At 64.7% G+C, this 57,301-nt stretch carries 51 protein-coding genes (1 of these 51 cut by a window edge); 28 read left to right on the top strand and 23 right to left on the bottom strand.

What is annotated here, in order from left to right:
• Positions 1-148: 148 nt before the first annotated feature.
• The 5 genes from M2339_RS04440 to M2339_RS04420 all read left to right on the top strand — a co-directional run bounded on the left by M2339_RS04440 (position 149) and on the right by M2339_RS04420 (position 6,018).
• Positions 149-601 (top strand): GatB/YqeY domain-containing protein, encoded by a 453-nt coding sequence (locus tag M2339_RS04440; protein ID WP_264580033.1) that lies wholly within the window; start codon positions 149-151, stop codon positions 599-601.
• Positions 602-756: 155 nt separating this feature from the next.
• On the top strand, positions 757-1,125 hold the full coding sequence (locus M2339_RS04435) for a GIY-YIG nuclease family protein (RefSeq protein WP_264587360.1): 369 nt from the start codon (positions 757-759) through the stop codon (positions 1,123-1,125).
• Positions 1,122-2,993, top strand: a complete 1,872-nt coding sequence (gene dnaG, locus M2339_RS04430; protein WP_264587361.1) for a DNA primase — start codon at positions 1,122-1,124, stop codon at positions 2,991-2,993. The genes M2339_RS04435 and dnaG overlap by 4 nt, the downstream gene beginning before the upstream one ends.
• Positions 2,994-3,040: 47 nt before the next feature.
• On the top strand, positions 3,041-5,089 hold the full coding sequence (gene rpoD / locus M2339_RS04425) for an RNA polymerase sigma factor RpoD (protein ID WP_264587362.1): 2,049 nt from the start codon (positions 3,041-3,043) through the stop codon (positions 5,087-5,089).
• Between the two features lie 248 nt (positions 5,090-5,337).
• The gene (locus M2339_RS04420) at positions 5,338-6,018 is read left to right on the top strand and encodes a DUF6975 family protein (RefSeq protein WP_181559927.1); all 681 of its coding nucleotides are present in this window, start codon (positions 5,338-5,340) and stop codon (positions 6,016-6,018) included.
• A 19-nt stretch (positions 6,019-6,037) separates the two neighbouring features.
• Here the strand turns inward: M2339_RS04420 and M2339_RS04415 are convergent, their stop codons facing one another.
• Genes M2339_RS04415 through M2339_RS04405 form a run of 3 tightly spaced genes read right to left on the bottom strand, consistent with a single transcriptional unit; the run spans position 6,038 to position 8,681 of the window.
• Positions 6,038-6,913, bottom strand: a complete 876-nt coding sequence (locus M2339_RS04415) for an EamA family transporter (RefSeq protein WP_264587363.1) — start codon at positions 6,911-6,913, stop codon at positions 6,038-6,040.
• Between the two features lie 11 nt (positions 6,914-6,924).
• Positions 6,925-8,130 (bottom strand): DUF1343 domain-containing protein, encoded by a 1,206-nt coding sequence (locus M2339_RS04410; RefSeq protein WP_264587364.1) that lies wholly within the window; start codon positions 8,128-8,130, stop codon positions 6,925-6,927.
• Positions 8,127-8,681 carry a DOMON-like domain-containing protein gene (locus M2339_RS04405; protein ID WP_264587365.1) on the bottom strand — a complete coding sequence of 185 codons (555 nt, stop codon included), beginning with the start codon at positions 8,679-8,681 and terminating at the stop codon, positions 8,127-8,129. The genes M2339_RS04410 and M2339_RS04405 overlap by 4 nt, the downstream gene beginning before the upstream one ends.
• 63 nt (positions 8,682-8,744) lie before the next feature.
• On the opposite strand from M2339_RS04405, the gene tyrS reads away from it, so the two are divergent.
• The 3 genes from tyrS (at position 8,745) to M2339_RS04390 (ending at position 10,785) form a co-directional block, all read left to right on the top strand.
• Entirely contained in the window at positions 8,745-9,974 is a 1,230-nt protein-coding gene (tyrS, locus tag M2339_RS04400) for a tyrosine--tRNA ligase (protein ID WP_264575621.1), read from the top strand.
• Between the two features lie 96 nt (positions 9,975-10,070).
• Positions 10,071-10,397 (top strand): PilZ domain-containing protein, encoded by a 327-nt coding sequence (locus tag M2339_RS04395; RefSeq protein ID WP_181559932.1) that lies wholly within the window; start codon positions 10,071-10,073, stop codon positions 10,395-10,397.
• Positions 10,398-10,428: 31 nt separating this feature from the next.
• The gene (locus M2339_RS04390) at positions 10,429-10,785 is read left to right on the top strand and encodes a hypothetical protein (RefSeq protein ID WP_264587366.1); all 357 of its coding nucleotides are present in this window, start codon (positions 10,429-10,431) and stop codon (positions 10,783-10,785) included.
• Between the two features lie 3 nt (positions 10,786-10,788).
• Here the strand turns inward: M2339_RS04390 and recG are convergent, their stop codons facing one another.
• Complete coding sequence (gene recG / locus M2339_RS04385) at positions 10,789-12,855, bottom strand: ATP-dependent DNA helicase RecG (RefSeq protein ID WP_264606165.1); 2,067 nt, start codon at positions 12,853-12,855, stop codon at positions 10,789-10,791.
• Positions 12,856-12,952: 97 nt separating this feature from the next.
• Between recG and M2339_RS04380 the strand changes: the two genes are divergently transcribed.
• Together M2339_RS04380 and mfd are read left to right on the top strand one after the other, a co-directional pair.
• Positions 12,953-13,219, top strand: coding sequence for a succinate dehydrogenase assembly factor 2 (locus tag M2339_RS04380; protein ID WP_264573056.1), 267 nt, complete (start codon positions 12,953-12,955; stop codon positions 13,217-13,219).
• A gap of 189 nt (positions 13,220-13,408) precedes the next feature.
• Complete coding sequence (gene mfd / locus M2339_RS04375; protein ID WP_264606164.1) at positions 13,409-16,870, top strand: transcription-repair coupling factor; 3,462 nt, start codon at positions 13,409-13,411, stop codon at positions 16,868-16,870.
• Between the two features lie 1,056 nt (positions 16,871-17,926).
• Here mfd and M2339_RS04370 read toward each other — a convergent pair.
• On the bottom strand, positions 17,927-18,415 hold the full coding sequence (locus M2339_RS04370; protein ID WP_264587369.1) for a GFA family protein: 489 nt from the start codon (positions 18,413-18,415) through the stop codon (positions 17,927-17,929).
• Between the two features lie 193 nt (positions 18,416-18,608).
• Here M2339_RS04370 and M2339_RS04365 point away from each other — a divergent pair, with 193 nt between their 5' ends.
• On the top strand, positions 18,609-19,505 hold the full coding sequence (locus tag M2339_RS04365) for a bestrophin family protein (RefSeq protein WP_264587370.1): 897 nt from the start codon (positions 18,609-18,611) through the stop codon (positions 19,503-19,505).
• Between the two features lie 125 nt (positions 19,506-19,630).
• A complete protein-coding gene (lexA, locus tag M2339_RS04360) occupies positions 19,631-20,335 on the top strand; it encodes a transcriptional repressor LexA (protein WP_264587371.1) in 705 nt (234 codons plus the stop codon).
• Positions 20,336-20,359: 24 nt separating this feature from the next.
• Here lexA and M2339_RS04355 read toward each other — a convergent pair whose 3' ends face one another.
• Positions 20,360-22,453: a ComEC/Rec2 family competence protein gene (locus M2339_RS04355; RefSeq protein ID WP_264606163.1), complete on the bottom strand. Its 2,094-nt coding sequence runs from the start codon at positions 22,451-22,453 to the stop codon at positions 20,360-20,362.
• 92 nt (positions 22,454-22,545) lie between these two features.
• On the opposite strand from M2339_RS04355, the gene gltX reads away from it, so the two are divergent.
• Both gltX and M2339_RS04345 read left to right on the top strand, forming a co-directional pair.
• Positions 22,546-24,003, top strand: coding sequence for a glutamate--tRNA ligase (gene gltX / locus M2339_RS04350; protein ID WP_264587373.1), 1,458 nt, complete (start codon positions 22,546-22,548; stop codon positions 24,001-24,003).
• 18 nt (positions 24,004-24,021) lie between these two features.
• A complete protein-coding gene (locus tag M2339_RS04345) occupies positions 24,022-25,308 on the top strand; it encodes a citrate synthase (RefSeq protein WP_264570636.1) in 1,287 nt (428 codons plus the stop codon).
• 108 nt (positions 25,309-25,416) lie between these two features.
• Here the strand turns inward: M2339_RS04345 and def are convergent, their stop codons facing one another.
• Positions 25,417-25,947, bottom strand: coding sequence for a peptide deformylase (gene def / locus M2339_RS04340; protein WP_264587374.1), 531 nt, complete (start codon positions 25,945-25,947; stop codon positions 25,417-25,419).
• A gap of 103 nt (positions 25,948-26,050) precedes the next feature.
• On the bottom strand, positions 26,051-26,647 hold the full coding sequence (gene recR, locus M2339_RS04335) for a recombination mediator RecR (protein ID WP_264588363.1): 597 nt from the start codon (positions 26,645-26,647) through the stop codon (positions 26,051-26,053).
• 65 nt (positions 26,648-26,712) lie between these two features.
• Between recR and fmt the strand changes: the two genes are divergently transcribed.
• From fmt to M2339_RS04320, 3 genes are all read left to right on the top strand, one after another.
• Positions 26,713-27,621, top strand: coding sequence for a methionyl-tRNA formyltransferase (fmt, locus tag M2339_RS04330; protein ID WP_264588364.1), 909 nt, complete (start codon positions 26,713-26,715; stop codon positions 27,619-27,621).
• Positions 27,618-28,367: a tRNA pseudouridine(38-40) synthase TruA gene (gene truA / locus M2339_RS04325; protein WP_264587375.1), complete on the top strand. Its 750-nt coding sequence runs from the start codon at positions 27,618-27,620 to the stop codon at positions 28,365-28,367. Before fmt ends, truA begins: the two co-directional genes overlap by 4 nt.
• Positions 28,368-28,446: 79 nt before the next feature.
• Positions 28,447-28,902 (top strand): hemerythrin domain-containing protein, encoded by a 456-nt coding sequence (locus M2339_RS04320; protein WP_264587376.1) that lies wholly within the window; start codon positions 28,447-28,449, stop codon positions 28,900-28,902.
• 6 nt (positions 28,903-28,908) lie between these two features.
• On the opposite strand, the gene M2339_RS04315 is transcribed toward M2339_RS04320, so the two are convergent.
• On the bottom strand, positions 28,909-30,162 hold the full coding sequence (locus M2339_RS04315; protein ID WP_264587377.1) for a pyridoxal-dependent decarboxylase, exosortase A system-associated: 1,254 nt from the start codon (positions 30,160-30,162) through the stop codon (positions 28,909-28,911).
• Positions 30,159-31,703 (bottom strand): AMP-binding protein, encoded by a 1,545-nt coding sequence (locus M2339_RS04310; protein WP_264587378.1) that lies wholly within the window; start codon positions 31,701-31,703, stop codon positions 30,159-30,161. Before M2339_RS04310 ends, M2339_RS04315 begins: the two co-directional genes overlap by 4 nt.
• 143 nt (positions 31,704-31,846) lie before the next feature.
• Here M2339_RS04310 and M2339_RS04305 point away from each other — a divergent pair, with 143 nt between their 5' ends.
• Together M2339_RS04305 and M2339_RS04300 are read left to right on the top strand one after the other, a co-directional pair.
• Positions 31,847-32,152 carry a phosphopantetheine-binding protein gene (locus M2339_RS04305; RefSeq protein WP_264588365.1) on the top strand — a complete coding sequence of 102 codons (306 nt, stop codon included), beginning with the start codon at positions 31,847-31,849 and terminating at the stop codon, positions 32,150-32,152.
• A 185-nt stretch (positions 32,153-32,337) separates the two neighbouring features.
• On the top strand, positions 32,338-32,634 hold the full coding sequence (locus tag M2339_RS04300) for a hypothetical protein (RefSeq protein WP_264587379.1): 297 nt from the start codon (positions 32,338-32,340) through the stop codon (positions 32,632-32,634).
• Positions 32,635-32,745: 111 nt separating this feature from the next.
• Here the strand turns inward: M2339_RS04300 and trxB are convergent, their stop codons facing one another.
• The 5 genes from trxB to M2339_RS04275 all read right to left on the bottom strand — a co-directional run bounded on the left by trxB (position 32,746) and on the right by M2339_RS04275 (position 38,035).
• A complete protein-coding gene (gene trxB, locus M2339_RS04295) occupies positions 32,746-33,717 on the bottom strand; it encodes a thioredoxin-disulfide reductase (protein WP_264575604.1) in 972 nt (323 codons plus the stop codon).
• Positions 33,718-33,968: 251 nt separating this feature from the next.
• Positions 33,969-34,703 (bottom strand): peptidase, encoded by a 735-nt coding sequence (locus M2339_RS04290; RefSeq protein WP_264573071.1) that lies wholly within the window; start codon positions 34,701-34,703, stop codon positions 33,969-33,971.
• Between the two features lie 55 nt (positions 34,704-34,758).
• Complete coding sequence (locus M2339_RS04285) at positions 34,759-35,598, bottom strand: transglutaminase family protein (RefSeq protein WP_264587380.1); 840 nt, start codon at positions 35,596-35,598, stop codon at positions 34,759-34,761.
• A gap of 18 nt (positions 35,599-35,616) precedes the next feature.
• A complete protein-coding gene (locus tag M2339_RS04280) occupies positions 35,617-36,549 on the bottom strand; it encodes an alpha-E domain-containing protein (protein ID WP_181559953.1) in 933 nt (310 codons plus the stop codon).
• Between the two features lie 79 nt (positions 36,550-36,628).
• The gene (locus M2339_RS04275; RefSeq protein WP_264587381.1) at positions 36,629-38,035 is read right to left on the bottom strand and encodes a circularly permuted type 2 ATP-grasp protein; all 1,407 of its coding nucleotides are present in this window, start codon (positions 38,033-38,035) and stop codon (positions 36,629-36,631) included.
• A 406-nt stretch (positions 38,036-38,441) separates the two neighbouring features.
• Here M2339_RS04275 and leuA point away from each other — a divergent pair, with 406 nt between their 5' ends.
• The gene (gene leuA, locus M2339_RS04270; protein ID WP_264587382.1) at positions 38,442-40,136 is read left to right on the top strand and encodes a 2-isopropylmalate synthase; all 1,695 of its coding nucleotides are present in this window, start codon (positions 38,442-38,444) and stop codon (positions 40,134-40,136) included.
• Between the two features lie 90 nt (positions 40,137-40,226).
• Here leuA and M2339_RS04265 read toward each other — a convergent pair whose 3' ends face one another.
• Together M2339_RS04265 and M2339_RS04260 are read right to left on the bottom strand one after the other, a co-directional pair.
• Entirely contained in the window at positions 40,227-40,754 is a 528-nt protein-coding gene (locus M2339_RS04265; protein ID WP_264587383.1) for a cytochrome b, read from the bottom strand.
• Between the two features lie 92 nt (positions 40,755-40,846).
• On the bottom strand, positions 40,847-42,874 hold the full coding sequence (locus tag M2339_RS04260) for a TonB-dependent receptor (protein ID WP_413714713.1): 2,028 nt from the start codon (positions 42,872-42,874) through the stop codon (positions 40,847-40,849).
• A gap of 11 nt (positions 42,875-42,885) precedes the next feature.
• On the opposite strand from M2339_RS04260, the gene M2339_RS04255 reads away from it, so the two are divergent.
• Complete coding sequence (locus M2339_RS04255) at positions 42,886-43,965, top strand: helix-turn-helix domain-containing protein (protein ID WP_264587384.1); 1,080 nt, start codon at positions 42,886-42,888, stop codon at positions 43,963-43,965.
• Positions 43,966-43,969: 4 nt separating this feature from the next.
• Here M2339_RS04255 and M2339_RS04250 read toward each other — a convergent pair whose 3' ends face one another.
• Positions 43,970-44,962 carry a bile acid:sodium symporter family protein gene (locus M2339_RS04250; RefSeq protein ID WP_264587385.1) on the bottom strand — a complete coding sequence of 331 codons (993 nt, stop codon included), beginning with the start codon at positions 44,960-44,962 and terminating at the stop codon, positions 43,970-43,972.
• Between the two features lie 264 nt (positions 44,963-45,226).
• Between M2339_RS04250 and M2339_RS04245 the strand changes: the two genes are divergently transcribed.
• Positions 45,227-47,236 (top strand): S9 family peptidase, encoded by a 2,010-nt coding sequence (locus M2339_RS04245; protein WP_319801012.1) that lies wholly within the window; start codon positions 45,227-45,229, stop codon positions 47,234-47,236.
• 97 nt (positions 47,237-47,333) lie between these two features.
• Positions 47,334-47,873 (top strand): PEPxxWA-CTERM sorting domain-containing protein, encoded by a 540-nt coding sequence (locus tag M2339_RS04240; protein ID WP_264587386.1) that lies wholly within the window; start codon positions 47,334-47,336, stop codon positions 47,871-47,873.
• Between the two features lie 107 nt (positions 47,874-47,980).
• On the opposite strand, the gene M2339_RS04235 is transcribed toward M2339_RS04240, so the two are convergent.
• A complete protein-coding gene (locus tag M2339_RS04235) occupies positions 47,981-49,453 on the bottom strand; it encodes an aldehyde dehydrogenase (RefSeq protein ID WP_264587387.1) in 1,473 nt (490 codons plus the stop codon).
• Between the two features lie 209 nt (positions 49,454-49,662).
• Here M2339_RS04235 and M2339_RS04230 point away from each other — a divergent pair, with 209 nt between their 5' ends.
• Positions 49,663-50,088, top strand: a complete 426-nt coding sequence (locus tag M2339_RS04230) for an SRPBCC domain-containing protein (protein ID WP_264587388.1) — start codon at positions 49,663-49,665, stop codon at positions 50,086-50,088.
• 19 nt (positions 50,089-50,107) lie between these two features.
• Here the strand turns inward: M2339_RS04230 and M2339_RS04225 are convergent, their stop codons facing one another.
• Complete coding sequence (locus M2339_RS04225; RefSeq protein ID WP_264587389.1) at positions 50,108-50,992, bottom strand: SDR family oxidoreductase; 885 nt, start codon at positions 50,990-50,992, stop codon at positions 50,108-50,110.
• A 161-nt stretch (positions 50,993-51,153) separates the two neighbouring features.
• Here M2339_RS04225 and M2339_RS04220 point away from each other — a divergent pair, with 161 nt between their 5' ends.
• Positions 51,154-52,071, top strand: coding sequence for a ketopantoate reductase family protein (locus tag M2339_RS04220; protein ID WP_264587390.1), 918 nt, complete (start codon positions 51,154-51,156; stop codon positions 52,069-52,071).
• A gap of 18 nt (positions 52,072-52,089) precedes the next feature.
• Here the strand turns inward: M2339_RS04220 and M2339_RS04215 are convergent, their stop codons facing one another.
• The gene (locus M2339_RS04215; protein ID WP_264587391.1) at positions 52,090-53,430 is read right to left on the bottom strand and encodes an HD-GYP domain-containing protein; all 1,341 of its coding nucleotides are present in this window, start codon (positions 53,428-53,430) and stop codon (positions 52,090-52,092) included.
• A 179-nt stretch (positions 53,431-53,609) separates the two neighbouring features.
• Here M2339_RS04215 and ybaK point away from each other — a divergent pair, with 179 nt between their 5' ends.
• Entirely contained in the window at positions 53,610-54,083 is a 474-nt protein-coding gene (gene ybaK, locus M2339_RS04210) for a Cys-tRNA(Pro) deacylase (protein WP_264587392.1), read from the top strand.
• Positions 54,084-54,092: 9 nt separating this feature from the next.
• Here ybaK and M2339_RS04205 read toward each other — a convergent pair whose 3' ends face one another.
• Both M2339_RS04205 and M2339_RS04200 read right to left on the bottom strand, forming a co-directional pair.
• On the bottom strand, positions 54,093-55,199 hold the full coding sequence (locus M2339_RS04205) for an ATP-binding protein (protein WP_264587393.1): 1,107 nt from the start codon (positions 55,197-55,199) through the stop codon (positions 54,093-54,095).
• The gene (locus tag M2339_RS04200; protein ID WP_181559966.1) at positions 55,196-55,897 is read right to left on the bottom strand and encodes a response regulator transcription factor; all 702 of its coding nucleotides are present in this window, start codon (positions 55,895-55,897) and stop codon (positions 55,196-55,198) included. Before M2339_RS04200 ends, M2339_RS04205 begins: the two co-directional genes overlap by 4 nt.
• A 271-nt stretch (positions 55,898-56,168) precedes the next feature.
• Here M2339_RS04200 and M2339_RS04195 point away from each other — a divergent pair, with 271 nt between their 5' ends.
• Together M2339_RS04195 and M2339_RS04190 are read left to right on the top strand one after the other, a co-directional pair.
• Positions 56,169-57,215 (top strand): efflux RND transporter periplasmic adaptor subunit, encoded by a 1,047-nt coding sequence (locus M2339_RS04195; protein WP_264587394.1) that lies wholly within the window; start codon positions 56,169-56,171, stop codon positions 57,213-57,215.
• A 16-nt stretch (positions 57,216-57,231) separates the two neighbouring features.
• On the top strand, positions 57,232-57,301 hold the beginning of the coding sequence (locus M2339_RS04190; RefSeq protein WP_264587395.1) for an efflux RND transporter permease subunit. Its footprint extends 3,080 nt past the window's final position; only the first 70 of its 3,150 coding nucleotides appear in the window; it begins with the start codon at positions 57,232-57,234; its stop codon lies beyond the right edge, outside the window.

The following is a 57,301-nucleotide window of genomic DNA, read 5'->3' as shown; positions in this document are numbered from 1 at the left end:
TTCGCTTTTTGCTTTCTGGCAGGCGCCCCAAGCGCCCGGCTAAACGGCCGGCTCACTATGGGTTCGCACATGCACGGTCAATCTATTAAAAATTCCGCATCGCCGCTATATCTGATCCTTTCCCGCACGGTGACTCGGAGATTACGTGATGATTCGCGACGGCATCAAGGCTGCCCAGATTGAGGCGATGAAGGCCGGCGACAAGGCCCGGCTGGCCGCTGTGCGCCTGATCCTGGCCAAGCTGAAGGACCGCGACATCGAACTGCGCACCGCCGCCAGCACGCCCGATGACGACGTGATTGTCGTCGATGTGCTGCAGAAGATGGTCAAGCAGCGCCGCGAATCGATCACCATGTACGAACAGGGCGGCCGCGCCGAGCTCGCCGCGCAGGAGCAGGCCGAACTGGAGGTGATCGAAGGCTTCCTGCCCAAGCAGATGAGCGAGGACGAAACCCGCGCCGCGATCGAGGCCATCAAGGCCGAAGTCGGCGCGTCGTCGGTGAAGGACATGGGCAAGGTGATGGCCGTGCTCAAGGACCGCCATGGGACGGTGCTGGACATGAGCAAGGCCAGCGGTCTGGTGAAGGCGGCGCTGGGCTGATTGGGGGGACGGGAGTTTCAACCTGCTCTCTCTGACATTACTCCCCTCCCCGTTCGTGTCGAGCGAAGTCGAGACACGGCTGGCACGGCGCTGAGGTGTCTCGACTTCGCTCGACACGAACGGGAAGAGTTGGGCACCACGGATAGAGGTTTTGGATGGCCTTCTGGACGTACATTCTGCGCTGCCGCGACAGCCGATACTATACGGGGCATACCGACGACCTTGAGCGTCGCATTGGCGAGCATCAGACGGGCGGCTTCTGCGCGTTTACAGCCACGCGCCGTCCGGTGACATTGATTTGGTCGGAAAGCTTCGGCTCGCGCGAAGAAGCATTGCAAGCAGAACTGATCGTGAAAAAATGGTCGCGCGCCAAGAAGGAAGCTTTGGCCGCCAGCGAATGGGCCAGATTATCGCACTTCTCCCGTCCGCCCTCAGAGCGTGTCTCGACTTCGCTCGACACGAACGGCGGTTTAGGGGCCGCCCGCGGAGGGGAGCGATCCGTCTCTGATGGGCAAACACCATGAGCCTCACCCCGCAATGGCTGGACGAACTCCGCGCCCGCACCACCCTCTCCACGCTCATCGGCAAGACGATCAAGGTCCAGAAGGCCGGGCGGGAATACAAGGCGTGCTGTCCCTTCCACAATGAGAAGACGCCCAGCTTCACGATCAACGACGAGAAGGGCTTCTACCATTGCTTCGGCTGCGGGGCGCATGGCGATGCGATCCGTTGGATGACGGATCAGCGCGGCCTGCCCTTCCTGGATGCGGTCAAGGAGCTTGCCGCCGCCGCCGGCATGGAGGTGCCCGCGCCCGATCCGCGTGCCGCCAAACGAGCCGAGCAGGCAAAATCGCTGCATGACGTGACCGCCGCGGCGCAGGACTGGTTCGAGGATCAGCTTGGCGGCCTCGATGGCGCCGAGGCGCGCGCCTATCTGCATAAGCGCGCGCTGACGGACGCGACGCGCCGCGCGTTTGGGCTAGGTTTCGCGCCGGATAGTCGCGGCAAGCTCAAGACCGCGCTGCGAGACTTCCCAGAGGATATGCTGGTCGAGGCCGGGATGCTCATCCGGCCGGAAGACAGCGAGCGAGACAGTTACGATCGTTTTCGCGGGCGGCTGATGATCCCGATCCGCGACCAGCGCGGGCGCGTGATCGCCTTTGGCGGACGGATTCTGGGCCAGGGCGAGCCCAAATATCTCAACTCCCCCGAGACGCCGCTCTTCGACAAGGGCCGCACGCTCTTCAACCTCGACAAGGCGGCGCCTGCCGCGCGCAAAGCGGGCCGCATCATCGTCGTCGAAGGCTATATGGACGTGATCGCCATTGCCCAGGCCGGCATCGCCGAGGCCGTGGCGCCGCTCGGCACGGCGCTGACGGAGGCGCAGATCGAGAAATTGTGGAGCATGGTGGAGACGCCGATCCTCTGCTTCGACGGCGATGGCGCCGGCCAGCGCGCGGCAATCCGCGCTGCCCACCGCGCTTTGCCGCTGCTGCGCCCCGGTCATAGCCTCTGTTTTGCGACGCTGCCGGCCGGGCAGGATCCCGATGACCTGCTGCGGGCCGAGGGGCTTCAGGCCTTCGAGACTGTGCTCGCAAGCTCGATCCCGCTGGCGGACCTCATCTGGCGCAGCGAGCATGATGCCGCGCCGCTGGCCACGCCGGAAGAACGCGCTGGCCTCAAGCAGCGTCTCAATGCGCTCGCCGCCACAATCGCCGATAGCGACATCCGGGCGCTCTATTCTCGTCTGTTCAAGGAGCGTTACGACGCGCTGTTCTTCGCGCCGCGCGCCGCGTCTAACGCCCGCTTCGAGGGACGGCCCGCCGGTCGCGGCGGCGGCACGATGAAGGGCGGCCGCTGGACCGCCCCGCCCCCACCGGCCACGCAGGACGCGAAGGCGATCCGCGAAACCGGCGGAGACATGCTGCTTTTACGCGCCGTTCTGGCCGGCCTCCTGCGCTTTCCGGGCGAGATCCTCGTCCACCGCGAGGCACTGGACAGCCTGTCGCCGCCCGACTCCGGGCTGGCAAAGTTGCTGGACGCGCTGCTCAAAGCGGCCGATCGCCAAGAAACTGTTGAAACCGAGGCGCTCCTTACCATATTGGGCAGCACTGAGCTGTATAATATGGCGAAGGGGTTGCTCCGCGCCGACGCGCTGCATTTCACCTTCACCCAGGCCGAAGCCGAGGGATGGCGTGCACAGCGCGATCTGGCGGAAGCCATCGGGGTGCTGGTGGCGATGCCGCGAATCGAAGCAGAGCTGGCGGCGGCGACGAGAGCGATGGCGGAGAATCTGGACGAGGCGAGTTTCGCCCGCCAGCAAGCCCTGCGCAAGCTCAAGGAAGATCTGGCGGCACGAGCCGCCGAGCTGGCCCAACCCCTCGAAGAGTGAATAACTGGCCCGCGCGGCACCGCGCTTGGCCCGGAGCAAGGCAACGCATGGCGACGAAGATCAATGGAAACGCTGGAAACCCGGAAAGTGGCGAAGAAGGCGGCGATGCCCCCCTTCTCGATCTCAACGAAGCGTCCATCAAAAAGCTGATCGCCCGTGCCAAGAAGCGTGGCTACATCACCTATGACGAGCTGAACAGCGCCCTCCCGCAAGGCGAGATGTCCTCCGACCAGATCGAGGACATCACCTCGGCGCTTAGCGACATGGGCATCAACATCGTCGAGAACGAAGAACAGGGCGATGACGGCGAAGAGCAGCCCGAATCCGAAGTCGAGTCCATCGACAATAATTCGGACGAGGAAGATGGCTCCGGCAATGTCGCCGAGAAGAAGCAGACGACGACTGACCGCACCGACGACCCCGTGCGCATGTACCTGCGCGAAATGGGCGCGGTGGAACTGCTCAGCCGCGAGGGCGAGATTGCCATCGCCAAGCGCATCGAGGCCGGTCGCGACACCATGATCCTCGGCCTGTGCGAAAGCCCAACGACGTTCAACGCGATCATCGGCTGGTCAACCGCGCTCAACAATGGCGAGATGCAGTTGCGCGAGATTCTCGATCTCGACGCGATGCTTTCCAAGGACCCGGCGCCGGAAAGCCTGTCGGAAGACGGCGAAGACGACGACGGTGAGATTTCCGAAAAGACCGCCGGTCCCTCGTTCAAGGACGAGGACGAGGTGAAGGATGAGCCTGAAGCCGACGGTGACGACGATGATTCCATGGTCGAACGCCGCACGGCGCGCCAGGAAGAGGATGACGAGGAGGATAACACCCTCTCGCTCGCCGCGATGGAAGAGCTGCTCAAGCCCGCCGCGCTCGAAAAGTTCGCCAACATCACCGAGCTGTATGGAAAATTCGGCAAAATCCAGCAGGCCCGGCTGGTCGCGCTCGGCAATGGCATGGAATTCCCGGCCAAGGACGAAGCGACCTACCACAAGCTGCGCGAAGACCTGACGGCGGAGGTCGAGAGCGTCCAGTTCCACCAGCAGAAGATCGAATATCTCGTCGATCAGCTTTACGCGTTCAACCGGCGCCTGACGACGCTGGGCGGCCAGATGCTGCGCCTCGCCGAGCGCCACAAGGTCCCGCGCAAGGACTTCCTCGACCAATATGTCGGCCAGGAGCTGGACGATGGCTGGCTGGAGAAGGTCAGCAAGCTCGACAAGAAATGGGCGGCCTTTGCGGCCAATGAGGTCGATGCTGTCGAGCGCATCCGCGCGGAAGTCTCCGAAATCGCGCAGTCGACCGGCACATCCCTGCCCGAGTTCCGTCGCATCGTGAACATGGTGCAGAAGGGCGAGCGCGAGGCGCGGATCGCGAAGAAGGAAATGGTCGAGGCCAATCTGCGCCTCGTGATTTCCATCGCCAAGAAGTACACCAATCGCGGCCTGCAGTTCCTGGATCTCATCCAGGAGGGCAATATCGGCTTGATGAAGGCGGTGGATAAGTTCGAATATCGCCGCGGCTACAAGTTCAGCACCTATGCGACCTGGTGGATTCGTCAGGCGATCACCCGCTCGATCGCCGATCAGGCCCGCACCATCCGTATTCCGGTGCACATGATCGAGACGATCAACAAGCTGGTCCGCACCAGCCGCCAGTTCCTCCACGAGCAGGGCCGCGAGCCCACGCCGGAGGAAATGGCCGAGCGCCTGAGCATGCCGCTCGAGAAGGTGCGCAAGGTGATGAAGATCGCCAAGGAGCCGATCTCGCTCGAAACGCCGATCGGCGACGAGGAAGACAGCCATCTGGGTGACTTCATCGAGGACAAGAACGCGATCATCCCGGTCGACGCCGCGATCCAGGCGAACCTCAAGGAAACGGTTACCCGCGTCCTGGCGAGCCTCACCCCCCGCGAGGAGCGCGTGCTGCGCATGCGCTTCGGCATCGGCATGAACACCGATCACACGCTGGAAGAAGTCGGCCAGCAATTCTCGGTGACGCGCGAGCGCATCCGCCAGATCGAGGCAAAGGCACTGCGCAAGCTCAAGCACCCGAGCCGCAGCCGCAAGATGCGCAGCTTCCTGGACCAGTAAGGTCCGAAATCAAATCAGGCGGCGGAGGTGTTGCGCGCTTCCGCCGCCTTTTTCGTGCGCGCAATACCTGCCAGTCGTAAGAACCCTAGCATGCACCTGCGCGACCTGTGCGGCCGAGCTAATACTCTGAAATAAAACAGGCTCGCGTGGCTTGGTTGGAGCGTTTTCAACATCTTGTTAACTTCCTGCGCGTTACATCGCCGCGGGGAAAATTGCCGGCCCGTCGGTTCGGCATTCTAAGGCTTGATATGGACCCGCGCCCGCTTGATTTCGTTGAGACCGGCCTTTCCGCCCGAGTGCTTGCGCTTGTGGAGAGCGAAGGGTCCGCGACACATTCCTACTGCGCGCCCGTGCTGGCCGGCGAGCGGATATCCTTTGCGCGGCACTCGGCCGACTTTGCGGACTTCATCCACCTTCTCGTTCTGCTCCACGGCCAGATCCCGGGCGTTGTCGATCATGCCGCTGTTCACACCGCAGAGCCGGTCGCCCGCGATTGGCTGATCCGCTCGACCAGCGCCTTTGCCGAAGAACGCGACTATATGCATCGCCTCTGCGCTGCGGCCGGGCCGGTGCCGAGCACGCCGCGCCATAGTGAGGCGACTGCGGCCATCGCCCAGCAAAGCCACGCGATTGAGATGCTTGCCCAGTCGGAACGGCGCGGTTGCGCGCTCGGCACGGCGATCACGCTGGTGCTGGAATGGCAGGCCATCCGCAAGATCCTCGACGTCGGTGCGCTCAGCCTCGGCATCGAGCCGGCCGAAACCACCCTCCCCAGCCAGTCCGATACCGTGGCTCTTCTGGACGACCTTCCCCAGGTCGAGCGCTTCTCGCGTGCCGTGCAATTCGGCGCCGATCAGTTGCTCGTGCAGCATCGCGGCATGTGGAACCTGCTCAAGGCCAGGGCTGGCGCGCGACAGAGCAGCCAGTAAGATCGTTTGAACGCCGGACTTATGCCGGCATGGCCTTTCTCTTGCTCATCACCGAGCCCATGCTGGCGGCCACAACCATTGCGATGCCGGCGAGTTGGATGGCGCTGAGACGTTCGCCCAGCATGAACAGCCCGGCCAGAACGGCGAAGGCCGGTTCGAGGCTGGTCAGCACCGCAAAGTTACGCGCTGGCAACCTCGGCAACGCATAAAGCTCCAGCGACAAGGGAATGGCTGCGGACAGGATCGCCACCAGCAGCGCGAGCGGAAGCAAGGCGGGCGCGAAGAGCCCCACCCCGTTCTGCATCATGCCCACCGGTACGACGAGAAGCGCGGCCACGCAGAGCGACAAGGCCGCCCCCCCGGCGCCGAATGATGTTGCAACCCTGCGGCCGCACAGGATGTAGCCTGCCCAGCAGGCTGCAGCGATGAGCGCGAACAACAGTCCCACCGGTTCCAGCGCGCCTTTGGCGCCATCGGCACCCACCAGGCACCAGATGCCGAGACCCGCGAGCGCGACCCATAACAAGTGGACGGCACGCTTCGCCATGCAGGCGGCGAGCGTCAATGGCCCTAGCGACTGGATGGAGATTGCGATGCCCAGCGGCAGATGCGCGATAGCGAGGTAGAAAAAGAGAATAGCCCCCGCAACGCAGGTACCAAGGCCCAGCAGCGCCAGCCAGTCCGGCCGCGCAGGCCACGCCCGCCACGGCCGGACCAACACCAGCAGAATGAGCGCCGCGAACAGGATGCGCAGGGCTGACGCCCCGATCGGCCCGACCAAGGGATATAGTCCCTTGGCGAAAGCCGCCCCGAACTGGAAACAAGCCGTCGAACCCACCACAGCCAGCACCGGCAACAGCGCCAGCCCCGCCGCCGGTTCTGGGCCACCCTTCATCCTCCCACCGCTCAGTAAAGCAGATGAGCCGCGCGGGTCTCCGCCCAGGCACGTTCGTCGGCCCCCGCAAGGCCATCGAGACCCGCTGGCGTCGCCGCACCATCATCCACCCACTCGCGGAGCAAGGGCGAGCCGTTGATCACGTCTATGGGCAGCTTGCCAAGCTCATACTCATACGGAAAATCGCGCCAAAGCGGATAGTCTGGGTACAGTGCCCGGATCGCCTTGAAGGCCAGTGCCTGCACCCGCCATGGGCGGAAGGTCTGATGCGCGTAAGCCGGCCCTTCAGCGTGGATATGGACGCCGGCGCACAGAGTGCCGACATGCTTGTGAAAGGTCGGCTCGAACCAGCAGTCGCGAAGGATGCATCCGTCCAGCCATTGCGGGGCCAGCGCCTGCATCTTGGCGATTACCTTGCGCGCATCGATATCCGGCGCGCCGAATAGCTCAAGCGGGCGCGTCGTCCCCCGCCCTTCCGATAGCGTCGCGCCTTCCAGCATAACCGTGCCGGCATAACAGCGGGCCATGTTGAGATTGGGCGCGTTGGGACTGGGATTGACCCAGATGCGCTCGGTGGGCCAGCCGAACCCGGGGGCCGCCTCGGGCGCGTAATCCTGCATCGCGATCACGCGATAATCCACGTTCAGGCCGAAATGTGCGATGAACCACTGCCCCAGTTCGCCCATGGTGAGGCCATGACGCATCGGCATGGGCCCCGCACCGACGAAGCTCTCCCAGCCTGACCTCAGCGTCAGACCCTCGATAGGCCGCCCGGCGGGATTGGGCCGGTCCAGCACCCACACGCTCTTCCCGGCCTTTTCCGCTGCTTCGAGCAGATAGAGCAAAGTCGTCACGAAGGTGTAGATGCGACACCCCAAATCCTGCAGGTCGACGAGGAATATGTCGGCCGAGTCCATCATCTGCGCCGTCGGCCGGCGCACCTCGCCATACAGGCTGAACACAGGGATGCCGTGGGCAGGATCGGTGAAATCCGGCGATTCCATCATATTGTCCTGCTTGTCACCCCGCAGGCCGTGCTGCGGACCCATGGCGGAAGTCAGGCGGATGTCGCCACAGGCTGCCAGCGCATCGAGCGCATGGGTGAGGTCCGCAGTGACCGAAGCTGGATGTGCCAGCAGACAGACGCGCTGGCCGGCAAGCGGTGCACGCAGCGCGGGGTCGGCCAGCAGGCGATCGAGACCGGTGAGAAAGCTCATGCCCGGTCCACTGGCGGAAGCCGCAGCGCGAAGCAATCCCGGTGGTGAAAGTCTGGCCATCCGGGGGGATGCGCCAGCGCCCAATAGCTCAAAGTGCCGTTCGCCTCCTGGATGACCGCGCTGGCGCCGATCGCCCCTGATCGATCCCACACCAGCGCGTCTTCGGTGAGGCGGACGGACAGTGACAGCCGCTCGGCATCTGCCGCCTGCAGGATATGTGGCGCGGGGATGTCGAAGGGCCTCATGCCGGTGCGATAATGGTCGAAATGATAGGCCGCGAAGGCGCCGGAGGGCGAGAAATTATACTCGGCATAGGCATCATCGTCCTCCGCCACGAACAGCTCAAAGCAGGTGGTGCGCCATAGCTCATCGGTATGAATGCCCGGCGCGGCCTCGGGCAGACGCAGATCGGCGATCCGGCCCATGGCCACGAAGCCGATCTCCCAACCATGATCGTCGGTCAGCTCAATCTGCATGCCCAGCGCCGCCAGCGCATCGCAGGGCGTATCCGGATGGCAGACCAGAGCGGCGCGGGCCAAAATACTACTCATCCTTCCCATCCCATGCTAAGCGCCCCCGCGTTTCAATAACCCCGCGCTTCCCGAAGGGCGATCATGACAAGCTACAAGTCCGACCTGCTGAACCTGCTCGAAGAGCGGGGCTATATCCACCAGATTACTGACGCAAGCGCGCTGGATGCGCTCGCCGCCAGGCAGGTCGTTCCAGGCTATATCGGCTTTGATCCTACGGCGCCCTCGCTGCACGTCGGCTCGATGGTGCAAATCATGCTGCTGCGCCGCATGCAGCAGACCGGCCACAAGCCCATCGTGCTGATGGGTGGCGGGACCGGCAAGGTTGGCGACCCCAGCTTCAAGGATGAAGCGCGCAAGCTGATGACCGTCGAGACGATCAACAGCAACATCGCGTCCATCAAGACGGTGTTCGAGAACTTCCTGACCTTCGGCGATGGTCCCACGGACGCGATCATGGCCGACAATGCCGAGTGGCTAGACGCGCTCGAATATCTGCCGTTCCTGCGGGATTACGGCCAGCACTTCTCGGTCAACCGGATGCTCAGCTTCGATTCGGTAAAGCTGCGGCTGGATCGCGAGCAGTCGCTGAGCTTCCTGGAGTTCAATTACATGATCCTCCAGGCCTATGACTTCCTCGAGCTTTCCCGTCGGGCGGGTTGCCGGCTGCAAATGGGCGGATCGGACCAGTGGGGCAATATCGTCAACGGCATCGAGCTTTCGCGCCGGGTGGATGGCACGGAAGTCTACGGCGTCACCACACCGCTCATCACCACGGCCGATGGCGGCAAGATGGGCAAGACGATGGCGGGCGCTGTCTGGCTGAACGAGGCGATGCTGCCGCATTTCGACTATTGGCAGTTCTGGCGGAACACCGATGATCGCGATGTCGGGCGGTTCCTGCGCCTGTTCACCGATGTGCCGATGGACGAAATCCGGCGGCTCGAAGCGCTGCAAGGCGCGGAGATCAACGAGGCCAAGAAGATTCTCGCCAATGAGGCAACGGCGCTTTGCCGTGGCCGGGCCGCTGCGGATAGCGCTGCGGAAACCGCCCGCCTCACCTTCGAGCAAGGCGCGGCGGCGGCGGCGGATTTGCCGACCGTTCACGTGGCCGAAGGCAGCATCGCCCTGGTCACCGCCCTCACCCAGGCCGGGCTGGCCGCCTCCAATGGCGAGGCGCGCCGCAAGATCGCCGAAGGCGCTGTCCGCGTCGACGACGAGCCGGTGCGCGATGAAAAGCATCTGATCGCGATTGGCGAGACGCCGGTGAAGCTCAGCCTCGGCAAGAAGCGGCACGCGCTGCTCAGCCGCTAAGCTGCCGGAGCGGGGCGTTCGCACCTCGATTACACCGAGTTTATCAGATGTTTACCGGTGACTGACAGGATCAGACTCCGACTGGGAGTCTGATCCATGACGTTTGCCTTCTCGATGGACGAGCCGCGCCGCTACGAACGGGACGCCGTGGAAAGCCCCGTGCAGATCTGGGGCGGCACCCTCCCGCCATCGCCGGCCGTGCTCATCAACATTTCGCCGAGCGGCTGCATGATCCGCTGCGATCAACTGGTGTCGATCGGCGAAAGCCTCACCATCGATGTGCCGCAGATCGGTATGTTGCGGGGGCGCGCGATCTGGGCGAATAGTGCGCGCCTCGGTGTCGAATTCGAGTCCGCGATCGCGGACAAGGAGTATGACATCATGCTCCTGCGGCTGAAGGGCCCCGATCATCCCGGCCGCTGACCATTACGCCAGCCGCGCCGGAGCCTGAACGATGGGCGACGAAGCGTGGAGCCGGGCCGTCCGATCCGAGCTGATTCACGGCCGGCGCCGCGTCATTTCACGCGATGCCATCTCCTTCCAGACCCATGTATCGCGGCCGCGCGGCGCGGACCCCATCGAGGTCGAGCTGATCGACTTTTCGGTCTGGGGATTTCAGGCCCGCTGCGGTTTCGCACGCTTCGAGCGCGGCGAGCCGGTCGCCCTTCGCCTGCCGCTCATCACCATGCAGGATGCGCAAATCCGCTGGAGCCTGCGGGGATGCTTTGGCGCGCAATTCCTCCAGCCTATCGATGCGCGGGCCTATCTCGATATTCTGGCACGCATCACCCGGCCACAGACCGACGGCTGACGCTCAGCCGCTGGCGAGCAGACTGATCGCCGCATCGCGCTCGAACAGATAAAGGCACAGCCGCGCGGCCTGCCCGCGCGGGGAGGCCAGGCCGCCATCGCGGTCCATGAGCAGCCGGGCATCGTCATGCGCCGCATCCAGCAGAGACTGGATCTGTTCCGGGCTGGCCAGCCGAAAGCGCTGCTCGCCCGATTGGCGCGTACCGAGGATTTCGCCAGCCCCGCGCAATTTCAGATCTTCCTCTGCGATGCGGAAGCCATCATTGGTCTCGCGCATCAGGGCGAGACGCGAGCGCGCTGTTTCGGACAAATTACTCCCGTGCAGCAACATGCAGAAGCTGCGCTGATCGCCGCGCCCCACGCGCCCGCGCAACTGGTGCAACTGCGCGAGGCCGAAGCGCTCCGCCGCTTCCACGATCATCAGCGTGGCATTGGGCACGTCCACGCCCACCTCAATCACCGTCGTCGCCACCAGCAGCTTGAGCTGCCCGCGCGAGAAGGCCTCCATGACCGCATCCTTCTCCGGGCCGGGCATCTGCCCGTGGACCATGCCGACGACATCCGCGCCGAACCGCGCCTTGAGTAGCGCAGCGCGGGCTTCCGCCGCTGCCTCGTCGCCATCCTCGCTCTGCTCCACCAGCGGGCACACCCAGTAAGCCTGCCGACCCGCCGCGATATGGCGGCCGAGCGCGGAGACGATATCCTCCAGCCGATCGTCCCCGATGACCCGCGTGTCGATGCTCTGGCGGCCCGGCGGCATCTCATCGAGCCGGGAGACATCCATATCGCCATATTGCGCCAGACAGAGCGTGCGGGGGATCGGGGTTGCCGTCATCACCAGCAGATGCGGCGTCCGTTCCGCCTTGGCCGTCAGCATCAACCGCTGCGACACGCCGAAGCGATGCTGCTCATCGATAACCGCGAGGCCGAGATTGCGATAGGTCACGGCCTCCTGGAAAATCGCATGGGTGCCCACGAGGATGTGAATGCTGCCATCGGCCAGCCCCATCAGCGTCGATTCGCGCGCCTTGCCCTTGTCCCGCCCGGTGAGGATCGCAACGTTCACCGGCAGGCCGGCCAGCATTGTCTGGAGGCTGGCATAATGCTGGCGCGCGAGGATTTCCGTCGGCGCCAGAAAGGTTGCCTGCGCACCGGCTTCCACCGCATTGAGCAATGCCATCAGCGCCACCAGCGTCTTGCCCGAGCCGACATCGCCTTGCAGCAGCCGGAGCATCGGCACAGCCTGCGCCATGTCCCCCTCGATCTCGGCAGACGCACGGCGCTGGGCACCGGTGGGGGCGAATGGCAGGCGCAAGGCGTCGCGCAAATGTCCGTCTCCGGCCAGCGGAAGCCCGCGTCGGCGGCGGGTCGAGGCCCGCAACAGCATCAGCGCAAGCTGGCTTGCGAACACCTCGTCATAGGCCAGCCGCTCGCGCGCGGCCTTTGCGCCGGGCGTCTCGTGCGTGGCCTTGAGCGCCTCCTGCCAGCTCGGCCAGCCCTTGTGGGCGCGCAGGCCCGGCTCGATCCATTCATCCAGAACTGGCCCGCGCTCGACCGATTGCGCGACCAGATCGCGCAGCCGGCCATTGGTGATGCCTTCCGAAAGCCCATAGACCGGCTCGCAATCGGCAATCTGCCCCGCCTCTTCCAACGGCACGACATGATCGGGGTGGACGATCTGCAGCTCGTCCCCGAACTGATCGAGCCGACCAGAGACGAAACGCGGCTCCCCGAGCGGGAAGAGCTTGCGCGGCCATCCGCTGTTCTTGCCGAAATAGACGATGCTCACCGGGTCGCCGGCCATATCCACGGCGCGGATGCGGAACGGCGCCCGTGCCGTGCCCGAGGCGCGATACTCCTGCGCCGTCAGCACCAGCGCGACCATCCGCCCCGTCTCGGCTTCCGCAAGCCGCCGCACGCGTTGCCGCTCGATCCAGCTCACCGGCAGATGGAAGGCAAGGTCGACCACACGCGTCAGCCCGAGGCGCTCCAGCGGCTTGGCCGAAGCGCTTCCCACGCCCTTAAGCGCCGTGCTTTCCGTGAACAGCGGATTGAGAATATCGGGCCGCATCGCTATCTGCCCTAGTCGAAGCTGGAGGGCCGGAAAAGTGCCCGCCGGCCAATCATGATAAATCGCGCACCCGAGCGCCGCGCGAAAAGGACCGGACATGATCGACGAGACCCGCCTGCGCCGCCTCAAATTCCGCGCCTGGCACCGGGGCACGAAGGAAGCGGATCTGATGATCGGCGGGTTCTTCGATGCCCACGCCGCGAGCTTCACGCAGGCGCAGGCCGATCTGTTCGAGGCGCTGCTCGAGGAAGAGGATGTCGACATCATGGCCTGGGCCATCGGCACACTTCCCTGCCCCGCGCGTTACGAAGGCGCGATGATGGAAGCGATGCGCAGGCTTGATTATGTCCCGATTGCGAAGTGAGCCCTCCCCTTTCTTGACCCTCCCAACCTCCGTTCGGTTCGAGCGTAGTCGAGAACCAGCGGGCCAACGCCAATCCCAAAGCGCTACCCGTGTCTCGACTTCAGCCTCTGGCTGAAGTTTATCCTGAGCGCCCGCCCTGCGGGCAGTCGAAGGGCTCGACACGAACGGAAGGCAGAGTCGAACACACTAATGACCGACATTTCCCGCATCATCTCGGCCAAAGCCCCGCTCACGCTCTCCGGCGTGCCCGCGGGCTTCCTGCCCGTGCTGCTCGCCGACCTCGCTCGCGCGGCGAAGGAGCGAGCCTGCTTCATCGCCGCAGACGGCCAGATGGCCGATGCGATTGCGCAGACCGTCCGCTATTTTGCGCCGGAGCTGGAAGTGGTGAGCATTCCCGCCTGGGACTGCCTGCCTTACGACCGCGCTTCCCCTTCGCTGCGCGCCGCATCCGAGCGGCTGGCGGGCCTGCACGCCTTGCAGGGCAAGCCCAAGGGTCCGCAGCTGGTCATCACGACCGTCAACGCGGTCACGCAGAAGACGCTGACGCCTTTCCGCATCCGCCAGATGGTCGCCCGCCTGGCTCCGAGCGAGCGGATCGCCATCGACCGGTTGGTCAGCCTGCTCCAGTCCAACGGCTATGTCCGCACCGATACGGTGCATGACGCCGGCGAATATGCCGTGCGCGGCGGCATCGTCGATCTCTATCCCTCGGGCGAACCCGGCCCGCTGAGGCTCGACTTCTTCGGCGACGAGATCGAGACGCTGCGTCGGTTCGATCCCGCGACCCAGCGCACCACCGGTGCGGTCGATGGCTTCATGCTCCTGCCCGCCTCCGAGGCGCTGCTCGATGAGGAGAGCATCAAGCGCTTCCGCAGCCGCTACCGCGAGATGTTCGGCGCGACCGCCACCGGCGATCCGCTGTATCAGGCGGTGAGCGACGGGCGGCGTCTAGCCGGCATGGAGCATTGGCTGCCGCTGTTCGAGGACCGGCTCGTCCCGCTCGCCGAGCATCTGCCGGAGGGAACGCTGTGGATTCGCGAGGCCGGCACTGCTGGCGCGGCCGAGGCCCGCTTCGAGGCGATCCGCGATTATCACGCCAATCGCACGACCGCCGCGGCGGCCTCGCCGGGCAGCTATCGCCCGCTGCAGCCGGATCAGCTCTATCTGACTGCCGATCAGTGGGCGCAAAGTATCGAGGCGCTGCCGATCCATTTCACCTCCAGCTTCCACGAGCCGGAGAGCGCCCATGTGCTCGATTTCGGCGTGGACAGCGCCCGCGACTTCGCACCCGAGCGGGCGCAGGGCGGCAATGTCTATGAGGCGGTGGCCAAGCATCTGGAACAAAGCCAGCGCAAGGGCCGCAAGCGCATCATCGCCAGCTACTCCATCGGCGCGCGCGAGCGACTGAAGGGCTTGCTTGAAGATCATGGCGTGCGCGGCGTTACGCTGGTCGATAGCTGGCAGGAAGCGCTCGGCGCCCCCACCGGCCGCGTCGCGCTGGCCGTGCTGCCGCTCGATCACGGCTTTGCCAATGCCGAATTGGAAGTGCTGACCGAGCAGGACATGCTCGGCGATCGTCTGGTGCGGCGTCAGAAGCGGCGCAAGAGCGCGGATGCCTTCCTGGCGGAACTCGCCACGCTCACGCCTGGCGATCTCGTCGTCCATGTCGATCATGGCATCGGGCGCTATGAGGGCCTGACCTCGATCCCGGTCGGCAAATCGCCACATGATTGCGTGGCGCTGGCTTATGCCGGCGGCGACAAGCTCTACGTGCCAGTCGAGAATCTCGACGTGCTCTCCCGCTACGGTTCGGGCGAGGACGCGGTCGCGCTGGACAAGCTCGGCGGCGAGGCCTGGCAACGCCGCAAGGCGCGGATGAAGGAGCGCATCCGGGAGATCGCCGGAGAGCTGCTTGCCACTGCTGCGCAACGGGCCCTGCGGGCTGCGACTGCCTATGAGGCGGAGAGCGCCGGCTATCCCGCCTTCGTCGACCGCTTCCCCTATGAGGAAACGGAAGATCAGGATCGCGCGATCAGCGATGTGCTTGACGATTTGGCCGCCGGCAAGCCGATGGACCGGCTGGTTTGCGGCGACGTGGGCTTCGGCAAGACGGAGGTCGCGCTGCGCGCTGCCTTCGTTGCGGCGATGGCCGGGGCGCAGGTCGCGCTCATCTGCCCGACCACCCTGCTTGCGCGCCAGCATCACCTCAATTTCGAGGAGCGGTTCCGCGGCTTCCCGCTCAAGGTCGGGCGCCTCTCCCGCCTTGTCGGAACCACCGAGACCAAAGCGACCAAGGACGGCTTGGCCGACGGCACCATCGACATCGTGATCGGCACCCATGCCCTGCTGACCAAGGGGCTGGAGTTCAAGCGGCTCGGGCTGGTGATCGTGGATGAGGAGCAGCGCTTTGGCGTCGTTCACAAGGAGCGGCTCAAGCAGCTCAAGGCGGACGTCCACGTCCTCACCCTCACCGCAACGCCGATTCCGCGTACCCTGCAAATGGCGATGAGCGGCCTGCGCGAACTGTCCGTCATCCAGACACCGCCTGTGGATCGCCTCGCCGTGCGCACCTATGTCATGCCCTGGGACGACGTGGTGCTTCGCGAGGCGCTGCTGCGCGAGCATTATCGCGGCGGCCAGACCTATTTCGTCGTGCCGCGCATTTCGGACATGCCGGACATGGAGGATTTTCTCCGCGAAAAGGTGCCCGAAGTGCGCGCCATTTCCGCCCATGGCCAGATGTCGGCCAGCGAGGTCGAGGAGCGCATGTCGAACTTCTACGAGCGCAAATATGATGTGCTGCTCTCGACGACCATCGTGGAATCCGGTCTCGATATTCCGAGCGCCAACACCATCATCATCCATCGCGCCGACCGTTTCGGCCTCGCCCAGCTCTACCAGCTGCGCGGCCGCGTGGGCCGATCCAAGACGCGCGCCTATGCCTATATGACGACCCCGGCCGACCGGTTGACGACGGAGACGGCCGAAAAGCGGCTGAAAGTCCTGTCCGATCTCGATACGCTGGGCGCCGGCTTCCAGCTTGCCAGCCATGATCTCGACATTCGCGGCGCGGGCAATCTCGTCGGCGACGAGCAGAGCGGCCACATCAAGGAGGTTGGCTTCGAGCTTTACCAGTCGATGCTGGAAGAGGCGATCATGGAAGCCAAGGCCGGCGGCGCCGCGCTCGCCCCCGCGCCGGACAAATCCTCGCCGCAGATCAATGTCGAGGCGCCGATCATGATCCCGGAGGATTATGTGCCGGATCTCGACCTGCGCATGGGCCTCTACCGCCGCATCAACGAGCTGGAGGACAAGGGCGCCATCGAGGCCTTCGCCGCCGAGTTGATCGACCGCTTCGGCCCGCTGCCCGACCCCACCCAGAATCTGCTGACGCTGATCGACGTGAAGCTCAATTGCCGCAAGGCGGGCATCGCCAAGATCGACATCGGCCCGCGCGGCGCGCTGGTGAGCTTCCAGAACGACCAGTGCCGCAATCTCCCGGGCCTGATCGGCTACGTCCAGAAACTCGGCGCCATCGCCAAGCTGCGGCCCGACAGCAAGCTGGTCATCCAGCGCGCCTGGGGTGATCCCAAGGCACGGCTGAATGGGGCGCTGAAGCTGAGCCAGGGGTTGGCGAAGAGTATTGGTTGAGGGGTGGATTACCGCGACAGCGCGCGATGTGGGTATGTGTTGGCACGACGCCGTAGGGTCGGAAGCAGAGAATCCGGATTGTCAGCTTTCCATCGCCCTGAAGAGCCATCATGGCTCATATCGATAGAAACTGCCCGCCTCCGAAAAGCTGTGGCAACCGGCCTTCTTCAACCTTCACCGTTCCTGCTGAGTAGGATCTGAGGTGCGCAGCAGGCGCGTATCGAAGGGCCGTCTCGAAGCATCCCAGTGCACGGGCCGGCCCTTCGATACGCCGCTTCGACAAGCTCAGCAGCGACTGAGGACGAACGGAGGGAGCGCCCACAATGGCGTCGCGCCTCATCAGTCCGCATTCAACACCATGGTCGGACCACAGCCGTAGCCGCTTTGAAGCGGTGACGAAGGATAGACGAGCGGCCAGTTTGGGCGTGGGAAGCAGACATTGACCATTTCAATCGATGCGTGGAAAATCGGTGTAAGATGAAGCGCTGGTCAGACCTATCACCAACCGCACGAACTGGCATGGGTATAGTAGCGCTGGTGGCGATACCGCTTTGGATCGGGCAAGCATGGTTGATGGGCCTTTTTAGCTTGTCAACTGAGCGATCACTAGAAGGGGCACCGCCGGCTTTTGAGCAAACGACCAGCAGCGATGTCGAAAGCCTGAGCTTCTGTTTGGGAAAGAACTACAGTGGTCGATTGGCACTGGCCCATGTCCGTTCACCCTCCTCACCGGCTAAAGCTTTGCGGTACAGGAACAGGTCGCAGCATATCGTAGTGGATGTTTTTCCTTCGGGGGATCGAACGAGCGTTAGGTTATACAAGCTGAATGGTCGGGCGTTGGCTGCAATCCATCGCAAGGCTGTGCAGAGTTGCATTCCAGAAAACAATTTCCCTGCTGCGGGCGACCCTCGGAACCGGAATTTCTACGCAAAGTGAATGTCCGCAACGGCGCCGTATCCGGACAGGCAGGTATTTTTAAGCCGCACCGGATAGCTGACGTTCTCACCGTCAACCCAGCCTGATGACCGCCTCTGGAAGCGTCCCGCCCGAACCGTCCTACTCAATCCATAGCCCATGCGCCCGGTGCCAGTCTTCCAGCCCCTCGTCTGGATAGCCGTCGAAGCACTGGTCATCCGACCCGATCTGCGGCTCGACCCAATTCGCCTTTGATCCGAGCATCATGTGCACCAGCGACGGCGGCTTGGGCAAATCGCTGTCGATCGCGGAAGCGAAAGGGTGGAGCAGGTCGGGATACTCCGGGCTGAACACCCAGAGCGCGCTCGCACAGGCGGGGCAGAAGTGTCGCTCGCCGGTGCTGACGCGGCATCCGCCTTCGCCATCGTCCAGCGTAGCGTGATAGACGGCGGTCTCGCCTTCCACCTTGAGCGTGCGCTTGTCGGCGTGGAGATTGATGGCATAGCCGCCACCGCCGGCGGTCTTGCGGCAGATCGAGCAATAGCAACGCAGAAATGGCACCGGCGCGTGGCTGTCGACGGAAAAGCGCACGGCGCCGCATCGACAGGAACCTTCGAGCTTGAGGGGCATGGCACAGTCCTCCCTTGTGATCGTCTCTCAAGCTGAACCGCTGCCCTCCCCGCCGGTTCCCTCAGCGTCCATCGCGCGCTTCCCCTTGCGGCCACTTAATCCTTGATCTGCGCGCGCATCCTCCGCATGGCGAGCGCGCCCGGTGCCCGGCCCATGTCCGGTGGCCGCGTGCCCTGGCAGGAGATGTCCGCCCGTGATCGTTCGCAACCGCCTTGGCTTGCTCGAAGTGCTGTTCGCCTACCGCGGCACGATCATGCCGCATATCCAGCATCGGCTGGCGGGCATCGCCGTGGCCAGTGTCGCGGCCATTCTCGCGGCCCGCGCCTGGCCCGGGCTGTTCGCGCAGATCAGCGGCATTCCATTCGCGCTGATCGGCCTGTCGCTCTCTATCTTCATGAGCTTCCGCAACAGTGCCTGCTATGATCGCTGGTGGGAGGGCCGCAAACAGTGGGGTGCGCTGATCATCGCGAGCCGCTCCTTCGCACGGCTCACGTCCTCGCTGCCTGAGGAGGAGCGCGCCCCGCTGCTCCGCGGCGTCTGCGGCTTCACCAACGGTCTTGCAGCCCGCCTGCGTCAGCACGACGAGGCTGCCGCCATCGGCCGGTGGGTGAACGATGGACCATGGCGCACCTCCCCGAACCCGACCGACACGGTGCTTTATGAGATGGGCGCACATTGCCTACGCCTCGCAGCCGACGGGCAGATCAACCCCATCCACCACTCGCTCATCGAGGGCCAACTCAAGGCGCTCAGCGATGTGCAGGCGGCCTGTGAACGGATCGCCAGCACGCCGGTTCCGTTCACCTATTCGCTCATCCTCCACCGTACGACCTATGTCTTCTGCCTGTTGCTGCCCTTCGCCCTGGCTGGTTCGCTGGGCTGGTGGGCCCTCATTCCGGTGCTGGTGGCGAGCTACACCTTCTTCGGGCTGGATGCTTTGGGCGATCAGCTGGAAGACCCGTTCGGCTATGATCCTAACGATCTGCCGCTCGATGCGATGACACGGACGGTCGAACGCGAAATGCTCGCCCGCCTCGGCGCGACCGACCTCCCCGCACCCATCGCGCCCGATCAGCACATCCTGACCTGATCGCTCGCCCGTGCGTGGGGCTACACGCAGCTCACCAAACCGTGAGATATTTGGCCGATCCGTGTTGACGTGGCTCGATTCGTTTCCTAAACGTTCTCCGTCCGTTCCATATTGGGGAACCACTCATGTTGACCGCCAAGCAACAGCAACTGCTCAGCTACATCAAGCAGCATCTCGATCAGGGTGGCGTCTCGCCCAGTTTCGAGGAGATGAAGGAGGCGCTGGACCTCAAGTCGAAGTCCGGCATCCATCGGCTGATCAGCGCGCTGGAAGAGCGCGGCTTCATCCGCAGGCTGCCCAATCGTGCGCGGGCGCTCGAAATCCTTAAACTGCCCGATGGTATGCCCGTGGCGGAGCGGACGGAAGAGCCGGCGGCGACCACCAACGTGACCCCGCTGCGCAAGGCGACCACCGCGCCGGCGCGGACCATCCCAATCGCCGCCAATGACGTGATCGAAATTCCGCTGCATGGGCGCATCGCTGCCGGTCTTCCCATCGAGGCGATGGAGAGCGACACCATGCTGCCGGTCCCGGCCGCATTGCTGGGCGCCGGCGATCATTACGCGCTGGAAGTCTCCGGTGACTCGATGATCGAAGCGGGGATTTTTGACGGTGACTTCGCGCTGATCCAGCGGACCGAGACGGCGCGCGACGGCCAGATCGTCGTTGCCCTCATCGACGAGAATGAAGCGACGCTCAAATATTTCCATCATGACGGCCGCAAGGTGCGGCTCGATCCCGCCAATCGCGACCATGAGCCGCAAACCTATGAGGCGCGGCAGGTACGCATTCAGGGTCGGCTCGCGGGGCTATTGCGGCGCTATAACTGAGACGGGCGATATGGGGCGCCGGCTCTAGCGCGAGCCGGTACCCACGATCCAGGGATGGCGGCCGCGCGGGTCGTGGCCCGGCACGATCTCCCGACTGTCGAGCAGGATCAGTGCGCCGCCCATAGCGCTCAGCGCTGGCCGATCCAGCTTCGCCCAGCGCGGCACACATCCGGGCGGGAGGCGCCGGTCCGCGATCACCAGATCAGCCTGTGCGCAGGCGGCCACCAGCTCGGGATAGGGAACGAGCAGGCGCGAGCGACTGATCAGCAGGTGAACCGGCGGCTGGTCAGCACGGCCCGGCAATGTCATCGCGCACATGTCCCGCGTGCATCGCGTGTCCGGCGCCTGCGCGAGAGACGCAAACTCGCCGTCATAAGCGCTCGCCTCGGCCAAAGTCGTCCGAACATAGTCTCCGCTTCGGTCCCGCAACAGCGCCATGCGCCCGTCGCCCAGACGCACGGCCACATGATGACCATCGGCGGTGACGAGCACGTCGGCGGACGGTGCCAGAAATGTCAGGAAAAACCCAAGCGCCGCCAGAGGCAAGCCCCACCAGCGGAGCGCCGTGTGCCAGAGCATCACCCACAAGAGGCCGATCATGGCGAGCGCAAAGGCCAGTCCGCTGGAGACGGGCAGCGACAGCGTCGCAAAGGGCTGACTGGCGACAGTATGCGCAATCCATAGCAGGAATTTGAGCGCCACGCCGACGACCCACCAGACCGGCGCCCCCAGCCCGACGGCATCGAGCACCAGCGCGAGCACCTCGGCGGGCATTACCACGAAACTTGTGAGCGGAATGGCGATCATATTGGCCGCAGCGCCAAGCAGGCCCGAGCGATGGAAATGGGCAAAGGCAATCGGCGTCAGCACCAGCTCCACCAGCAAACCGGTCGCCAGCAAGGCACCCAGGCTGCGGGTCCAGCGTTTTATCCGCCCCTCATCGCGTCGCTCGTACAGCCGCCGTGCGGGGGGATATTCGTAAAGCGCCACGATTGCGGTCACGGCAACGAAGCTCATCTGGAAGCTGGGGCCGATGACAGCCTCGGGCCAAAAGATCATCACGATCAGCGCGCCGGTCGCGATCAAGCGCAGCCCGATGGCCTCACGGCCCAGAGCCATGCCCGCGATTACCAGCAGAGCGGCAATGCACGAGCGGATCGTCGGCACCTGCGCCCCGGTGAACACAGTGTAGCCGATGCCCGCCGCGCCGCCCACGCAGGCGGCGATCATCAGCACCGGCCAGCGCAGCGCAAGGGTCGGCGAAAGCGCAAGCAGACTGACCATGATGAGAATCACGCCGCCGATCAGCGCGGAGACGTGCAAGCCACTGATCGAGAGCAGATGGGCAAGCCCGCTGCGCCGCATCGCGTCCGCATCCGCCTCACTGATCCAGTTCTGATTGCCCGTGGCGAGCGTGATCGCGATCGTCCCTTCCGGTCCCGGCAACCGCGCGGCGATGTGGTGGGCGAGAGTCGCGCGCGCATCCCCGCCAGCGGTTGCCGCATCGAGGCGCTGCACTTTGCCGACTGCCCGCCCGGTAGCGCCGAGGCCGGAAAAATAGGCCGTCCGCGCAAAATCATAAGCGCCCGGCAGGGCAGCCGGTGCAGGCGGCATTAGCCACGCTCGGACGGCAATGCGGTCCCCTGCGGCAATCTCCTCTGCCATCTGATCGGGCGCCGCGTTGATGCGGACCCGCGCCGGCAGATCGGGCCGGGATAGCGGCGCGACCTCCAGCCGCACCAGTCCCCGTGCAGCCAGGGGCGTCGCCGAGAGGACGCGCGCCTCCATCTCCACCACCGCGGCGCGTGCGAGCGGTGGCTGCGCCACGAGCAGCGCTTTAGCCCAGATCAGCAGACAGCCCGCCGCCAGCAGCACCGCGCCGACGGCCAGCGCAGCAGGCAAGCGTCCTCCGCGCCCCACGGCGCCAAACGCGGCGGCGGCGCCCAGCCAGAAGGCGATCCACGCCATCCACTGCGGCGGCGCAGGCAGGGTGAACCAAGCGATAATCCCGGCGCCCAGCAGGATCGGCACCCACAGTGGCAGTTGCGCCCGCTCGGCCTCCAGCACCGATTCCGCTCGCGCATGAAGCCGTCCCAACCAGACACTGCTGCGGCGCAACAACGGTATTTGTCGAGCCGGAAAAGGCGTGCTAGGGGCATTCTCGTTCACTAGGAAACCCACCCGCGACATAAGGGAAAAGCAGGCATAGCGTGGCAGAAGGACGGAAACAAACAGGCACGGTCGTCACCCGCTTTGCCCCCTCGCCTACGGGATATCTCCACATTGGCGGCGCACGCACGGCGCTGTTCAACTATCTTTTCGCCCGTCACCACGGCGGCAAGTTCCTACTGCGCGTCGAGGATACCGACCGCGCCCGCTCAACCGAATCCGCGATCGAGGCGATCTTCGACGGCTTGAGCTGGCTGGGTCTTGCAGGCGATGACGAACCGGTCTTCCAGTTCGCGCGTGCGGCACGCCATGCCGAGGTCGCCAACGCCCTGCTCGACGCCGGCCATGCCTATAAATGCTTCGCGACTCCCGAAGAGCTGGCAGCCCTGCGCGAGCAGCAACGCGCCGCGCGTCAGCCGATGCGCTACGACGGGCGCTGGCGCGACCGCGATCCCGCCGAAGGCGGCGATGCCCCCTATGTCATTCGCCTGAAGGCGGCCCGCGAGGGCGAAACCGTCATCGAAGATGCCGTGCAGGGCCGTGTGGTCGTGCAGAATGCCGAGCTGGACGACATGATCCTGCTCCGCTCGGACGGCACGCCCACCTATATGCTGGCCGTCGTCGTGGACGATCATGACATGGGCGTCACTCATGTGATCCGTGGCGATGACCATCTCAACAACGCCTTCCGCCAGCTCGGCATCATCCGCGCGATGGACTGGCCCGAGCCGGTCTATGCGCACATCCCGCTGATTCACGGGCAGGATGGCGCCAAGTTATCCAAGCGGCATGGCGCCATGGGCGTCGATGCCTATCGTGACGAGCTGGGCATGCTGCCCGAGGCGGTGAACAACTATCTGCTGCGACTCGGCTGGGGCCATGGCGATGATGAGATCATCAGCCGCGAGCAGGCCGTCGAATGGTTCGATCTGCCGGGCGTGGGTCGCTCGCCGTCGCGATTCGACCTCAAGAAGCTCGAAAATCTGAATGGCCATTACATCCGCGAGGCCGATGACGGTCGCCTCGCTCTGCTCGTCGCCGAGCGGATGGATCCGCTGGACGACGATGCCGCGGCCCAGGCCCGGCTGCACCAGCTTGCGGCGATCATGCCCGCGCTCAAGCCCCGCGCCAAGACGCTGCTGGAGCTGACCGACGGCGCCGCGTTCCTGTTTGCCAAACGGCCGCTCGCGGTCGAGGAGGCTGCCGCCAAGCTGCTCGACGAGAATGCCCGAGCTCTGCTCGGCACGGTGGTCGAGCAGCTGCGGGCGCTGCCAGATTGGTCACTTGAGTCGCTTGAGGCGGCCATCCGCGCGATCGCGGAAGAGGCAGGCCTTGGCCTTGGAAAGATTGCACAGCCACTGCGCGTTGCTTTAACGGGACGGACGACGTCGCCCGGTATTTTCGACGTGCTACTCCATCTTGGTCGGGACGAAACCTTGGGCCGCCTGCAGGATCAGGCCGGACTCCTCCAGGCTTCCGGGTCCGGGCCGCAAATTTGAGCAATAAGGGGTGAAGGAATGAGCGACAGCACAGTCAAAATGACCGTCGAGGGCAAGGATCTCGAATGTAAGGTCGTGGAAGGTTCCGTCGGCCCCAAGGTCATCGACATTCGCAAGCTCTATGCCCAGACGGGCATGTTCACATATGATCCCGGCTTCACCTCGACGGCGAGCTGCGACTCGGCACTGACCTATATCGATGGTGATGAGGGCGTGCTCCTTCACCGCGGCTATCCCATCGATCAACTCGCCGAGCAGTCGAGCTTCATGGAAGTGGCCTATCTGCTGCTGCGCGGCTCGCTCCCCTCAAAGGACGAGTTCGAGCTGTTCGAGCGGACGATCACGCGCCACACGATGGTGCACGAGCAGCTCTCCACCTTCTTCCGCGGCTTCCGCCGCGATGCGCACCCCATGGCGATCATGTGCGGCGTGGTCGGCGCGCTGTCCGCCTTCTACCACGACTCCACGGACATCACCGATCCGCACCAGCGGATGATCGCGAGCCACCGTCTCATCGCCAAGATGCCGACGCTCGCGGCGATGGCGTACAAATATTCGGTCGGTCAGCCCTTCGTCTATCCGAGCAATGACCTGAGCTACACCGGCAACTTCCTGCGCATGACCTTCTCGGTGCCCGCCGAGGAATATGTGGTCGATCCCGTCGTCGAGGCGGCGATGGACAAGATCTTCATCCTCCATGCCGATCATGAGCAGAATGCCTCGACCTCGACCGTGCGCTTGGCCGGTTCCTCGGGCGCCAATCCGTTTGCGTGCATTGCGGCGGGCATTGCCTGCCTGTGGGGTCCGGCGCATGGCGGCGCCAATGAAGCGGCGCTCAACATGCTCCGCGAGATCGGCACCGTGGATCGCATCCCGTCCTACATCGCCCGTGCCAAGAACAAGGACGATCCGTTCCGCCTGATGGGCTTTGGCCACCGGGTCTACAAGAACTACGATCCGCGCGCGAAGGTGATGCAGGCGACCGCCAAGGAAGTGCTGGACAAGCTTGGCGTCAGCGACCCCATCTTCGACGTCGCCCGCGAGCTGGAGCAGATCGCGCTGCACGACGAATATTTTATCGAGAAGAAGCTCTACCCGAATGTGGACTTCTACTCGGGCGTGATCCTGTCGGCGATCGGCTTCCCGACGGACATGTTCACGGTGCTCTTCGCCCTCGCCCGCACCGTCGGCTGGGTCGCGCAGTGGAACGAGATGATCTCGGACCCAGAGCAGAAGATCGGCCGTCCCCGTCAGCTCTACACCGGCCCGACGCAGCGCGATTATGTCCCGATGGACAAGCGCTGAGCCTCAGCTGGCTTATTCATGGATTAGAAAAAGGGGCGCCCGAAGCGCCCCTTTTTTCTTGCCGATCAAATTCGAAAACCAAGCCGCGCCGCAATGGGGCGCAGAAGCTCAGGCGGCTTTGCGGGTCTTGGCGAGCTTCTTGAGCAGCATGTCGCGCTTCAGGCGAGACAGATGATCGATGAAGAGAATGCCTTCGAGATGGTCCATCTCGTGCTGCAGGCAGGTCGCGAGCAGCCCTTCCAGCTCTTCCTCATGAATCCGCCCCTGCCGATCCATCCAGCTTGCGCGAATGCGCGCTGGCCGCTCGACCTCGGCATATTGGTCCGGCACAGAAAGGCAGCCCTCGTTGTAAACCGAGCTTTCGGGGGACCCATCAAGGATCTGCGGATTGATGAATACCAGCGGATTCTTGACCGGCGGGGCGCCTTCCTCATCGGACTCGGGCTCCTGCAGATCGATCACCAGCACCCGCTTGGGCACGCCGACCTGGATGGCCGCCAGCCCGATACCCGGGGCATCGTACATGGTGTCGAACATGTCATCGATCAGCGTCTGCAAATCATCGTCGATCGCCTCGACGGGCGTCGAAATCGTCCGCAGAATCGGGTCCGGGGTCTCAAGGATCGGTCTAATGGCCATGCTGTCCAGATATGAAAGCCAAGGCGCGAGATCAAGCCGTTGTTAACGCTTTGTTCCGATCAGGCTGATCGAACGCGGCAGGATCTGCCCGCGTATCCGCCCCTCAACCAATCGGCCGCCGCGCCCGCAGCGCCTGCGCCAGCGTGCCCTCATCAAGATAATCGAGTTCGCCCCCGACGGGCACGCCATGGGCCAGTTGCGTCAGCCGCACCGGGTAGGCCTCCAGCCGCTCGGCGATGTAATGGGCGGTCGTCTGCCCCTCCAGCGTGGCGTTCATCGCCAGCACGACTTCATCAATGCCGCCATCGGCGACGCGTTGGACAAGGCTGGCGATCGACAGGTCTTCGGGCCGCACGCCATCCAGCGCGGAGAGCCGCCCGCCCAGCACATGGAACCGTCCCGGGAACAGGCGCGACTTTTCCAGCGCCCAGAGATCCGCCACATCCTCCACCACGCACAAAGCGCGGGCATCGCGGCGAGGATCGGCGCAGATGGCGCAGGGATCGATGGTATCGACATTGCCGCAGACCGAACAATGCACCATCCGCTCACTCACGCTTTCCAGCGCCCGCAGCAGCGGGACCATCGCCGCGTCGCGCCGCTGCAGCAGGTGCAGCACCGCCCGCCGCGCCGAACGGGGGCCAAGGCCGGGCAGCCGGGCAAGCGCCCGCGTGAGCGCGTCGATCTCTGGCGAGGACATGACTGCCAAATAAGGGCTTGCGCTGCGATGATACAAGCGTTTCAGAGGGCCACATGAAAGAGCCTTTGCGGATCGTCTTCATGGGAACGCCGGATTTCGCGGTGCCGACGCTCGATGCGCTGACCGCGGCCGGCCATTCCGTCGTGGCGGTGTATACGCAGCCACCCCGGCCGGCAGGTCGCGGCAAGGCGCCTCGCCCGAGCCCGGTGCAAGCCAGAGCGGAGGCGCTGGGCCTGCCGGTGCGAACGCCCCTCTCCCTGAATGACCCGGCGGAACAGGAGGTCTTCGACGCTTTCGAGGCGGACGTCGCCGTGGTCGCCGCCTACGGGCTGATCCTGCCGATCCCGGTCCTCCACGCCCCACGGCTCGGCAGCCTCAACGTCCACGCCTCTTTGCTCCCGCGCTGGCGCGGCGCGGCACCGATCCAGCGTGCCATCCTCGCAGGCGACGAGCGCACCGGCGTCACCATCATGGCGATGGCCAAGGGTCTCGATACCGGGCCGATGCTGGCAAAGGTCAGCACGCCCGTGGACGAGAAGACCGCTGGCGCGCTGACCGATGAACTGGCGCATGTCGGGGCCGCGTTGATGGTCCAGGTGCTCGATCAGATCGGAGCCTATCCGCCGATCGTCCAACCCGAGGATGGGGTGACCTATGCGGCCAAGATCGACAAGGCGGAGAGCCACCTCGATTTCACCGCCGGGCCGGTCGCGGCCGAACGGCAGGTTCGCGCCTTCAACCCCGCCCCGGGCGCATGGTTCGCGCACAAGGGCGAGCGCTACAAGGTTCTGGCTGCCTCAGTCGATGCTCGGCCCGGCCCCGCAGGAACCGTGCTCGACGCGGGCCTGCTGATCGGATGCGGCGAACAAGGCTCGCTGCGCCCCACCCTCATCCAGCGCGCCGGCAAGGGCGCCATGGCCACCGCCGATCTGTTGCGTGGCACTGCCATTCCGGCTGGCACCCTCTTGGAATGACCCGCTTCGCTTTCACGGTCGAATATGACGGGCGACCCTATATGGGCTGGCAGCGCCAGGCCCATGGCCCGAGCGTGCAGCAATGCATCGAGGAGGCGTTGGGCCGCATCGCCGGCGGCGCGCCGATCGTCCATTGCGCCGGGCGCACCGACGCGGGTGTTCATGCCCTCGGCATGCGAGCGCATGTCGATCTGGACAAGGCGATCACGCCTTTTCGCCTGATGGAAGCGCTCAATGCCCATCTGCGGCCCGAGCCGATCGCCATTCTGACCTGCGAAATCGTGCCGGAGGATTGGCACGCCCGCTTCTCCTGCGTCGCGCGCGCCTATGAGTATCGCATCCTTAACCGCCGCGCGCCGCTCACCTTCGAGAGCGGCCTTGTCTGGCGTGTGCCGCAGGTGCTGGACGCCGAGCGGATGCACGAGGCCGCGCAGGCACTGGTCGGCCGACATGATTTTACTACCTTCCGCTCCGCGCAATGTCAGGCGGACAGCCCCCACCGCACCCTCGCCCGCCTTGATGTCGTGCGCATCGGCGAGCGCATCACCGTTCACGCCAAGGCCCGCAGCTTCCTTCATCATCAGGTCCGCTCGATGGTGGGCTGCCTTGCCTTGGTCGGCACGGGCACATGGTCACCCGACGACCTCAAGGCGGCGCTGGACGCGCGCAATCGCGCCGCGCTGGGGCACAACGCCCCGCCGGACGGCCTTTATTTCATCTCGGCGGACTATCCCCTAACCGCCTGACAACACATTGTTAAAGCTCCCGGGCGCAGATTGGATGCTCAGATGGACATGCGAGCGGTGTCGCGAGGCAGGCTAAGACATGGAATTGGGGTATCTTCAGGCTGAACATATGGCGCTGCTCGATCTGTGCCAGCAAGTCACGAGCCCGGCGGCGCAGCGATCCGGCGCGGAGGTGGGCGAACTGATCGCGGTGCGCAGCAAGTTGAACCGCATCTTGATCCGCCATCTGGCCAAGGAGGATAAGCACGTCTATCCAGCCCTGCGCGCCAGCGGCAACGGCAGGATCGCCACGCTCGCCTCGCAATATCATGCGGAGACCGGCCATCTGGGGGATCTATGGGCCGATCTGATGAAGGCCTGGCCGGACTGTCGGATTTTCCAGGAACCCGAGGCGTTTCGCGCCGCCCTCCGGCCCGCGCTGGAGGCTTTGGTCGACCGCATCCAGAGGGAAGAGCAGATGCTTTATCCGGCCTATCTGGAGTCGCAGGGCCTGAGTGGGATCGGGATTGCGCCCGATCAGGCATCAGCCGCCTGACGGGCATCAATCCTCTTCGACCAGCAACTCGCGGGCCGGGGCATGGCCCAGGAAGGCCGCCGGACTGGCGCTCGCGCCATAGGCGCCGGCCATGAACAGCGCGACGAAATCGCCGACCGCGACAGGCGGGAGCACCACGGCATCGCCGAGCCGATCCAGCGGCGTGCAAAGGCAACCGACCACATGGACTGGCTCACTCACTGGCGACTCATCGAATCGGTTGGCCAGGGCAATCGGGTAATTGCGGCGGACCACGGTGCCGAAATTGCCGCTGGCCGCGAGCTGATGGTGTAGGCCGCCATCCACCACGGCGAAAGTCTCTCCTCGGCTTTGCTTCACGTCGATCACGCGGCTGAGGTAAATGCCGGCTTCCGCCACCAGAAAGCGCCCCAGTTCAAGCGCGAACCGGCTCTCGCGCAGCATCGCGGGGCGGTCGGCCAGCAGACGATTCAGCCCGTCGCCGATGATGGAGAGGTCGAGTGGCACGTCACCGGGGAAGTAAGGCACCCCGAAGCCACCGCCGAGATTGACCAGCGGCGGGCTTGCCCCCACCTCATCGGAAAGGCGCGCGACAAGCTCCATGGTGGCCGACTGGGCCGCAACGATGGCCTGCGCATCCAGCGACTGCGAGCCGGCAAAGACATGCCAGCCGCGCCATTCCGCTCCTGCGGCGATCAGGTGGCGGGTCATTGCGGCCGCACGATCGGCATCCAGGCCGAAGGGCCGCGCGCCGCCGCCCATCCGCATGCCCGAGCCTTTCAGCTCGAAATCGGGATTGACGCGCACCGCGAGCCGGGGCCGGACATTGGCGCGTGCAGCCAGCGCGAGTGCGCGCTCGGCCTCGCCTTCCGACTCCAGGTTGATCGTAACGCCCGCCGCAAGGGCGTCGTCCAGTTCCCGGTCGGTCTTGCCCGGTCCGGCAAAGCTGATCCGGCTACCGTCCACCCCGGCTGCCCGCGCCATTTCCAGTTCTCCGGCGGAGGCAATGTCGAACCCGTCCACCAGCTCCCCCATGAGTGCGAGAAGCGGCGCGAAGGGATTGGCCTTCATCGCATAATGGAGATCGACCCCAGCCGGCATGGCCGCCCGCAGGGCCGCTACGCGCTGGCGGAGCTTGCCGGCGTCATAGAGAAAGGCCGGCGTTTCTCCGATCTGATCGATCAGCGCGGCCACGCCCTGTCCGCCGACCAGCAGCATGCCGCCCTCGCTCTCATAACCGGGCGGGATCGGCCCCATCGGCTTGGGCTTGAGGGGCGTCATGCGCCGCCCTCCCCGGCAAGCGCGGCGAGCGCCACGCGATCGATCTTGCCATTGGGGTTACGCGGCATCTGCGCCAAAATCCTGATCTCCGCCGGTTGCATGAAATTGGGCAGCGTCTGCCGCAACTGCGCGGATAGACGCTCGCCGAGCGAGCCGCGATCGGTCTCGCATAATGCCGCTTCCGCCCGCACGAACAGCACGATGACTTGGCCGAGGCGCTCATCCGCGCGACCAAGCGCACAGGCTTCGCCCACGCCAGCGACGGCCACCGCCGCCTCCTCCACCTCGCTGGGGCTGATGCGATTGCCGGCGCTCTTGATCATCGCGTCGTCCCGGCCGACGAAGCGCAGCAAGCCCTCGCCATCGCGCACCACGGTGTCGCCGGACCACACCGCCATGCCACCATAGGTAGAAGCTGCCGGCGCCGGCCTGAATCGCTCCGACGTCCGTGCTGCATCCTGCCAATAGCCTTGCGCCACCAGCGGGCCGCTATGAACCAGTTCGCCTGGCTCATCATCGTCCGTCAAAGTGCCATCAGCCCGCACGACGAGCACTTCCGCGTCCGGTATCGCCTGGCCGATACTGTCCGGGTGGCGATCCAGCAGGTCGGGAGGGAGATAGGTGGAGCGAAACGCCTCGGTCAGCCCGTACATGGCGAACACGTCCACACCGGGGAATGTCTCGCGCAAGCGTGCGATCAACGGACGCGTGAGCGCCCCGCCGCTGTTGGTGAGGCGGCGCAAGGCAGCGCGCGCCTCTGGCGGCCAGTCGATCTCGGTCAATTGCACCCAGAGCGGCGGGACGCCGGCCAGCGTCGTGATCGCGTGCCGGGCTGCGACTTTCGCGACCTCCCGCGGCAGCAGATAATCCAGCGGCACCACGCATCCGCCGGCCCACCATGTCGAGAGCAACTGATTCTGCCCGTAGTCGAAGCTGAGCGGCAGGAGCGCGAGAGTACGGTCCGTCGCGTCGAGGCCGAGGTAGCCGGCCACCGACCGCGCGCCGATCATCAGATTGGCGTGGCTGAGCATCACGCCCTTGGGCCTCCCGGTCGATCCCGATGTATAGAGAATCTCGGCCAGATCGCCGGGGCGTCCCGTGCCGGGCGGCAACGTCGCGGCGTCCGCATCTTCAATCACACCGAGCAGCGCGGCCTCTTCCACGCGCGCCGCAGTGTCGGCCATATCGCCTGGCTCCAGCGTCCCCAGCCGCGCGGGCTGCGAGATCAGCATCGCCGCGCCACTATCCCGCACGATATGGGCAACCTGCGCCCGCTTGAGCAGCGGATTGATCGGCACATAGACATGCCCGGCCCGCACCACGGCCAGAGGCAGCAGCGCCGCGAGAAGGCCCTTGGGCAGCCACGCCGCCACCCGACTGCCGCCGGACGCGCCTGCCCCCTCGAGACGCGCGGCGAGAACGTGCGCGAGCCGTCCGACCATCTGCTCCATCGTCGCATAATCGATCGCGCCGAACTTGCCCGCCAGAGCAATGGCGGTCGGCTCGCCCTGCTGTGTCAGATGGTCGAGGGGCGGTAGCATCCTCCGCCCATATCATGTTCTTTCAAGGCATGAATAGGCGCGCGCGTTGCGAACGTGGATCGGCCGCAACAGTCGGGCAAGATCGGCCCGGCCCCGCATCGCCATGCTTTCCAAAATGATATCGACCCGTTAGGGGCCCGATGATGCAGACGAGCCAGGATCGAGAGGGCAATGGCGCCTCCAACCGCGCGGCCAGCGATGCGTTGCGCGCATCGCTGGTGGATGTGCTCGGGCTCGCCCCTCAGCGTGCCGATCTGTTCGACGACGACACGGGTCTGTTCGGGTCGCTGCCGGAACTGGATTCCATGGCTGTCGCCACCTTGCTGACCGATCTTGAGGATCGGCTCGATATCGTCATTGATGATGATGATGTGGATATGGACAGCTTCGAGACGTTCGGCAGTCTGGCCGCCATGCTGAGCCGCAAACTGGACAGCCGCGCCGCCTGACAGGCGAACTCCTTCGCATTCGCTTGCCGCACGTCGCGCGCTGCACCGCGCCATCGGTTTGCATCAAATGCAATCGCTCCGCCGCTTTTTGCGTTTGTGAGCCATGGTGCAGCGCAGCACTATGACCACGGAAGAACATGGGATGCCGAGCAAGGCTCTTTTGCAACTGACAAAGGAGACTGTTCGTGAAAAATGCTTTTTTTGCCGCCGCACTGCTTTCGTTTGCCGTCGTCACACCCGGCCACGCGAAAGAGGCTGAGAAGACCTTCACGCATGAAGGCGTCAGCTACTCCTACACCGTCACCGAACTCGGCGACAGCCGCCGGGTGATCGAGGGCCGCGCAACGCCCGGCTCGACCTTCCGTCTCACCGTCGCCAAGGGCCGCGTGATCGGCAGCGCCAACGGGATGCCGGTTTCCTTCCGCGTGAAGGATGCGATCCTGCTCAATGAGACGCCGCTGACCAAGGTTGCCTCGCGCTAATCGCGCCACGTGACCCGTCTGGGCTCGCGCTCAGGCTCAAGACAAAGGAAAGCCGGGCAGACCTTCGCGGTCGCCCGGCTCTTCACATTCTAGTTCACCGTGATGCCGCGATCAGGCCGGGACATGCTCGCGCTGTGATTCAAAGTCGGCTTCCGCAAGGAAGCGCTCGGCGTCCAGCGCCGCCATGCAGCCCATGCCGGCCGCCGTCACCGCCTGACGGTAGATCTTGTCCGTCACGTCCCCGGCCGCGAACACGCCGGGGATGCTGGTGCGGCTCGTGCCTTTCTCGACAACCAAATAGCCTTCATCGAGCGGCAGCTTGCCCTCGAACAGCTCAGTCGCCGGCTTGTGGCCGATGGCGACGAACGCCCCGTCCGTCTCGATATGGCTCTTCTCGCCCGTCTCGGTATCGACCAGATCGACGCCGACCAGACCTTCCGGATCGCCACCGCCGACAAAACGCTCGACGGCCTTGTTCCACACGACCTTGATGTTGGGGTGGGCGAACAGGCGATCCTGCAGGATCTTCTCCGCGCGCAGACTGTCGCGGCGGTGGATCAGCGTCACATCATGGCTATGATTGGTGAGGTACAGCGCTTCTTCGACTGCGGTGTTGCCGCCGCCGATCACCACCACCTTCTTGCCACGATAGAAAAAGCCATCGCAGGTGGCGCAGGCCGAGACGCCCTTGCCCTGCAGCAGATGCTCGCTCTCCAGCCCCAGCCACTTGGCCTGCGCGCCGGTCGCGATGACCAACGTGTCGCCATAATATTCGGTGCCGCCGTCGCCAGTCAGCTTGAACGGGCGCTTGCTGAGGTCGACGTCGACGATCTGGTCGTACATCATCTGCGTACCGACATGCTCAGCCTGTGCCTGCATCTCTTCCATCAGCCACGGGCCCTGAATGACCTCACGGAAGCCGGGATAATTCTCGACATCGGTGGTGATGGTCAACTGACCGCCCGGCTGCATCCCCTGCACCACTATCGGCGCCATGCCGGCACGCGCGGCGTAGATGGCGGCCGAAAGACCGGCGGGCCCGGAACCGAGAATGATCATGCGCGAGCTGTGCGTGGCGGTCATGGGTCGATGTCTTCCTTCGCGGACAGATAGGGTTGTTTATGCGCCAGCATGGGTTGGCGATTGTCATTCGCATTTAGGGTGTGCGACGCGGAACTCAATGCTTGGGCGACGAGGTTGGGGTTTACACTCCCCTCCTCTTCAGAGGAGGGGCCGGGGGTGGTGGCGATGTGCCAGCATCGCACGCGCGGTGGATAACAGAAGCGTTGCTGTACCACCCCAACCCCTCCTCTGAAGAGGAGGGGCTAAAGTCTTCAGGATCCCGCGCCGATCATCGAGGGCAGCGAATCGAAGCCGGACTTCAGTACCTCGCCCCATTGCCGGGAAATGGTCGAGAATTCCGGGTCGTCCGCTTCGATCCTGCGACGGACGCTGAACTCATACTGATCGCGCGGGATGATGCTCAGGTCGAGCGGCATTCCGACCGACAGGTTGGAGCGCAGCGTCGAATCCATGGAGACGCATACCGCCTTGGCAGCATCCGACAGCGACGTGGTCGGCTTGATCATCCGGTCGAGGATCGGCTTGCCATATTTGTGCTCGCCGATCTGGAAGAAGGGCGTGTCCGCCGTCGCTTCGATGAAATTGCCCTGCGAGTAGACCAGGTAAAGGCGAGGCTTGCCACCCTTGCGCTGCCCGCACAGCAGGATGCTGGCGCTCAGCGATGGGCTGGTGCCGCTCATCCCCTCGCGCATTTCCTTCTGAACCGCCTTCATCGCCTCGCCGACCAGATGGGCGGCGCGGTGCATGGTGGCGCAGTTCAGCAGGGTCTCGACCTCGGGATTGTCGACCGCGTCCTTCATGGCGCGGGAGAGCTTGGTGCGCACTTCCTGCGTGACTGAGAGGCTTCCAGAACACAGCAGCGCAATCGCCCGCTCGCCAGGGCGCTCATAAGTGAAGGTCTTGCGGAACATGCCGATGTTATCGAGCCCGGCATTGGTCCGCGTGTCAGAGAGCATCACCAGGCCGGCCTCGACCCGCAATGCCACGCAATACGTCATTTTATGCCCCTTTTTCATGCCCGCATTGAGCCGCCCGCCCGACTCACTGTTGCGTCTGGGATTGTGCGGTATCCTCAGATGGCAGACTGGCAATCTGCACGTCGTGCGACAATGCGGTTTCGCCCCCTGCGATCATCACGCCCCGAATCGGCGCGGCATCTGCGGCATCAAGGCCACAGCACAGGCGCACATGCCCCTCTACCGGGCAGAGGCCCAGCGTAATATCGAACCCGATCCAGCCCAGCCCCTCTACCCAGGCTTCCGCCCAGGCATGGGGCTCATGGTCGCTATCCGGCCGCTCGTCGTCCCGCAGATAGCCCACCACATAGCGGGCCGGGATCAACAGGCTGCGCGCCGCTGCAATGAAGACATGCGCCTGATCCTGGCACACCCCCGATTTCTGGGCAAAGGCCTGCGCGGCCGTGGTTTCCATGCTGGTGCTGCCGGATCGATATTCGATCTCCTCGTGCACCAGATCGGAGAGGGCGTGGAGGCTGGCGAGCACGCCCTCCTCCCGTCGCGCGCGCTGGGCCAGATCGGCAATCGCCGCGTCGATCCCGGTCAGCGGCGTCGCGCGCAGGAACAGCTGGGGCCGCACTGCCCCATCGGCAGGCTTGAGCACACCGGCGCAATCGACTGTCCGCACTGTCCCTTCTGACAGGATCGTGACGCTGTCGACCCGTCCGGGCGCGCGCCACACGGCCTCCGCATCGCCATAACCGTTGACGATCCAGCGTTCGATGGGCTGGCCGTTCGCTGTCACCGTCCATTGCTCGACGGTTTGCGCGTTGCTAGTCGCCGGCAGCAGGCGCAGGCGCATGACCACGCCGCCAGCCTCCTCCTCATACCGATAGACAGTCTCGTGACGGATCGTGATCCGCATGGCCCGGTCGCCTCCCGCTCAGCCGAAATGATAGGCTTGTGCGATTTCGTGCCCAAGCATGTTGCACTGGACAATCTTGCTCTGGACGGTTTCGTGCAAGCCCCGGCGGAAAATATCTCCGCTATTGGCCTGCGCGAGCGTCTCCACCATCTCCTCGCTGCGCAGATTGGCCGGCGTGCGCTGGCCGTGCCAGCTGGCCAGCCGCTGCAGCCGATAGGCGATCTGGTCGAAGCAATAGAGCGTGCTGCGCGGAAACTGCCGGTTGAGCATCAAGAAGTCCGTGATCTGCGCCGGCGTGTAGGAGCCGCCATAGACATGATGATAGGCGCGGCTGCCCGACAGCGCGTGCAGCACCGAAGTCCATTGATAATGGTCGCGGTGGCCGCCGACCACTTCGGTCTCCGGCAGCAGGACGTAATATTTGACGTCCAGCAACCGCAACGTCATCTGCGCCCGCTCCAGCGCGCCACCGACCCGCAGGAAATCATGCCCCTCGTTGCGCAACTGGCCGCTCTCGGTGGCGCCGCGGAAGATCATCGCGCGGGTCTTCACCCAATCGATGATCTCGGCGAATTCACGGCGCGCATCGTTGACGCCATAGGTTTCCAGTTTGCGCCAGCCCTCGTTGAGCGCTTCCCACATCTCCTGGGTAAGCGCGGTGCGCACCGACTTGCCGTTCTGCCGTGCCCGCGCGAGGCAGGCGCGGATGGACGCCGGGTTATCGGCATTCAGGATGAGATGCTCGACGATGTCGCTCTCGCGGATGATGGCATCCTTGCCGAACACATCCTCGCACTCGGTAACCTGCACGACCGAGCGCCACTCGTCGCGCATCGTCGCGCCGGGCAGGATAGTCATCCGCTGCCCCATGGTGAGCAATCGCGCAGTGGCTTCGGCGCGCTCCATATAGCGGGCCATCCAAAACAGATTTTCGGCGGTCCGGCTCAGCATGGGCGGCCTCCCTTCGGTTGGACCTGCATGCCGCAAACGGCCTCGCGCATCATGGCCGCCTCTCTCATCGCAGCCCCCCTCACCGGAGCACCCATGTATCTTTGACGCCGCCGCCTTGGCTTGAATTCACCACCAGCGATCCTTCCGCCAGCGCAACCCGCGTCAAGCCTCCAGGCACCAGCCTGATCTCCTTGCCGACAAGACAGAATGGCCGGAAATCGACATGGCGCTGCACCAGGCCGACCGGCCCGAGTGTGGGTGCTGCCGAAAGGTCGAGCGTCGGCTGCGCAATGAATTCGGAGGGATTGGCCCGGATGCGCCCGGCATAAGCTTCGATCTCGCTCGTGGTGGCCTTGGGGCCGATCAGCATTCCATAACCGCCCGAGCCGTGGACCTCCTTCACGACCAACTCGGGGAGATGGTCCATCACATATGCGAAATCGTCCGGCTTGGAACATTGCCAGGTCGGCACATTCTGCAGGATCGCCGTCTCGCCCAGATAGAAGCGGATCATCTCGGGCACATAGACGTAGATCGCCTTGTCATCCGCGATCCCCGCGCCCGGTGCCGAGCAGAGCGTCACACCGCCCCCGCGATAGGCATTGAACAGCCCGGGGACGCCGAGCAGGCTGTCGGGCCGGAAGGCCAGCGGATCGATGAAATCATCGTCGATGCGCCGGTAGATCACATCCACCCGGCGTGGCCCGCGCGTGGTCTGCATGAAGACCAGCCCATCTTCCACGAAGAGATCGGCCGGCTCGACCAGCTCGACGCCCATCAGGTCGGCCAGATAGCTATGCTCATAATAAGCGCTGTTGAACGAGCCGGGAGTGAGCACCACGACCTGCGGCACGCCTTTGCAGGCGGGCGGCGCCACCTCCTGCAGCGAGCGCAGAAGCTGGCTCGGATAATCATCCACCGGCGCGACGCGTTGCCGGGCAAACAGCTCCGGGAACATCCGCGTCATGATCTCGCGATTTTCGAGCATGTAGGAGACGCCCGAGGGTGTGCGGCAATTGTCCTCCAGCACCATGAAATCATCGAGCCCCGTGCGCACGATATCGATGCCGACGATATGGCTGTAGACCCTGCCCGGCGGGGTGAAACCGGCCATCTCCGGCTTATAGGCCTTATTCTGATAGACGATGTCGCCCGGCACGATCCCGGCCCGGATGATCTCACCGCGATTATAGACGTCGAGCAGGAAGGCATTGAGGGCGGCAGCGCGCTGGCGGATGCCAGCCTCAAGCCGCGCCCATTCCGCAGCCGTGAAGATGCGCGGCAACAGATCGAATGGAATGAGCCGCTCCGGGTCACCGCCCTCCCCATATACTGCAAAGGTTATGCCGATGCGCCGGAAGATCGCTTCCGCCTCGCTCAATCGTCGGTGCAGCCCCTCGATGCCGGTCTCATCCACCCATTGCTGAACCACCGCGTAACAGTCGCGAATGTCTCCAGCCTCACCCAGCATCTCGGAACATGTCATCAGCGTATGCGTTTCTCTATCTTATTGTGCATTGCAGCATAGTGAGCCGGGGAAATTCAAAATCAAGAGTAAAAATCGCGGGAAACACGATCGCGTTCCGCTGCGATTAAAATATCTGTGTCGAGCGCTATGACGGATTGACGCACCGGGAAAATTATGGCCGATTACCGCCGTTTTTTCACTTCATGCTGGACGGATGCCCATTTTCCGTGCATGGGAGCGCGCATGGACTTTTGGCTGGCCCTTCGCCTTACGCGACTTACGCGCCCTTAGGCGCGATACCCAAGCGGTTGCCGCAGGCGGCCCGCTGCGCCTAAGGGCCTTTTAGCCACAGAATCAGATCCTCATCAGTGCAAATGGATAGCGCCTGCGTGCATTTGGCTGTGAACAATGAAATGTCCGAACCATGATGCTGAGCGACCCGTCACAGAAATACCGTCCCTTCCCGCAAGTGGACCTGCCCGACCGGCAGTGGCCCTCGCGCACGATCACCCAGCCGCCCCGCTGGCTCTCGACCGATCTGCGCGATGGCAATCAGGCGCTTATCGATCCGATGGATACCGAGAAGAAGACCCGCTTCTTCGAGCTGCTGACCCGCGTCGGCCTCAAGGAGATCGAGGTCGGCTTCCCCTCGGCCGGCGCGACCGAGTTTGATTTCATCTCCGGTCTCGTCAAATCAGGCCGCATCCCTGACGATGTCATTATTCAGGTGCTCACGCAGGCCCGCCGTGACCTCATCGAGCGCACCTTCGAGAGCCTGCAGGGTGCACGGCAGGCTATCGTCCACGTCTACAACGCCGTCTCTCCGGCGTGGCGGCGGATCGTGTTCAACATGGAGCGGCCGCAGATCAAGCAGATCGCCGTCGATGCCGCGAAGATCATTCGCGACGAAGCCGCCAAGCAACCGGACACTGACTGGCGGTTCGAGTACAGCCCGGAAACCTTCTCCACCGCCGAGCTGGATTTCAGCCTGGAGTGCTGCGAGGCGGTGATGGACATTCTCCAGCCCACGCCGGAGAAGCCGCTGATCCTCAACCTGCCCGCCACGGTCGAGGCCGCGACGCCCAATATCTATGCCGACCAGATCGAATGGTTCTGCCGCCACATCCGGAACCGCGACAGCGTGGTCATCTCGCTGCACCCGCATAATGACCGGGGCACCGGCGTGGCGGCGGCGGAGCTGGGTCTGATGGCCGGCGCCGATCGCGTCGAGGGCTGCCTGTTCGGCAATGGCGAGCGCACCGGCAATTGCGATCTGGTGACCGTGGCACTCAATCTTTACACGCAGGGCGTCTCGCCGGGCCTCGACTTCTCCAACATGGAAGAGGTCGTGCAGACGGTGACCTATTGCAACCAGCTCCCCGTCCATCCCCGCCACCCTTATGCCGGCGATCTGGTTTTCACCGCCTTCTCCGGCAGCCATCAGGACGCGATCAAGAAGGGTTTCGCCGCGCAGGAACAGCGCAATGACGAGATCTGGGACGTGCCTTATCTGCCCATCGATCCGGCGGATATCGGCTGCTCCTATGAAGCGGTGATCCGCGTCAACTCGCAGTCCGGCAAGGGCGGCGTCGCCTGGGTGCTGCAGCAGGACAAGGGCCTCAAGCTGCCCAAGCGGATGCAGGGCGATTTTTCCAAGGTCGTGCAGGACATGGCGGACAAGTCCAGCCGTGAGCTGCATGCCGCCGACATCTGGGAGGCGTTCGAGCAGCATTACTGCCTCGCCGGCGCACAGCCCTATGCGCTGGTCGATTATGTCGAGAGCGGCCCTGCCGGGAACCGCGTGTTCACCGGCAAGATCGTCCATGATGGCAAGGAGCGCAGCATTTCGGGCCGGGGCAATGGCCTGATTTCGTCGGTCCTCTCGGCCCTGCGCGATGAACTCGGCATCGGGCTCGACGTGGTCGATTATAATGAGCACGCCATCGGCACCGGCGGCAACGTCCGCGCGGCGGCCTATGTCGAATGTCGCACCGATGATGGCACCACATTCTTCGGCGTCGGCACGGATGAAGACGTGGCGACGGCATCGGTGAAGGCCGTGCTGTCGGTCGTGAACGCCTATCACCGCCGCCAGAATGCTGCAGCAAAGGCTGCCTGACCCGCCCAATCCTTCAGAGCATCGATAAACCCGGCCGGAGCAGCCCTCCGGCCGGGTTTTTCATATCCCGCACAGGTTAGGCCCGCAGCGTCACACCATCCGGATAATCAGCCCATCCCGCCGGATGAACTGGTGCCACAGCGCCGCGCCGATATGGCCGATCACCAGCGCCCCGAAGATAAGCCCAAGCACCTCATGCGAACCGGCCACGGTCACGATGGCATCGCCCCGCGCCACCGAGAATTTGGGCACGTCGAAGACATTGAACCAGTTGAGCGGACGCGGCCCTGCCGAGGACATGATCCAGCCGGTGAGCGGCATGAGGATCATCAGCGCATAGAGCAAACGGTGCATCAACGCCGCCGCGCGCTTGGTGCGTCTGGATATGGTCGTCGGCAGCGGCGGCGGGCTGTTCATCAGGCGCCAGAGCAGCGCCAGTACGGACAGGACGAGGACGGTCAGCCCGATGGATTTGTGAATATTCATGACGCCGGGGATCACCGCACCCAGCGGATCGTGCCCGAGGCCGATCGCGATATTGGCGATAATCAGCAGCGCAATGATCCAGTGCAGCCAGATCGCCACCATGGAATAGCGCACCCCCGCGTAAGTCCCCATCACGTCCTCCAACATGCCCAACAATGGGCAGAATGCGGACAAGGGCCCCGCTGCGCAAGAGGCCGCTCAAATATGCGAGGGCGACGGAGGTGCTATCCCGCGATCTGGATGCCGATCCAGAAGGTCTGCGGCGTGCCGAGGTCTGTGCTCACGGCGCCATTGGCCGAGGTCACCTGCCGGGTGACCACGCGTTCATCGAACAAGTTCTCGACCCGGCCGACCAGCGCCATCCGGCCGGTCAGTGGCACGCGGGCATAGCCGTCGAGTGTCGTCGCGGGGGGCATCCGGTCGGCCTGCAGATCGTCCTCATATTGCGGGCCGACATGGCGGACGGTGAGCGCAAGCCGGGCATTGCCAGGCGCATGCCAGCCCAGCGTGGCGCTGGCGCCATGGCGCGGGCTTTGTGCCGGTTGCAGGCTATCGAGTTGAGCCGCCGCGCCGCTCGCCTCTACGCGGCTGTCATTATAGGCATAGGATGCCGCGAGATCGAAATCCCCCAGCGTCATCGTCCCGCTCACTTCCACGCCCTTCGCCACAATCGCATCGACATTGCGGCGCTGGCGCAGATTGGTGCCGATCGTCACGTTCGCTACGGCGTCGGCCAGATGATTGTAGAAGGCGGTGGCGGAGAGCGTCAGGCCGGGCGCCGGCTTCAGATCGAACCCGGCCTCGACACCGCGCAGCCGCTCGGGTGCGAGATCGGCATTGGCCTGCGTCGTCACCGGGAACACAGTGAAACCGCGATACAGCTCGTTGATCGTCGGCAGGCGGAAGCTGGTATAGCCTGCTGCACGCAAAGCGACGCCCGGCGTTGCCTGCCAGATCAGCCCCGCGCGGAAGCTGCCTTCCCAATCTTCGCGGTCGGCATAAGTCACCGTCCTGACCGCGCCGGCGGCCGGCGTCCGCTCGGTGAAGCGCCCGCCGCTAATCCGCCAATAGTCGAGGCGCGCGCCACCGGTCAGGATGAGGCGCCCGAGCGACCAGTCATCCTCCACATAAATCCCGCTCGTGACCTGCCGGCCGCTGGCTTCACGCCGCGCGGTCGCGGCGCCGGTCGTGGCGTTAAGCGCCTCCTCATACATGTCCGCGCTCGCGAACCGGCTATCGGCGCCGATCCGTAGCAGATGATCCTCACCCACCGGCGGGCGCACCTCCAGCTTGCCGCCGAGCCCTGTCGACGGAGTGTTGCGCTGATTCAGCGTCGGGCGAAAGCTCGTCGCGCTGACCACGATGTTGCTGAAGTTGCGCAGTTGCACATAGCCCAGCGCCTCGACCTGCCAGTCACCGCGCCCGACATAACGGAGGCTGGCGTCCTGCCCTTCCTGCGCGCTGTCGGCCCCGGCGAAGCGTAAGGTCCGGTCATCGCGAAACAGGCCGATGCGCGCCTGAATCTCGCTCGACTCGCCCACGGCGGCGACACCGCGCGCGCTCACCGCCCATGTCTCGTAGGCCGCCGGTACGCTGGCCGCGACGCGCTGGTCCGCCGGCGTCGTCCAGAAACCATCGCCCCGCGCATAGCTGCCGGAGATGGAGACGAAGCCATTGCCGAGATCGGGACTGACGCTGGCGTCGATCTGCTGGGCGTTGCGCGAGCCATAGAGCGCCCGGGCGCTATAGCGCGGCAATTGCGTGCGATCGGCGCTGAACAGCTCGATGCTGCCGGCGACCGTGCCGGCCCCGAAGCTTCCCGCACCACCGCCCCGGGTGATCCGCGCCGCGCCGATTCCGTCAAGCGGCAGGGCATTGAACGGAATGGAACCGAAGAAGGGATCGGCCAGCGGCACGCCATCCAGCAGCACGACCGCCCGGCTGGTCGCATTGCCGCCCAGCGCGCGCAGCGTGACGCCCTGCGCCGAAGGGTTGGCCGAGCGGCTATCCGACCGGCGGAACTGCTGGAAGCCGGCGACATCGCCGAGCGCATGCTCGATCGTGCCGGAGGCGTCTTCCGCCAGCCGCGTCTTTTCGAGCGTGACCGATCCATAAGCCGGCGTGCCCGGCGGCAGCGCAAGCCCCTGCCCCAGCACCACCACATCCGGACCGGTTTCCTGCGCGTGAAGGGGCATGGAGAGCAGCAGACTGGTGCCGCTCAGCAGCACGACGAAACGGAAATGGGTCATCATGGGGCCGGGCCATGCCGGATCGGCCCGGCCTTGGCAACGCCGCGATAAATAAGCGGGGATGTCTGACCATTTGCTTTGACAAGGCCCGGCACCTGTCTCAATACAGGATTGGAGTTGAGGAGATGGAAGCAGTCAATCTCGAGGGTCTATCCTCGGTTGTCGACCTGAGCGGCTTTGATCGGGCCAAGCGCGCGGACATATGGGCTGGCGCGGCGCCGAATGTTTTTCCCGGCCTGTGCGTACAGGCGATCGAGGCCAATCCCACAATCGGAGCGATCCTGCATCGCCGTGTTGGCCCGGGCGCGCTGTTTGCTGTGTCCTCCGCCCCTGCCGAGGTGACATACGCGCCCACCGGCAGTCCGGAATCCCATCAGTTTCTTACCATGATGTTGCAGGCGGAAGGCAGCTCTCTTGCTACCCAACGGCAACGACAGTGCGAAATGGCGCCGGGCGACATCTGCTTTATCGACGAGCGTTACCCATTCCGCCTGTGCGGGCTGGATTACAGCCAGCTGCTGCTGCTGCGCATGCCCCGCGCGCTGGTGATGAGCCGCTTTCCGGACATGGAGCATCTCGTCGCCACGCTCATTCCCGGGCGTGATGCCGGTACCTCCCTGCTCGCTCATACCGTGCTGCACCTGCTGCGCGTGGCGGGCGACCTGCGAGAGGCGCAGCAGCACGCGGCGATGAATGCCGTCATCCAACTCCTCGGCGCGACCTCCGGCCTCGCGGTAGAGCTGGAGAACGTCCACTGGCGCGTGCAGAAAGCGCTCGACTATATCGAGCTCAACCTATCGATCCCCGGCCTGACCGCCGAACAGATCGCCCAGGCGCAGCACATCAGCCGCCGCCGGCTCGATCAGCTGATGCGCGATGCGCTCGGCGTCTCGATCACCGGGCAAATCTGGAATCGCCGCCTGCAGCGCGCTGCCGACGATCTGCGCGATGCACGCTGGGCGGGCGCCTCGATCTCGCAGATCGCTTTTGCCAACGGCTTCGAAGACCCGGCCCATTTCGCCCGCGCCTTCAAGCGCCGGTTCGAGACGACGCCCGGGCAATGGCGCGCCCTCGCCCGCCCTTTGACTCACTAACCAGTCAGGATTCGTCCGGTGCCGCCGCAATCGCGCGGCGCTCATAGGCGCGCGCCAGGAACGCGCCGGTCACCAGCTGGACGATGTGGAACATCATTACCGGCAGGACGACGGCGCCGGCCATGGCTGCGGGGAAAAGCACATTCGCCATCGGCACGCCCGTCGCCAGCGACTTGACCGAGCCGCAGAATACCAGCGAAGCCTCGTCAGGACGCGCCAGGCCGGTCAGCCGCGCCGCCAGTCGCAGCACGATGACGACCACGGCCAGGATGAGCAGGCAGAAGCCGAGCAGAATGGCGATGTCTATGCCGGAGATCGCCTGCCAAAGGCCGCCGGTCACCGCCTTGCCGAACGCCCCGTAGACCATCACCAATATGGCGCCGCGATCCACGAAGGAGGTCAGCATCTTGTGGCGCAGCAGCCAGACGCCGATCCAGCCGTGCAGCGCCTGACCGATGGCGAAGGGGATCAGGATCAGGCCCACGATCGCCCAGACGGCATCCATGTTGATTGCCGCGCTGCTCGCCAGCAGCAGGCCCGTCAGCAGCGGCGTAAAGACCACGCCGGCCAGATTGGAAGCCGCCGCCGCGCATACCGCTGCCGGCACATTACCCCGCGCGATGGACGTGAGCGCGATGGACGACTGCACCGTCGAGGGCAGGCAGCACAGAAAGAGAATGCCGGTGAACAGCATCGGCTCGATGACCGGCCCGGAGAGCGGCTTGAGGGCGATACCGATCAGCGGAAACAGCGCGAAGGTCGCCGCGAGGATGAGCAATTGCAGCTTCCACTGGCCGATGGCGCCGACCACCGCCTCGCGGGGCAGACGCGCGCCGTGGATGAAGAACAGCGCAATCACCAGCACCTTGCCGAGCAGGTCCACCGCCGGCACCAGACTGCCGCGCGCGGGCAAAAAGCTCGCCAGCAACAGCGTGCCCAACAGCATCAGCGTAAAACGGTCGATCTTCAGCCAGGCAAGGCGACCGGTCTTTTTCAATTGCTATCCCCCAATCGGATGAATGTCTGGCAGGCACCCTTAGGCCCATCCCGGCAAAGCCCATAGGCTCATGGCGCACAAATTCTAGTCGGCAAAACCCCCGGACGGCTGCCGCATGCCTTGGCCCGCCATCCAAAAGCCTCAGCCGGCTAGCCCGTGGCGGAACCATTCGATATGCTCGCGCTATTCCGAAACAGCCGGCTCTCCCTCCCCAACTGACGACCGGCCCATCGAGAGACATGCTTTATGAAGAGGCCGACCTGCGTGACGACATTTGCCCTTGGTTTCATGCTGGCTGCCGGTGGCGCGCCGGTAACGGCGAGCTTCGCGCAGGATGCGCCGATCATCGAGCGGCAGCGCCTGTTCGGCAACCCGGACCGCGCGCAGTTGCGCGTCAGCCCGGATGGCAAATATCTCTCCTGGCTGGCGCCCCGCGATGGCGTGATGAACATCTGGGTCGCCCCGGCCGACCATCCCGATCAGGCAAGGCCAATGACCGCCGAGAAGGACCGGCCCATCGGCGTGCATTACTGGACCGCCGATTCCGCCATGCTGCTCTATGTGCAGGACAAGGGCGGCGACGAGAATTACCTGCTCTACGGGGTCGACGTTGCCACCGGCGCCGAAAAGCTGCTGACGCCCTTCGAGAAGACGCGCGTGATGATCGTCGGCACCTCCACCACGATCAGCGACCGCATTCTCGTCGGCATCAACAACCGCGACGAGCGCTGGCATGATGTCTACAGCCTCAACCTGAAGACCGGGGCGCTGACCGAGGTCATCCGGGGTGATGGCTATGCCGGCTTCCTCGCCGACAATAATCTCGTGCTGCGCATGGCACTGCGGCCCAATGCCGAGGGTGGCTATGATTTCTTCCGGGTCACGAACAACGTCGTGGAAGACAAGCCCCTCTCCCGCACCACGCTGGAAGATGCCCTGACCACCCAGCCCGCCGGCTTCACCACGGATGGCAAGACGCTTTACTGGCTGGATAGCCGGGGCCGCGACACCGCAGCGTTGATTGCGCAGGACGTCACCACGGGGAAGAGCCAGGTGCTGGCCGCCAATGACAAGGCCGATGTCGGCGGCGCGATGGCCGATCCCGTGACCGGCGAGATCGAGGCTTATTCGGTCGAATATCTGACCACCGAATGGACGGCGATCGACCCGGATGTCGGCCAGTCGCTGGCATGGCTGCGCGAGCGGCTGAAGGGCGATTTCCAGGTCACCTCCCGCACCCGCGATGATAGCGTCTGGACGATCTACAACGATCCGGTCACCGCGCCGGCCGCCGCCTGGCTTTACGATCGCAAGAAGGGCGCGCTCACCAAGCTCTATGTCAGCCGCCCCGATCTGGAAGGCGCACCGCTGGTGCCGATGCACGCCCGCGAAATTCCCGCGCGCGACGGGCTGACGCTCGTCTCCTATCTCACCCTGCCGCCGGGTAGAGATGCGGATGGCGACGGCGTACCGGACAAGCCGGCGCCGATGGTCCTCCTCGTCCATGGCGGCCCGTGGGCGCGGGATAGCTTCGGCTACAACAGCTATCATCAATGGCTGGCCAATCGCGGCTATGCTGTGCTGTCGGTCAACTTCCGCGGTTCGACCGGCTTTGGCAAAAGCTTCATCACGGCGGGCAACCTGCAATGGGGCCTCAAGATGCATGACGACCTGATCGACGCGGTCGATTGGGCGGTCAGCAAGGGCATCACGGCCAAGAACAAGGTCGCGATCATGGGCGGCAGCTATGGCGGCTATGCGACGCTCGCCGGCCTCGCCTTCACGCCCGACACCTTCGCGTGCGGCGTCGATATCGTCGGCCCCTCCAATCTGGAGACGCTGCTGAACACCATTCCGCCCTATTGGACCGCCGGCATCGAGCAATTTCACCAGCGCATGGGCAATCCCAATACGCGCGAGGGGTTGGCGCTGCTCAAGGCGGCCTCGCCGCTGCACAAGGCGGGCCAGATCAGCAAGCCGCTGCTCATCGGCCAGGGAGCAAACGATCCGCGCGTGAAGCAGGCGGAGAGCGACCAGATCGTCGAGGCGATGAAAGCCAACAACATTCCGGTCACCTATGTGCTCTATCCGGATGAGGGCCATGGCTTCGCCAAGCCGCAGAACAATATCGCCTTCAATGCGATCACCGAAAGCTTCCTCTCGGCCTGCCTCGGCGGGCGGGCAGAGCCAATCGGCGCCACGGTCAAGGAGTCGAGCGCCAAGGTGCTGGCCGGCGCAGACATGCTGCCGGGCCTGAGCGATGCGCTGAAGTAACTCGAAACAAAGGCAGGCCGGTGCCGCCCGGCCTGCCGCGCTCTAGGCGCATGTTCGAAAATGAGACAGTCTGGCGCATCCTTTAGGGAGGCGTTCCATGTTGAAGCCTGTGCTCGCGGCCGCTCTGGCCGCCCTGTCTCTCCCCGCTCATGCCATCACCCCATTCGAGATCAGCGGCACCGCCGATGTGTACCGGATCGATCAGGTCGCGCAGACCACGACCTATCTGGGCAAGACGACGTTTTTCGCCAGCGGCGATCTCGCGGTGGGCGGCAATGGCGGTGGCACCATGCCCGGCGATTTCACCTATTCCGCCCTGTTTGGCCATGTGACGCGCTGGGACATCGGCTTTTCGTTCGGGCCGGAGACGGTTGATCCCTTCGATGGGCTGTTTCACCCCACGCAGGGCACCGGCGTTTTCATGTCCGGCTACGAGGTGTTTGACCGCGCCGAACTCACGATCACCAGCGCGCGCATGTGGCAGGATGAGAGTTGGCCGGCCGAACCCTTCCCAGATATCCGCTTCGGCTCCTTCGTCCCAGAGCCGGCGAGCTGGGCCATGATGATGGGAGGCCTCGCGTTGGTGGGTGCGATGATTAGGCGGCGGGAGATGTCGTTGAGCTTGGCGCGGGCCTGATGCACCACCTGTGCTCCTGCGAAGGCAGGAGCCCAAGCGCGGCTTGGCTGCGTTAGAACTGATGCCAACGCCCGCCCGCAACAATCGCGGGCGGGCGCCGGAGCAGATCAGGCGAAGTAAACCGCCTTCGTCTCGGTGTAGTTTTCCAGACCCTCGACGCCGCCATCCCGACCGAGGCCGGACTGCTTGAAGCCACCGAAGGGCATGTGGATGTCCACCATCATGCCGTTGATCGTCACCGAACCGGCGCGATATTCGCGCGAGACGGCAAAGCCGCGCTCCGCATCCTGCGTGTAGATTGCGCCGTGCAGACCGTAGACGGTGTCGTTGGCCTTGGCGATCATGTCCGCCTCATTGTCATAATCGACGAACGAGACGACCGGACCGAAAATCTCTTCCTGGAAGATCGTCATGCTCGGATCGACATCGGTGAACACCGTCGGCTCGATGAAGAAGCCACGGTTGAGGTCGGCCGGGCGACCGCCGCCGAGCGCAAGCTTGGCGCCCTCGGCCTTGCCCTTGGCGATATAGCCCTGCACGCGCTCAAGCTGGCGCTGCATGGTGAGCGGGCCCATGCCGGTATCGGCCTCGAACGGATCGCCGACCTTCACCTTGGAAACGGCGCTCGTATAGGCGTCGATGATCTCGCTCTTGCGGCTCTTGGGCACAAGCACGCGGGTCAGCGAGAAGCAGACCTGCCCGGTGATCGGCATGGAATAGGGCACGAGGCTCTTGAGCACATGGTCCATATCGGCATCGTCGAGGATCATCGCCGCCGACTTTCCGCCCAGCTCCAGGCTGACGCGGGCGAGACGCTCGGATGCGACGCCGGCAATGTGCTTGCCCGCCGCGGTCGAGCCGGTGAAGCTGATCTTGTCGATGCCCGGATGACGGATGAGGTGGTCGCCCACCTCGCGTCCGGCCGGCAGCATGTTGAACACGCCGGCGGGGATGCCCGCTTCCTTGATCGCTTCAGCAAGGATGTGCGCGTCGATGGGCGTTTCCGGCGAAGGCTTGCAGACCATGGTGCAGCCTGCGGCCAGCGCGGCTGCGACCTTGTAGACCAGCAGCACCAGCGGCGCGTTCCACGGGGTGACCGCCGCGACGACGCCAACCGGCTCCTTCACAACGCGCACCTTGTTGCCGCCCATCGAGCCAATGCGCTCATCGACGAACTTGTAGCTGTCGCACAGCTCGCCATAGAATTTGAACAGGCCGGGCACCTGATAGCTGGCCTTGCTGGAGAAGCCGATCACGGCGCCGACCTGGCCCGTCCAAGCCTCGGCCAGCTCGGGCATGCGCGCCATCAGAATGTCGGAGACCTTCTTGAGGTACACGCCGCGCTCGGCGGGCGCCATACGCGGCCACGGGCCGGTGTCGAAAGCCTTGCGCGCGGCGGCGACAGCGATGTCCACGTCCGCCGTGGTCGGCTCGAAATAGGTGAGGACGGTTTCCTCGTCATGCGGGGTCACCACTGACAGCTCGTTGGTGCCGCTGCTCTTGCGCCATTCACCGTCGATGAACAGCTGTGCCGCGCCGCGATCCTTTATGCCTTTGATCGTCTTGTTGAAATTTTCCATGCCGAATCTCCTAAGATCGAACGTCCTCTTCGTGGCGCCTTAATTGGCGATTGGCGCGCGAAGGCGCAAGCATGCGATGGCCACTTTCCGGATCGATCCCTGCCTCATGCTGCATTGACAGGGCGCCCGGCCGTGCCGAAGAAGGAGCGGAAAGGCATCGCGAACCGATGGCAAGGCGAACGCCTGCCGGCAAAGAGAGATCAGCCATCATGACCAGCGAAATGATCACCGTCGAAGCGCTTGTGGAAGCGCCCATCGATCATGTGTGGCGGTGCTACACGACGCCTGACGACATCATACAGTGGAATGCCGCATCCGATGACTGGCATACGACGGTAGCCAGCGTCGACCTTCGCGAAGGCGGCGCATTCTCCTCGCGCATGGAAGCCAAGGATGGCAGCGTGGGCTTCGATTTCGCAGGCACCTACACCCGCATCGAACCGCAGCGCCTGATTGAATATGCGTTCGGGGAGCGCACCGCCCGCGTGACATTCGCGTCCGCAGCGAGTGGCACCCATGTTCAGGTGCAGTTCGAGCCGGAGGACGAACATAGCCGCGATTTGCAGCGCGACGGATGGCAAGCGATCCTCGACAATTTCGCGCGCCACGCCAAACAGGCGCATCAGGCAGGCTGACCCGCCCGATGGGCGGCGGTCAGTCGATCACGTCCATCGCCATCAGACGCGCGACCGTCTCGTGCCGGAAGCGCTCGAAACTGCTCCGTGCCTCGGGCACCGGCAGACCGGTCACGAACGCGGTTTCCAGATCCTGATGCATCGCGCGCATTTCGGGCAGGAATTCGCTGTGCGTAAGGACGTGGGGGCGGTTCTCGCGGATCGCCTCGACCACCAGCCGGCCCATTTCCAGAGGGTCCATCGCCGCGCGCATCGCGGCCCAGAAACGCTTGACGAACACGCCCTCCTCGCCCGGCGGGGCACTGCTGTCATCTTCCGGCACCGGCATCAGCGCGCTCTGCACCGCGCCCGGATAGAGGCAGGACACGCCAATGCCATGCGGCGCCAAATCGAGCCGGAGCGTCTGGGTGTAGCCGCGCACGGCATATTTGCTCGCGGCATAGGCGCCGGCGCCGGGCAGCGGCACCATGCCGGCCATGGAGGCTGTGTTGATGACATGGCCGCCTTCGCCCTGCGCCTTGATGATCGGCACGATGATCTTGCAGCCGTTGACCACCCCGCCCAGATTAATCCCGAGGGTCCGGTCCCAATCCTCAAAGTCGGGATCATCCGCCGCACCGCCGCCGCCGACGCCGGCATTGTTGGCCAGCAGGTGGATCCTGCCGAACATATCCAGCGCCTCCTGCGCCGCTGCGCGCAGGGCGGCCCGGTCGGTCACGTCCACCTTGATGAAGTGCGTGGCATTGTTGCCCGTCATGAGCTCGCGGGCGGCATCGAGATGGTCCTGATTGTAATCGGCGATGACGAGCTTCATGCCTTCGGCGAGGAACGTGCGCGCCATGCCGAGGCCAATGCCACTTGCCCCGCCCGTCACGAAAGCCACCTTGCCCGCAAAATTTTTCATGCCCGCCTCTCCTCATGGTCCGTGCGCCTTTGAGCGTCACATATTGCAAACAGGGTAACCCGCCGGAGGATCGGCGCCAAGCGGCTTGACCCATGCCGGACCGGACGCCATCAGGGCCGCGCGTGATTGCTGCCGGGCAGCGATGGAATAAGGAGACGCAGGTGCAGTCCATTTTGGTGATCGGCGCGGGCTCGATGGGCTGCCTGTTCGCGGCACGTATTGCCGAGAGCGGCGCGAACGTCCTGCTCATCGATGTCGACAAGACCCGCATCGAAGCGATCGACCGGGACGGCATCCACCTCACCGACGACAATGGCACACGCACCATCTCGCTGCGGGCTGGGCTTGCGGCCGATGCCCAGCCGCCCATCGACCTCGCTCTGCTCTTCACCAAGGGGATGCACAGCCGCTCGGCGATCCAGTCGATCGCACATCTCGCGGCCAGCGGCACCTATGTGCTCACGCTCCAGAATGGCCTCGGCAATCCGGAGATTGTGGCGGAAAGTTTTCCTCAGGACCAGATCCTCAAGGGGATTGCCGCACTTCCCGCCGACCTCCATGGCCTCAATGGTGTGGAATCCCACGGCACCGGCCATGTCGAGTTGGGCGCGATGACGCCGGCCGGCGCGCAGTCGGCGCAAGCCGCGACCGCCCTGCTCGCCCGCGCCGGTTTCGACGCGCGCTACAGCACGGACATCGATGTCGCGATCTGGGAAAAGGTCGCCTTCAACGCCGCACTCAACCCGCTCGGCGCGGTCACCGGCCAGCCCAACGCCGGCGTGGACAACGCACCGGGCCGCCGCATCATTGCAGCGATCGTCGACGAGGTGGTGGCCACGGCCAAGGCCCATGGGGTGACGGTCGACCATGCGCGCATCACCGCCAGCATCGACCATGCCCTGGCCGAACATCGTGGCCACAAGGCTTCCATGCTGCAGGACATGATTGCCGGCCGTGCCAGCGAGATCGACTTCATCAACGGCGCCATCTGCGACCGCGCCCAAGCGGTCGGCGTCCCCGCGCCCAGCAATCAGACGATGGCCGATCTTGTCCGGGTGATGGAGCTGGCCCGGCGATAATCCGAGCTATAACATCTTTTATTGCAGCGCCTTGCAAGCCGCATTGAAGACCATCTCTCGCAGTGCCGGAAAATCGTCGATGCCGTAGTCGGCAGCGTCATCGCTGCAGGCGATCTCGACGCGGCCTTTCCACAGGCGCAGGTCGATATCCTCCGGCTTGATCACCCGGCGCGCGGCGATGTCGTAGAAGCTCCAGACGCGCGGCGTGGTATATTCGCCGACATTCTGCTCCACCACCAGCGCCAGGCGCCCGTTGCTCAAGCGCACGACCGAGCCGATGGGGTAGACGCCGACGCTCTCGATGAAATGGTCGAGAATCTCGTCATCCAGCTCGCCTTCCATGCCCCGCATCAGGCCGAGCGCGGCATTGGGGTCGATCCGTGGCCGATGCGGCCGGTCGGACGTCATCGAGTCATAGACGTCGCATACCGCCGCCATGCGGCCGAACAGGCTGATATTCTCGCCAGTCAGTTGGTTGGGATAACCGGAGCCATCGCAGCGCTCGTGATGCTCAAGGCAGACCAGTGCGACATCCTCGGCGATTTCGCCACCCATCTGGAGGAACTCATAGCCGAGCGTGGTATGCGTCTCGACGATCTTGCGCTCGCCCTCGCTCAGATCATCGCTGATCGTCGCCACGTCGATGGGCAGATGGCCCATGCCCACGTCCATCAGCAGCCCGGCCAGCCCGGCTTCCTTCACCCGAGCATCATCGAGGCCCATCTGGCGGCCCAACGCGATCATCAGCGCGCTCACCGCCAGGCCGTGCGCATAGAGCGAACTATTCTCGCGGCGGATGCGCATCAGGCCGTTGAAGGCGTGCGGATTGCGCTGCACGGAGGCGAACAGATCCTCGATCACCGGCTCCACCTGCCCGCGCGAGATCGCTTTGCCCAGCCGCGCCTGCTCGAAGACGGCGCTCATCACGCGATTGGACCGCGCCACGACGGCCTTGGCATGGCCCACCTCCGCGCCGACGCTCAAGGCCGTCGTGGAGCGGGGATTGAACGGAACGACGTTCGATCCGCTCGCGTGCTCCGGCACCAGCTTGCGCAGCCGTTCCATGCGCACCCGCTCGGCAAGACCGACACCGCCCGAGGGGGCGGAGGAGCCTGCCGCCACGAGCGGTCGGCGCAGCGTCGTCGCCGGCGGACGCGGACCGCCCGCACCCGCGACATCATCACCCTTGTCGATGTCGATCATCACGCCCTCGACCTCGCTGGCGCGCAGGTCGGCGAGTATCTGGGGGTCGGTCAGCAGGAATTTCGTCCGCCAGAACGGGTGCTTGAGCCACGGCCCTTCAAGTTTGTGAATGAACATGCCGAGTTTCACGTCAGCAACATCGATTCTCTTGAGCATCTGGACTCCGCCGGTCAGGTACGAGCGACGACGATGGCGCCCGCACGATACTGAACGGCTAAGAGCCATGGTTATTTAATGGTTCGCCTTGTCCATGCACCATGATTGTCCGCCTTTTTGCGGCCAGGGACGAACGGCGCTGCATTGACATCGTGAACGGCACGCAGCACGCAGCGCGCATGGCAAAGGAAACCCGCGCCACTCGGGCGCTGAGCAAGGCCGGCATCGCCTTCACCATCCATCTCTACGATTATGATCCGGCTGCCGCCCATATCGGCTTGCAGGCCGCCGAGGCGTTGGGTGAGCCACCCGAGCGCGTCTTCAAGACGCTCATGACGCTGGTGGATGGCAAGCCGGCCTGCGCCATCGTCCCGGCGAGCAGCGAAGTGGCGATGAAGAAGTTCGCCGCGGCCCTGTCCGCCAAGAGCGCTGCGATGATGAAGCCGGCCGATGCCGAGCGCCTGAGCGGCTACAAGGTCGGCGGCATCAGCCCCTTCGGCCAGATGAAGCCCATTCGCGCGGTAATCGACGAGAGTGCTTTGGCCCAGCCGCACATCTATCTGAATGGCGGCCAGCGCGGCCTGCAGCTGTGCTTGGCGCCAGATCAGGCGATCGTCGCCCTCGGCGCAACGGTTGCGGTCATCACTGCCTGAACCGCAAGGTCAGTCCAGATCGCCTTGCGTGGACGCCGATGGGCCGCGGGGCTTCCATCGCGACAGGGTGAGGGTGAAGCAGGAGCCCCCATTGACCGTGCGGTAGGTCGCCGCGCCGCCATGCGCCTCGGCAATGCCCCGCACCACGGAGAGGCCAAGGCCGCTGCCTTTCGCCGCCCCGCCCTGCTCCATATACCGACGGAACGGATCGAAGGCATGGCGGGCGAACTCCTCAGTCATTCCCGGCCCCTCGTCGGTCACGCTCAGGAGTACGCTGGACGAGGAGATGCGCAGCGTCACGGCCAATTGACCGGGGTCGGCATGGCGATGGGCATTCTCGAGCAGCGCCATCAGGGCCTGCCGGATGCGTGCGGTATCGACATAGCATAAGCCGCGATCGAAGGCGGTGACGATGCGGAAGCCGGCGGTCTCCAGCTCGGGCTGCATCAGCCGGACGACCGTCTCCATTTCTTCGGCGAGATCGACCTGCTGGAACCGCATGTCCAGCCGGCCGCCTTCCATGAGGCTCACCGTGCGCAGATCCTCGATCAAGCGGGTCAGGGCATTCACCTGCGTGACGAGCGAGCGCAGCAGCGGCGGATCGGGCGCGAACACACCGTCGGCAAGGCCCTGGAGACGCCCGGAGAGGATCGTCACCGGGGTGCGCAGTTCATGCGCGATGGTGGCATTCCAGCGGCGGACGGCCTCCCCCGCCTGCTCCAGCCGGTCGGCCAGGAGATTGAAGTCCTCCACCAGCATCGTTGCCTCGGTCGGCGCACGATCATCGCTGCGCGCACGGACCTTGATATTGCCATCCGCAATGATCCGAGCGGTCTGCGCAACCGAAACCAGCGGCTGAACGATCCGCCGGGCCAGTCGCGTGGCCACCAGCACGGCGATTCCGGTCGAGACGACGCAGAACAGCCCGATGAGTAGCCATTCGATGCCGTGCGGGCGCCAGTCATCCGTCAGCGGAAACAGCATATGCGGCGCTACACGGATGATGACGCCATAAAAGATATAGAGCCCGATGATCGTGATCAGCACCGAGGCGACGGTGGAGATCACCGTGGACAACACGATCTGCCGCCCCAGACCGCCTGCCGGCTTCTTCATGAAATATCTGCCAGGCGAAAGCCGACGCCGCGCACATTGTTGATGAAACCGTGGGCGCCGGCGTCCTCCAGCTTGCGCCGCAGCTTGCTCAAATGCGTATCCACCGTCCGGTCGAGCGCGTCGCCGCCCGGCAGGCAGGCATCGACCAGTTCACCACGCGAGAACGCCCGCCGGGGTGCGCGCGCCATGTGCGCAAGAATGCGGAACTCGGTGAGGGTGAGGGACAGGCTCACGCGCTGCGGATCGTCCCCGACGATCACGCTGGCCAGATGGCTGTCCATATCGATTTCGATCGGCCCCACTCGCAGGGTGGAGCCCCGGCTGCCGCCGGACCGGCGCAGCACGGCGCGCGCCCTTGCGGCCACCTCCAGCGCGTTGAACGGCTTGACGACATAATCGTCCGCGCCGATGCGCAGCGCCTGCAGCTTGTCGATATCCTGATCGAGCGCAGTCAGCATGATCACGGGGGTCGAGCCGCGACGCCGCAACTCGGCCAGCACGTCCCAGCCGTTGAGCCGCGGCATCTGCACATCGAGCATCACGAGGTCCGGCTTGAGCGCAAGGTGCAACTCCAGCGCGGTTCGCCCGTCGGCGGCACGGACCGTTCGGAAGCCTTCCCGCTCCAGATAGGCGGCGATGACATCGGCGATTTCCGGTTCGTCTTCCGCGACCAGCACGAGCGCGTTTTCGGCATCCATAGCATATCCTTCTGCCTGCAAGCCGTTATCGCAGTTCCAAACGGGGGGCCACCGGCCTCCACAATTTCTCTACACTTGACCAACACTGCCTCGACAAGCCAGTCCCAAAGGGCCAGCGCGGACAAGCAAAAATCAAGAGTCGGACATGATGACAAAATGCCCCCCCAGGCGCTGCGGCGCCTATATCGTTATCGCGTCGATGGCGCTTGTATTGTCCGCCTGCTCAGGAGGTGAAACCCCATCCTCGCCTCCGCCGCCAGAGGTATCGGTCGTGAAGGTCTCCCCCTCGCGCGTCGACGTGGCGGACGAACTGCCGGGCCGGGTGATGGCCTTCCGTGTGGCGGAAATCCGCCCGCAGGTTAATGGCGTCATCCAGCGCCGGCTGTTCGAGCAGGGCTCCGAAGTGCGGGCCGGCCAGCCCCTGTTCCAGATCGATGCGACCCCGTTCCGGGCGGATACGCAGAGTGCCGCGGCCACCGTGCAGCGCGCGCAGGCTGCTTTGAACCGCGCCCGCATCCAGGCCGAGCGCCTGGCGCCGCTGGTGAAGGTCGATGCGATCAGCGGACAGGCCTATGACGATGCCGTCGCCGCGCGCGATCAGGCCGCTGCCGACCTCGCCCAGAGCCGCGCCACGCTGGCACGCCAGCAGGTCGATCTCGGCTTCGCCACGATCCGCTCGCCAATCAGTGGCCGGATCGACCAGTCCATGGTGACCGAGGGCGCCCTTGCCGCCGTCGGCGGCGCAGAGCCGCTCGCCACCGTCCAGCAGATTGACCGCGTCTATGTGGACGTGCGTCAGCCGGCCGCCCGCCTCGAAACGCTGCGCGAGGCGGCGCGTGCCGGCAATTCCGCCCAGGGCGCCCCCGTGGAGATCCTCTCGTCCGAGGGCAAGCCCTATGCGGCGACCGGGCGCCTGCTCTTCTCCGGCATCAGCGTCGATCCCGGCACGGGCGAGGTGATCGCCCGGGTCGAGGTGCCCAATCCCACGCGGGCGCTGCTGCCCGGTATGTTCGTGCGTGCGCGCCTCCCCCGCATGGTCCTCCCCAATGCGCTGACTCTGCCGCAACAGGCCGTGCTGCGCGATCCTGCCGGTCAGGCCAGCGTCCGGATTGTTGGGAAAGACGGCAAGGTCGAGCTGCGGCCGGTGCAGACCGGGGATGTGCGCGACGGAAACGTCCTGATCACGCAGGGCATCAAGGCTGGTGAAACCGTGATTGTCGAAGGGCAGGATCGGGTCCAGCCCGGCGCCACCGTTTCAGCCAAGCCATGGCGCCCTGCAGCCGCCGCAAAGCCCGCCGCGCCCGCGGCCGCGCGCTGAAGACGAAAGCGAACCCATGCCCCGTTTCTTCATCGATCGGCCCGTTTTCGCCTGGGTGGTCGCCATCGCGATCATCCTTGCGGGCG

Source organism: Sphingobium sp. B2D3C (assembly GCF_025961835.1).
Taxonomy (GTDB): domain Bacteria; phylum Pseudomonadota; class Alphaproteobacteria; order Sphingomonadales; family Sphingomonadaceae; genus Sphingobium.
The sequence above is the reverse complement of the archived record's forward strand: the minus strand, read 5'-3'. Positions and strand labels throughout refer to the sequence as shown.

What these genes read in the sequence shown, in the direction of transcription:
- M2339_RS04215 (WP_264587391.1), bottom strand. Translation starts at nt 53,430, where the DNA reads ATGCTCAAGAGAATCGATGTTGCTGACGTGAAACTCGGCATGTTCATT.
- M2339_RS04380 (WP_264573056.1), top strand. Translation starts at nt 12,953, where the DNA reads ATGATCGACGAGACCCGCCTGCGCCGCCTCAAATTCCGCGCCTGGCAC.
- M2339_RS04315 (WP_264587377.1), bottom strand. Translation starts at nt 30,162, where the DNA reads ATGACGCCCCTCAAGCCCAAGCCGATGGGGCCGATCCCGCCCGGTTAT.
- leuA (WP_264587382.1), top strand. Translation starts at nt 38,442, where the DNA reads ATGATGCTGAGCGACCCGTCACAGAAATACCGTCCCTTCCCGCAAGTG.
- M2339_RS04255 (WP_264587384.1), top strand. Translation starts at nt 42,886, where the DNA reads ATGCCGGATCGGCCCGGCCTTGGCAACGCCGCGATAAATAAGCGGGGA.
- M2339_RS04280 (WP_181559953.1), bottom strand. Translation starts at nt 36,549, where the DNA reads ATGCTGAGCCGGACCGCCGAAAATCTGTTTTGGATGGCCCGCTATATG.
- ybaK (WP_264587392.1), top strand. Translation starts at nt 53,610, where the DNA reads ATGGCAAAGGAAACCCGCGCCACTCGGGCGCTGAGCAAGGCCGGCATC.
- M2339_RS04415 (WP_264587363.1), bottom strand. Translation starts at nt 6,913, where the DNA reads ATGAAGGGTGGCCCAGAACCGGCGGCGGGGCTGGCGCTGTTGCCGGTG.
- M2339_RS04305 (WP_264588365.1), top strand. Translation starts at nt 31,847, where the DNA reads ATGCAGACGAGCCAGGATCGAGAGGGCAATGGCGCCTCCAACCGCGCG.
- M2339_RS04435 (WP_264587360.1), top strand. Translation starts at nt 757, where the DNA reads ATGGCCTTCTGGACGTACATTCTGCGCTGCCGCGACAGCCGATACTAT.
- M2339_RS04200 (WP_181559966.1), bottom strand. Translation starts at nt 55,897, where the DNA reads ATGGATGCCGAAAACGCGCTCGTGCTGGTCGCGGAAGACGAACCGGAA.
- tyrS (WP_264575621.1), top strand. Translation starts at nt 8,745, where the DNA reads ATGACAAGCTACAAGTCCGACCTGCTGAACCTGCTCGAAGAGCGGGGC.
- M2339_RS04320 (WP_264587376.1), top strand. Translation starts at nt 28,447, where the DNA reads ATGGAATTGGGGTATCTTCAGGCTGAACATATGGCGCTGCTCGATCTG.
- M2339_RS04395 (WP_181559932.1), top strand. Translation starts at nt 10,071, where the DNA reads ATGACGTTTGCCTTCTCGATGGACGAGCCGCGCCGCTACGAACGGGAC.
- M2339_RS04390 (WP_264587366.1), top strand. Translation starts at nt 10,429, where the DNA reads ATGGGCGACGAAGCGTGGAGCCGGGCCGTCCGATCCGAGCTGATTCAC.
- M2339_RS04310 (WP_264587378.1), bottom strand. Translation starts at nt 31,703, where the DNA reads ATGCTACCGCCCCTCGACCATCTGACACAGCAGGGCGAGCCGACCGCC.
- def (WP_264587374.1), bottom strand. Translation starts at nt 25,947, where the DNA reads ATGGCCATTAGACCGATCCTTGAGACCCCGGACCCGATTCTGCGGACG.
- M2339_RS04345 (WP_264570636.1), top strand. Translation starts at nt 24,022, where the DNA reads ATGAGCGACAGCACAGTCAAAATGACCGTCGAGGGCAAGGATCTCGAA.
- M2339_RS04205 (WP_264587393.1), bottom strand. Translation starts at nt 55,199, where the DNA reads ATGAAGAAGCCGGCAGGCGGTCTGGGGCGGCAGATCGTGTTGTCCACG.
- M2339_RS04275 (WP_264587381.1), bottom strand. Translation starts at nt 38,035, where the DNA reads ATGACATGTTCCGAGATGCTGGGTGAGGCTGGAGACATTCGCGACTGT.
- truA (WP_264587375.1), top strand. Translation starts at nt 27,618, where the DNA reads ATGACCCGCTTCGCTTTCACGGTCGAATATGACGGGCGACCCTATATG.
- M2339_RS04285 (WP_264587380.1), bottom strand. Translation starts at nt 35,598, where the DNA reads ATGCGGATCACGATCCGTCACGAGACTGTCTATCGGTATGAGGAGGAG.
- M2339_RS04265 (WP_264587383.1), bottom strand. Translation starts at nt 40,754, where the DNA reads ATGGGGACTTACGCGGGGGTGCGCTATTCCATGGTGGCGATCTGGCTG.
- M2339_RS04225 (WP_264587389.1), bottom strand. Translation starts at nt 50,992, where the DNA reads ATGAAAAATTTTGCGGGCAAGGTGGCTTTCGTGACGGGCGGGGCAAGT.
- trxB (WP_264575604.1), bottom strand. Translation starts at nt 33,717, where the DNA reads ATGACCGCCACGCACAGCTCGCGCATGATCATTCTCGGTTCCGGGCCC.
- M2339_RS04240 (WP_264587386.1), top strand. Translation starts at nt 47,334, where the DNA reads ATGTTGAAGCCTGTGCTCGCGGCCGCTCTGGCCGCCCTGTCTCTCCCC.
- M2339_RS04235 (WP_264587387.1), bottom strand. Translation starts at nt 49,453, where the DNA reads ATGGAAAATTTCAACAAGACGATCAAAGGCATAAAGGATCGCGGCGCG.
- mfd (WP_264606164.1), top strand. Translation starts at nt 13,409, where the DNA reads ATGACCGACATTTCCCGCATCATCTCGGCCAAAGCCCCGCTCACGCTC.
- M2339_RS04420 (WP_181559927.1), top strand. Translation starts at nt 5,338, where the DNA reads ATGGACCCGCGCCCGCTTGATTTCGTTGAGACCGGCCTTTCCGCCCGA.
- recG (WP_264606165.1), bottom strand. Translation starts at nt 12,855, where the DNA reads ATGCGGCCCGATATTCTCAATCCGCTGTTCACGGAAAGCACGGCGCTT.
- M2339_RS04230 (WP_264587388.1), top strand. Translation starts at nt 49,663, where the DNA reads ATGACCAGCGAAATGATCACCGTCGAAGCGCTTGTGGAAGCGCCCATC.
- recR (WP_264588363.1), bottom strand. Translation starts at nt 26,647, where the DNA reads ATGTCCTCGCCAGAGATCGACGCGCTCACGCGGGCGCTTGCCCGGCTG.
- lexA (WP_264587371.1), top strand. Translation starts at nt 19,631, where the DNA reads ATGTTGACCGCCAAGCAACAGCAACTGCTCAGCTACATCAAGCAGCAT.
- dnaG (WP_264587361.1), top strand. Translation starts at nt 1,122, where the DNA reads ATGAGCCTCACCCCGCAATGGCTGGACGAACTCCGCGCCCGCACCACC.
- M2339_RS04410 (WP_264587364.1), bottom strand. Translation starts at nt 8,130, where the DNA reads ATGAGCTTTCTCACCGGTCTCGATCGCCTGCTGGCCGACCCCGCGCTG.
- M2339_RS04405 (WP_264587365.1), bottom strand. Translation starts at nt 8,681, where the DNA reads ATGAGTAGTATTTTGGCCCGCGCCGCTCTGGTCTGCCATCCGGATACG.
- M2339_RS04260 (WP_413714713.1), bottom strand. Translation starts at nt 42,874, where the DNA reads ATGATGACCCATTTCCGTTTCGTCGTGCTGCTGAGCGGCACCAGTCTG.
- M2339_RS04370 (WP_264587369.1), bottom strand. Translation starts at nt 18,415, where the DNA reads ATGCCCCTCAAGCTCGAAGGTTCCTGTCGATGCGGCGCCGTGCGCTTT.
- rpoD (WP_264587362.1), top strand. Translation starts at nt 3,041, where the DNA reads ATGGCGACGAAGATCAATGGAAACGCTGGAAACCCGGAAAGTGGCGAA.
- M2339_RS04440 (WP_264580033.1), top strand. Translation starts at nt 149, where the DNA reads ATGATTCGCGACGGCATCAAGGCTGCCCAGATTGAGGCGATGAAGGCC.